The 53649-nt window shown below is 39.0% G+C and carries 45 protein-coding genes and 3 pseudogenes (1 of these 48 cut by a window edge); 20 read left to right on the plus strand and 28 right to left on the minus strand.

Features of this window, described 5'->3' with window-relative positions; genetic code table 11:
- From F4V44_RS02320 to F4V44_RS02335, 4 genes are all read right to left on the minus strand, one after another.
- Nucleotides 1-177, minus strand: the 5' end (the start) of a protein-coding gene (locus F4V44_RS02320) for an L-lactate dehydrogenase (protein ID WP_150438376.1). It extends 741 nt beyond the left edge of the window; only the first 177 of its 918 coding nucleotides appear in the window; its start codon is at nucleotides 175-177; its stop codon lies off the left edge, out of view.
- A 28-nt stretch (nucleotides 178-205) separates the two neighbouring features.
- Nucleotides 206-985, minus strand: coding sequence for a formate/nitrite transporter family protein (locus F4V44_RS02325; RefSeq protein WP_150438377.1), 780 nt, complete (start codon nucleotides 983-985; stop codon nucleotides 206-208).
- A gap of 309 nt (nucleotides 986-1294) precedes the next feature.
- A complete protein-coding gene (locus tag F4V44_RS02330; RefSeq protein ID WP_150438378.1) occupies nucleotides 1295-1684 on the minus strand; it encodes a VOC family protein in 390 nt (129 codons plus the stop codon).
- A gap of 132 nt (nucleotides 1685-1816) precedes the next feature.
- Entirely contained in the window at nucleotides 1817-3250 is a 1434-nt protein-coding gene (locus F4V44_RS02335; protein ID WP_150438379.1) for a DHA2 family efflux MFS transporter permease subunit, read from the minus strand.
- Nucleotides 3251-3915: 665 nt separating this feature from the next.
- Between F4V44_RS02335 and F4V44_RS02340 the strand changes: the two genes are divergently transcribed.
- From F4V44_RS02340 to F4V44_RS02365, 6 genes are all read left to right on the plus strand, one after another.
- Entirely contained in the window at nucleotides 3916-4638 is a 723-nt protein-coding gene (locus tag F4V44_RS02340) for a phosphatase PAP2 family protein (protein WP_150438380.1), read from the plus strand.
- Between the two features lie 181 nt (nucleotides 4639-4819).
- Nucleotides 4820-5500 carry a serine/threonine protein kinase gene (locus F4V44_RS02345; protein WP_150438381.1) on the plus strand — a complete coding sequence of 227 codons (681 nt, stop codon included), beginning with the start codon at nucleotides 4820-4822 and terminating at the stop codon, nucleotides 5498-5500.
- Nucleotides 5501-5842: 342 nt separating this feature from the next.
- Nucleotides 5843-6064, plus strand: coding sequence for a hypothetical protein (locus F4V44_RS02350; RefSeq protein WP_150438382.1), 222 nt, complete (start codon nucleotides 5843-5845; stop codon nucleotides 6062-6064).
- A 487-nt stretch (nucleotides 6065-6551) separates the two neighbouring features.
- Nucleotides 6552-6887, plus strand: a complete 336-nt coding sequence (locus F4V44_RS02355; protein ID WP_191090528.1) for a hypothetical protein — start codon at nucleotides 6552-6554, stop codon at nucleotides 6885-6887.
- A 12-nt stretch (nucleotides 6888-6899) separates the two neighbouring features.
- Entirely contained in the window at nucleotides 6900-7370 is a 471-nt protein-coding gene (locus F4V44_RS02360; RefSeq protein ID WP_150438383.1) for a tRNA (cytidine(34)-2'-O)-methyltransferase, read from the plus strand.
- A gap of 125 nt (nucleotides 7371-7495) precedes the next feature.
- Complete coding sequence (locus tag F4V44_RS02365; protein WP_150438384.1) at nucleotides 7496-7777, plus strand: hypothetical protein; 282 nt, start codon at nucleotides 7496-7498, stop codon at nucleotides 7775-7777.
- Nucleotides 7778-7885: 108 nt separating this feature from the next.
- Here F4V44_RS02365 and F4V44_RS02370 read toward each other — a convergent pair whose 3' ends face one another.
- Both F4V44_RS02370 and F4V44_RS02375 read right to left on the minus strand, forming a co-directional pair.
- Nucleotides 7886-8341: a KdsC family phosphatase gene (locus F4V44_RS02370; protein WP_150438385.1), complete on the minus strand. Its 456-nt coding sequence runs from the start codon at nucleotides 8339-8341 to the stop codon at nucleotides 7886-7888.
- A 221-nt stretch (nucleotides 8342-8562) separates the two neighbouring features.
- Nucleotides 8563-9252, minus strand: coding sequence for a DUF421 domain-containing protein (locus F4V44_RS02375; protein WP_150438420.1), 690 nt, complete (start codon nucleotides 9250-9252; stop codon nucleotides 8563-8565).
- A gap of 198 nt (nucleotides 9253-9450) precedes the next feature.
- Between F4V44_RS02375 and F4V44_RS02380 the strand changes: the two genes are divergently transcribed.
- The 3 genes from F4V44_RS02380 to F4V44_RS02390 all read left to right on the plus strand — a co-directional run bounded on the left by F4V44_RS02380 (nucleotide 9451) and on the right by F4V44_RS02390 (nucleotide 12105).
- The gene (locus F4V44_RS02380; RefSeq protein WP_150438386.1) at nucleotides 9451-9816 is read left to right on the plus strand and encodes a Na-translocating system protein MpsC family protein; all 366 of its coding nucleotides are present in this window, start codon (nucleotides 9451-9453) and stop codon (nucleotides 9814-9816) included.
- 135 nt (nucleotides 9817-9951) lie between these two features.
- Nucleotides 9952-10971 (plus strand): Nif3-like dinuclear metal center hexameric protein, encoded by a 1020-nt coding sequence (locus tag F4V44_RS02385; RefSeq protein WP_150438387.1) that lies wholly within the window; start codon nucleotides 9952-9954, stop codon nucleotides 10969-10971.
- A gap of 18 nt (nucleotides 10972-10989) precedes the next feature.
- Nucleotides 10990-12105 (plus strand): hypothetical protein, encoded by a 1116-nt coding sequence (locus F4V44_RS02390; protein WP_223881764.1) that lies wholly within the window; start codon nucleotides 10990-10992, stop codon nucleotides 12103-12105.
- Here F4V44_RS02390 and F4V44_RS02395 read toward each other — a convergent pair.
- The 6 genes from F4V44_RS02395 to F4V44_RS02420 form a co-directional block, all read right to left on the minus strand.
- Entirely contained in the window at nucleotides 12102-12575 is a 474-nt protein-coding gene (locus tag F4V44_RS02395) for a hypothetical protein (RefSeq protein ID WP_150438388.1), read from the minus strand. The genes F4V44_RS02390 and F4V44_RS02395 overlap by 4 nt on opposite strands.
- Nucleotides 12576-13037: 462 nt before the next feature.
- Nucleotides 13038-13853 (minus strand): PepSY domain-containing protein, encoded by an 816-nt coding sequence (locus F4V44_RS02400; protein WP_150438389.1) that lies wholly within the window; start codon nucleotides 13851-13853, stop codon nucleotides 13038-13040.
- A complete protein-coding gene (locus F4V44_RS02405; RefSeq protein ID WP_150438390.1) occupies nucleotides 13850-15205 on the minus strand; it encodes a HAMP domain-containing sensor histidine kinase in 1356 nt (451 codons plus the stop codon). Before F4V44_RS02405 ends, F4V44_RS02400 begins: the two co-directional genes overlap by 4 nt.
- The gene (locus tag F4V44_RS02410) at nucleotides 15205-15894 is read right to left on the minus strand and encodes a response regulator transcription factor (RefSeq protein ID WP_150438391.1); all 690 of its coding nucleotides are present in this window, start codon (nucleotides 15892-15894) and stop codon (nucleotides 15205-15207) included. Before F4V44_RS02410 ends, F4V44_RS02405 begins: the two co-directional genes overlap by 1 nt.
- Before the next feature lie 16 nt (nucleotides 15895-15910).
- Complete coding sequence (locus F4V44_RS02415) at nucleotides 15911-17362, minus strand: SLC13 family permease (RefSeq protein ID WP_150438392.1); 1452 nt, start codon at nucleotides 17360-17362, stop codon at nucleotides 15911-15913.
- Complete coding sequence (locus tag F4V44_RS02420; RefSeq protein WP_150438393.1) at nucleotides 17359-18546, minus strand: glycerate kinase family protein; 1188 nt, start codon at nucleotides 18544-18546, stop codon at nucleotides 17359-17361. The genes F4V44_RS02415 and F4V44_RS02420 overlap by 4 nt, the downstream gene beginning before the upstream one ends.
- Nucleotides 18547-18982: 436 nt before the next feature.
- Between F4V44_RS02420 and ilvA the strand changes: the two genes are divergently transcribed.
- Complete coding sequence (ilvA, locus tag F4V44_RS02425; protein WP_150438394.1) at nucleotides 18983-20206, plus strand: threonine ammonia-lyase; 1224 nt, start codon at nucleotides 18983-18985, stop codon at nucleotides 20204-20206.
- A 190-nt stretch (nucleotides 20207-20396) separates the two neighbouring features.
- On the opposite strand, the gene F4V44_RS02430 is transcribed toward ilvA, so the two are convergent.
- From F4V44_RS02430 to F4V44_RS02440, 3 genes are read right to left on the minus strand one after another with little or no spacing between them, the layout of a single operon-like run.
- Nucleotides 20397-21485 carry a GerAB/ArcD/ProY family transporter gene (locus F4V44_RS02430; protein WP_150438395.1) on the minus strand — a complete coding sequence of 363 codons (1089 nt, stop codon included), beginning with the start codon at nucleotides 21483-21485 and terminating at the stop codon, nucleotides 20397-20399.
- Nucleotides 21486-21503: 18 nt separating this feature from the next.
- Nucleotides 21504-21734: a hypothetical protein gene (locus F4V44_RS02435; protein WP_150438396.1), complete on the minus strand. Its 231-nt coding sequence runs from the start codon at nucleotides 21732-21734 to the stop codon at nucleotides 21504-21506.
- 60 nt (nucleotides 21735-21794) lie between these two features.
- On the minus strand, nucleotides 21795-23393 hold the full coding sequence (locus tag F4V44_RS02440; protein ID WP_150438397.1) for a spore germination protein: 1599 nt from the start codon (nucleotides 23391-23393) through the stop codon (nucleotides 21795-21797).
- 182 nt (nucleotides 23394-23575) lie between these two features.
- Here F4V44_RS02440 and F4V44_RS02445 point away from each other — a divergent pair, with 182 nt between their 5' ends.
- From F4V44_RS02445 to F4V44_RS02455, 3 genes are all read left to right on the plus strand, one after another.
- Nucleotides 23576-24781: a Ger(x)C family spore germination protein gene (locus F4V44_RS02445; RefSeq protein WP_150438398.1), complete on the plus strand. Its 1206-nt coding sequence runs from the start codon at nucleotides 23576-23578 to the stop codon at nucleotides 24779-24781.
- Nucleotides 24782-25104: 323 nt separating this feature from the next.
- Complete coding sequence (locus tag F4V44_RS27160; protein WP_191090529.1) at nucleotides 25105-26181, plus strand: YkvI family membrane protein; 1077 nt, start codon at nucleotides 25105-25107, stop codon at nucleotides 26179-26181.
- 667 nt (nucleotides 26182-26848) lie between these two features.
- Nucleotides 26849-30550 carry a glycosyltransferase gene (locus F4V44_RS02455; RefSeq protein WP_223881765.1) on the plus strand — a complete coding sequence of 1234 codons (3702 nt, stop codon included), beginning with the start codon at nucleotides 26849-26851 and terminating at the stop codon, nucleotides 30548-30550.
- Between the two features lie 100 nt (nucleotides 30551-30650).
- On the opposite strand, the gene F4V44_RS02460 is transcribed toward F4V44_RS02455, so the two are convergent.
- On the minus strand, nucleotides 30651-31361 hold the full coding sequence (locus F4V44_RS02460; RefSeq protein WP_150438399.1) for a hypothetical protein: 711 nt from the start codon (nucleotides 31359-31361) through the stop codon (nucleotides 30651-30653).
- 316 nt (nucleotides 31362-31677) lie between these two features.
- Here F4V44_RS02460 and F4V44_RS02465 point away from each other — a divergent pair, with 316 nt between their 5' ends.
- Nucleotides 31678-32577, plus strand: coding sequence for a VOC family protein (locus tag F4V44_RS02465; RefSeq protein ID WP_191090530.1), 900 nt, complete (start codon nucleotides 31678-31680; stop codon nucleotides 32575-32577).
- 190 nt (nucleotides 32578-32767) lie between these two features.
- Here the strand turns inward: F4V44_RS02465 and F4V44_RS02470 are convergent, their stop codons facing one another.
- Nucleotides 32768-34078, minus strand: coding sequence for an aromatic ring-hydroxylating oxygenase subunit alpha (locus F4V44_RS02470; RefSeq protein WP_150438401.1), 1311 nt, complete (start codon nucleotides 34076-34078; stop codon nucleotides 32768-32770).
- A gap of 497 nt (nucleotides 34079-34575) precedes the next feature.
- Between F4V44_RS02470 and fumC the strand changes: the two genes are divergently transcribed.
- Entirely contained in the window at nucleotides 34576-35955 is a 1380-nt protein-coding gene (fumC, locus tag F4V44_RS02475) for a class II fumarate hydratase (RefSeq protein WP_150438402.1), read from the plus strand.
- 243 nt (nucleotides 35956-36198) lie between these two features.
- On the opposite strand, the gene F4V44_RS02480 is transcribed toward fumC, so the two are convergent.
- From F4V44_RS02480 to F4V44_RS02510, 7 genes are read right to left on the minus strand one after another with little or no spacing between them, the layout of a single operon-like run.
- Entirely contained in the window at nucleotides 36199-38013 is a 1815-nt protein-coding gene (locus F4V44_RS02480) for an IucA/IucC family protein (protein WP_150438403.1), read from the minus strand.
- On the minus strand, nucleotides 38000-39214 hold the full coding sequence (locus tag F4V44_RS02485) for an MFS transporter (protein ID WP_150438404.1): 1215 nt from the start codon (nucleotides 39212-39214) through the stop codon (nucleotides 38000-38002). The genes F4V44_RS02480 and F4V44_RS02485 overlap by 14 nt, the downstream gene beginning before the upstream one ends.
- A gap of 9 nt (nucleotides 39215-39223) precedes the next feature.
- The gene (locus tag F4V44_RS02490; protein WP_396897470.1) at nucleotides 39224-40516 is read right to left on the minus strand and encodes a lysine N(6)-hydroxylase/L-ornithine N(5)-oxygenase family protein; all 1293 of its coding nucleotides are present in this window, start codon (nucleotides 40514-40516) and stop codon (nucleotides 39224-39226) included.
- The gene (locus tag F4V44_RS02495) at nucleotides 40495-41100 is read right to left on the minus strand and encodes a GNAT family N-acetyltransferase (protein ID WP_150438406.1); all 606 of its coding nucleotides are present in this window, start codon (nucleotides 41098-41100) and stop codon (nucleotides 40495-40497) included. The genes F4V44_RS02490 and F4V44_RS02495 overlap by 22 nt, the downstream gene beginning before the upstream one ends.
- Nucleotides 41090-42892 carry an IucA/IucC family protein gene (locus F4V44_RS02500; RefSeq protein WP_150438407.1) on the minus strand — a complete coding sequence of 601 codons (1803 nt, stop codon included), beginning with the start codon at nucleotides 42890-42892 and terminating at the stop codon, nucleotides 41090-41092. Before F4V44_RS02500 ends, F4V44_RS02495 begins: the two co-directional genes overlap by 11 nt.
- Complete coding sequence (locus F4V44_RS02505) at nucleotides 42870-44393, minus strand: pyridoxal phosphate-dependent decarboxylase family protein (protein WP_150438408.1); 1524 nt, start codon at nucleotides 44391-44393, stop codon at nucleotides 42870-42872. The genes F4V44_RS02500 and F4V44_RS02505 overlap by 23 nt, the downstream gene beginning before the upstream one ends.
- 11 nt (nucleotides 44394-44404) lie before the next feature.
- Nucleotides 44405-45763: an aspartate aminotransferase family protein gene (locus F4V44_RS02510; protein WP_396897471.1), complete on the minus strand. Its 1359-nt coding sequence runs from the start codon at nucleotides 45761-45763 to the stop codon at nucleotides 44405-44407.
- Nucleotides 45764-46088: 325 nt separating this feature from the next.
- On the opposite strand from F4V44_RS02510, the pseudogene F4V44_RS27740 reads away from it, so the two are divergent.
- The 4 genes and pseudogenes from F4V44_RS27740 to F4V44_RS02525 form a co-directional block, all read left to right on the plus strand.
- Nucleotides 46089-46312: pseudogene (locus F4V44_RS27740) on the plus strand (IS3 family transposase); the annotation flags it as partial.
- A gap of 156 nt (nucleotides 46313-46468) precedes the next feature.
- Nucleotides 46469-46867, plus strand: coding sequence for an IS200/IS605 family transposase (gene tnpA, locus F4V44_RS02515; RefSeq protein WP_150438410.1), 399 nt, complete (start codon nucleotides 46469-46471; stop codon nucleotides 46865-46867).
- An 11-nt stretch (nucleotides 46868-46878) separates the two neighbouring features.
- Nucleotides 46879-47991 carry an RNA-guided endonuclease TnpB family protein gene (locus tag F4V44_RS02520; protein WP_150438424.1) on the plus strand — a complete coding sequence of 371 codons (1113 nt, stop codon included), beginning with the start codon at nucleotides 46879-46881 and terminating at the stop codon, nucleotides 47989-47991.
- Nucleotides 47992-48118: 127 nt separating this feature from the next.
- A pseudogene (locus tag F4V44_RS02525) lies at nucleotides 48119-48217 on the plus strand (IS3 family transposase); the annotation flags it as partial.
- Nucleotides 48218-48540: 323 nt separating this feature from the next.
- Here the strand turns inward: F4V44_RS02525 and F4V44_RS02530 are convergent.
- Nucleotides 48541-50226 carry a M43 family zinc metalloprotease gene (locus F4V44_RS02530; protein ID WP_150438411.1) on the minus strand — a complete coding sequence of 562 codons (1686 nt, stop codon included), beginning with the start codon at nucleotides 50224-50226 and terminating at the stop codon, nucleotides 48541-48543.
- 246 nt (nucleotides 50227-50472) lie between these two features.
- On the opposite strand from F4V44_RS02530, the gene F4V44_RS02535 reads away from it, so the two are divergent.
- On the plus strand, nucleotides 50473-50880 hold the full coding sequence (locus F4V44_RS02535; RefSeq protein WP_150438412.1) for a hypothetical protein: 408 nt from the start codon (nucleotides 50473-50475) through the stop codon (nucleotides 50878-50880).
- 453 nt (nucleotides 50881-51333) lie between these two features.
- Here the strand turns inward: F4V44_RS02535 and F4V44_RS02540 are convergent, their stop codons facing one another.
- From F4V44_RS02540 to F4V44_RS02550, 3 genes and pseudogenes are all read right to left on the minus strand, one after another.
- Nucleotides 51334-52344: a DUF3231 family protein gene (locus F4V44_RS02540; protein ID WP_150438413.1), complete on the minus strand. Its 1011-nt coding sequence runs from the start codon at nucleotides 52342-52344 to the stop codon at nucleotides 51334-51336.
- Nucleotides 52345-52594: 250 nt separating this feature from the next.
- A pseudogene (locus tag F4V44_RS02545) lies at nucleotides 52595-53126 on the minus strand (potassium transporter TrkG); the annotation flags it as partial.
- A 155-nt stretch (nucleotides 53127-53281) separates the two neighbouring features.
- Nucleotides 53282-53649, minus strand: a 368-nt coding sequence (locus F4V44_RS02550) for an IS200/IS605 family accessory protein TnpB-related protein (protein WP_150438414.1), incomplete at its 5' end; no start/stop codon positions are given.

Here is a 53649-nt window from a genome sequence, read left to right on the forward strand (position 1 = left end):
CTTGGTCCGTCCAATAAATGGCATCCCATGATTCATATCCAATGCATCGCCAATCGCCTTATCCACATTAGCATCTATTAGAACCAGTTCATCCATACGTTGTCTGAGAAGCAATGTATAGGCTGTAGTAGAACCCACAGCTCCAACACCAATCACAACAATTTTTGTTTTTTTCATGATAAAAAACACTCCTTGCTAAAAATAGTTAATCTTCTAAGAATGGCTTATTAACGTAGTAATACATTACTGCCATCAAGAATCCTCCGCCAATTAAATTCCCAATGGTGACAGGGACTAAATTATGTATCACACCCTCCCATGATATGGTATGAGGATGATCGACAACGAGCGCAATCGCGAACGTACACATATTAGCAATGCTATGTTCATAACCAGAAATGAAAAAGCAGAAGACAAATAGCATCATCGCGAACATCTTCGCCCCATTCTCCTGAAAAAACATCGGAATGAAGAAAGCCAAACACACTAGCCAATTACATAAAATTCCCCGAAAAAACAGTTCCATTGTAGGAACATGCATTTTCTTTTCCACCACACTGAGAAGGAAACCATTTACGGAATGGTCGGCAAACAGCCCCGTCATAAAGATAAATCCTGCAAAGACAGCTGCCCCCAGTATATTCCCGAGATAACTGGACATCCAAAGGAGCACCACTTGAACCCATTTCATCTTTCTCCTTAGGGCCGCATAGGTATAGTAAAAGGTATTTCCCGTGAACAAATCACCGCCGCCGTACGCAATTAAGATGATTGCTGCCCCAAAAGTGATAGCGGCCATTGGATAGGTGAAAGGGGAATGCTCCACATAAAAGTAATTCCCTGTTTTAAAAGCAACAATCACCCCAAAGCCAATAAACATACTGGACAGAGCGGCTCTTGCAAGGTAACGAATAAAACTGTTACGGAAGATCATCAGCTTCTTAAGTGCCAACTCTTCCACTTTCGACAAACCACTCATTTCCATAGACCAACTCTCACCTCTCAAAACTGCTTGCTTTATACCGTTCCTACTTAACCTTTCCTATTATTCTTCCCCTTTTCCAATTTATTCATGAGAAACATAGCGTCGGTTGTCATGCTTCTTCCATAAAAAAGAGAAAATCCCCGAAAAGCTCCATTTTTAATAAAATAAAAAAGGAAGCAGATCCTCTACCTCTAGCAGCTGACCTACTTCCTTTCTTTTTTAAATGGACTTGTTGTAAAAGCTCTATTTGACTCTTGTAACCTTTTTTCTAAAAAAGGGTTGAAGCGCGGTCCCTTTGTCCCCGGTCATTTAAAGCTCTTTTTGATCGACGTTTAGTTCAATCAAATTACCATCTGGGTCGGCACAGAAAATTTGTGCGAACCCGCTTTTTCCGTATCGTTTTTCAAGGATTTCTACCTCATTCTGTTTTAACCAGGTAAGAGTGTCATAGTAGTTCTCGACTCTAAGGGCAAAATGACCTTCTCTGCTTGATAAGTGTTTATCCTGACGAATCGTCTGTGAAGAAGGATCCACAATCAAGTGGAGTTGCTGTCCCTCTATTTCATACCAGGCACCTGGAAAATCAAAGTCGGGACGCGGTATTTCTTTTAAACATAGCTTATTGCTATAGAAATCTTTAGCTTTTTCCAAATCCGTAACCGTAAGACTTACATGATGGAGGTATTTATATGTAATCAAAACCTTCACTTCTTTCCAGTTATTTATTATTTACTAATTTTTCCAGGTGTCAAATGACGCAGCAGCTGCAAATCAAGCCGCAACTTTTAGAAAGTGAAAAGAGAAGGGAGCCCGCAGACTCCCTTTTGAACATCAATGCGGCGAATTCATTGAACTATGATTGACAACCACACGACGGATGAAAAATGCGATAGCTAGACCTATTAGCGTCACAATCATGGCGAACAAGAACACGTTCTGTGAACCGAGTGTCATCGCGTTAGCCATCTCTGTCTGTTTACTCGGAGCAGGGGAGTTGTGCAAATAATTCTCCATACCGCTCGTAAGAATGATAATCGCAACGGCTGTGCCGATTGCGCCTGCGACCTGCTGCAGCGTGTTCATCACTGCCGTACCGTGTGGGTATAGCTCCGGCGGCAACTGGTTCAAGCCGTTTGTCTGCGCCGGCATCCAAACCATGGAGATACCAATCATTAGTCCGATATGCAATAGGACAATAAAAGCAACGGAAGACTCGATTGAGATGTGGGAGAAAAACCATAACATGACTGCTACCATGACCAGACCTGGAATCACAAGCCACTTTGGACCATACTTGTCGAACAAGCGTCCCATGCGCGGCGACAGCATACCGTTCAGCGCGCTGCCCGGCAACAGCATAAGTCCTGCGGCGAACGCAGACAGTCTCATACCATTCTGAAGAAACATGGGAAGAATAATCATGCTTGACAAGATAATCATCATACAAGAGAGTACCATTAATAGCCCCACATTATACATTGGATACTTAAGGACACGCAAATCCATCATCGGTTCGCGCATAAATATCTGCCGCAGAGCAAACAAAACGAGCGCAACCACTCCAACGACAATGGAAGTGACCACAACTGTGCTCGTTATACTTTCCACTCCTTCACCAGCCTTGCTGAAGCCAAAGACAACACCACCAAAGCCAATCGTTGATAATACGACAGACAATAGATCGATGCGGGGCTTTGTGATGTCGGTGACGTTCTCTAAATACTTAAGTCCCACTAACAGACCAAGGATTAAAAATGGAAGTGATATCCAGAAGATGTAGTGCCAGTTTAAATATTCGATTAGAATACCTGCGATAGTCGGACCTGTTGCGGGTGCAAACATAATAACGAGTCCGACAAAGCCCATGGCTGCCCCGCGCTTCTCCGGTGGATACACGACAAGGATTGTATTAAACATAAGCGGAAGCAGCAGCCCCATGCCGGCCGCCTGTAGAACGCGTGCGATCATAAGCATTTCGAAATTGAACGCAAGCGCAGCAATCAACGTACCGATGATTGAGCTTGTAAGCGAACCGATAAACAATTGCCTAGTGGTAAACCATTGTAGCAGCAACCCAGTCAACGGCATCAGAATACCAAGAGTAAGCAGGAACCCCGTAGTCAACCACTGAGCGGTTGCAGCTGAAATTTGGAACACGTCCATTAAATTACTGATTGCAATATTAAGAGCCGTCTCGCTGAACATACCAACGAAACCACAGATAAGTAACGACGCCATAATGGCGCGAGTATTGTATTGCTTCATTCTCCCTCTCATTCCCCTTTACTAATTAAATGGTCCACAGGGACAGACCCTCGGCCAACGATGAACCTGTTGAATCACCCTCTTGAATATATTCCCATTATCCCGAATAATTGTCTTCACGATAAAATGATTCAGCGCTTTAGGTTTTAATAATATTTCATCTCTATCTACTTTGTCTATTAATGGGTACTGTAATGAACATTTTCCCAATTTCATGATCAGAAATGAAGAAAAGCTCTATGCTAATATAGATTTTCTATAGAACTTTCCCTGTTTATTTTTATACATGCTGCACAAACCTCAAAGTCTCTTATTATTCTTTCTTTCACTCATTTTCTAACTGGGACGCGGGACTGACCTGTCCACATGAACCTCTTAGTCTTCATTTTACTAGTTTTTACCTACCTGCCCTCCTTTGACTTTCAACGTTTATAACGTTATAATAGTAATAACTAAATGAACGTGATCCTCTAAAGGGGAGTAGCTTTTATAACAAAGTCGTCATTCCGGGATGAGAGTCCCCGGCTTTGTTGGCAATATCCATTGCTAGCGAGACCTTTACCAGTATAGATGGTAAAGGTCTTTTTCTTTTACAGGCCTTTACTACTAGTAGTAAAGGCCTTTTCACTTTCAGGGAAGTAAGAAATAGATTGGAGTGATAAACATTGTTTCGAAAACGGATAGAGGCTGAGTTCCCGCCTCCTATAACAGTGTGGGGAATGACTGGTTTGCTTTTTTCTAGTATTGGTTTATACCTGTTTATTGTTTTATCAATAAATTTAATGGAAAAGAAGCCATTCTTATTTGACCAGAAGGTTATTGAGGCTGTCAGATCCTATTCTTCACCAGCCTTGGACAGTTTCATGTCGTTTATGACGGAATGGGGATCTACTTTTACCCTTGGCCTTCTTCTCATTATTAGTATGATTTGGTTATTTGTGAAACGTAATAATCTCTATGGAATGCTATTTTACTCCATTACTGTAGCTGGCGGAGGTCTGTTAAATCTTTTATTGAAGAACTTTTTTGAGAGAGAACGCCCCAACGTCAATCGAATCATTGAGGCGGATGGCTTCAGTTTTCCTAGCGGTCATTCCATGGGCAGCATAACCTACTACGGTTTTTTAGCCTATTTGATTTTACGAAGCAAACAAAAGTCTCTTTCAAAGGCAGGCTGGGGAATTTTATGTTGTCTAGTTATTTTATTAATAGGAATCAGTCGTATTTACCTGGGAGTACATTATCCATCAGATGTATTGGCAGGCTATATGGCTGGAGGTGTTTGGCTCATTCTATGTATTAGTTTACTAGAAATATTGTACTTATATAGAGAACACAAACATAAACTTACAAAAAGTATACAAAAGAAAACGAAGATATCTTCCTAACGGACGAACGAAATATTTTGCTAGGCATCTATCTTCACTTGCTGAACAAGCTGTAAGGAATAATCAAGCAGTAGAAACATTCAAACAGGAGATTGCGGCCTTTAATTATAATAGGAATCTAGCGTTGCACTCTTAGTCCATCAGCCTATAACAAAAAAACTTTTTAAAGGAGTGATTCATCATGAGAGAGGATTGGATGGTTGCTGATATTTTTCTATCAAACATTTCTATTTCATCAAACCCAAACAACGAACCCGTATCAATCCATGGGTCCTCCGATCATTTAAGGTGTATCGGTATCGGAACGGATGCAGCTGTATTTCAATCCATTGATGTTCCAGCCTATGCATTTAAAATGTATGCAAATGATAAAATGGAGAAAATCCAAATAGAAAAGAAAGTCTATGAATTATTAGGAGATTCACCCTATTTTTCCACATGTTTTGGTTTCAAAGATAATTACCTTGTTCTAAATTTTGAAGAAGGAATCAATTTATATGATTGCTTAGTTCAAGGTATTCCTATTCCCAAACAGGTTATTAAAGACATTGACGATGCAAGAGAGTATGCGCGCCAAAAAGGATTAAATCCTCGTGACATCCATTTGAAAAATGTTTTACTGCAAAACGGCAGAGCAAAGATCATTGATGTTTCCGAATATGTGCAACCAGGAAATGATTTCAGATGGGAGCATTTAAAAAAAGGATATGATCGTTATTACCATTTAATTGAAGGAAAACCGATTCCACTAAAGATTATAGAAACGATTCGAAAAAGATATAATCAGAGGAGTAATTATTCAGCAGCTTTTGAAGAGTTTATCGGTAATAACTACAAATTTCTTACAGCGTTAAGGAAATAAAGGGAAACTTCCATCAGTGACGGTTTTCTTCATCCTCCAATGGAGACGGATCCCTTGTCCCATCAGAACAAAATGAAAGGAACGCTCTGTGAGAATGTTCATTCTCCGCAGAACGTTCCTATTTATTATTAATTTTTTTTATTAAAATCACTAAAAATACAAAAAAACTTTTTGACTAATTCAGAAAATTGACTTATATTAAAAGTGCAAGCTTATAGAAGATAAAATGTCAATAATGAAAACGCTTTAAATTTTTAGTCATGATTCTTGAGAGAAGTAAAATATCCATCAATCCTAATCTAGAGAAAGATACTCATATTGTTTTATAGCGAGGGATACATAATGAACTTTTATAAAAAATTACCTACTGATTTATTACTATCATTTTATTCTGAAATAGCCATGAACATCAAAAAAGGAACATTAACGAAAAATATGTATTATGAATTAGGTCTCATCATTTCAGTTGCTAGTCAAAGGGGAATTACATTACAAAAACCACATGATTTTGAGCAAGTAGTCAATCAAAAGTCTTTGGAGAATTTCTGTCTGCTCTTTACCTAACCACTTGCTGTGAGTATGTTCACTCACACGAGATAACGAAATAGGATAAACTTATATTTCATTGTTAATCTGATGATAGGTCATAACAATGTTAATTAACTATGTCTCATTTGTTTCATTTCCTGATTCTATCATTCTCCTTCTCCAGGCATCACAATCGAAGGCATCACTCCTCCTTCGCTTAATTGATTACTTCCTCATACCACTTACCCGTATGCTCCCTCACCTTCAAACAAATGCACCAAACTCCCATAAACCACACCTAGCCCTTTCTCAGAAGATATCAAACAATTACTGCTCAAGAAATCGAATGACAAAAATCCGTCACACACTCCTCACCTTTTCCATATAAAACCACTATCTTTTCATCTTATAATGAAAAAAGCAACCTTATACAATACCGTGCAATGGTTGCTATTCAACAGCTCTTGAAAACTCTTATTCATAATCTTTGGGACACCCATTCACATAAGGCGGCGATGGAATTTTGGAAGAAGACTATCTTTCTAAGAACTATATTTCACGAGAAATTAAGCAAATTATTAACGAGGCCGGCGATGAACTCGAATTTGAAATTATTCGCTACAGTAACCGCTACTCTGTAGTCGTTACCGTTTGTCAGGATCATCCACCTTTCAAGGATTGCATCGGTTTTGGCGAACATCCTCGCAGAAAAAAAGCGGCGTTACGAATGGCGCTTAAAGAACTTTATGCCCAAGCGTACGGAGAAGAAGCACCTAAACAAGCAATAAAGGATCGTCTTTTCGAAAGTACATATCCTCATCATCTGTATGCTATAATTTGGAGGTTAAACGAAAGATAGAGGTGACCATCATTGCCAATTCATGTTGTACTATATCAACCAGAAATCCCAGCTAATACGATAAATATTGCATGTACCTGTGCCGCTACGGACACATCCCTGCACTTAATCCGGCCACTTGGCTTTTCAACAGATGAAGAAATGATCAAGAAAGCAGGTATTGATTACTGGGAACGTGTGAACATAACATACTATGACTCATTAGATGACTTTTTTGCAAAAAATCAAGGCGAGTTTTACTATATTGAGACGTTTGGCGAAAAAACACACTCATCCTTTGACTTCAGTGATGTGTCAAAGGAACATTATTTTATGTTTGGAAGAGAATCATCTGGGCTGCCAAAAGATTTACTAGAAGAAAATAGAAATCATTTTTTGAGAATCCCAATGGGCGAAAATGTTCGTTCACTGAACCTCTCAAGCACAGCCGCTATATTGGTATACGAAGCCTTGCGCCAACAGGGATATCCTCATTTACAATGAAATAGCGGTTCAGTTCAGAACCGTCCCGCTGTTTCACCCAAGTATTTAAAAAAGGTGTTTGTCCCTTTCAAATAAATGGACGTGCTCATATATTAGAGTATCTCAAAAGAAAGGGGTGACATCCTATGGCAACTAAGAAAAATGTAGTGGTAGAGCAGCAAATAGAGGAATGCCCTACATGTCCTGAAGGAACAGTTTGTGAAGATAGTGATTTACTCTGTATAAACATTCCTTGTACGACTACAGTAGTGTTGTTAGGTTTAATTCAGTTAAATATTGGTCCGTTATGTATTAGAGCTGGCTCTGTAGGCAATCTGTCCAATTTATCTGATCAAGAGAAACTTGAACAAGTGCAACAAGTATTTAGCGTACTAAGAAATACGCTTCCAAACTTTACTGCTGAATAGTTTTCAAAGAAATACGTTCAACAAAAGGCCGATTCCATCAGGTGGGGACGGCTTTTTGTTTTGAAACATAGGGTCCAGCCGAAACAGGGAGGCGACGGTTCTCGCGTTTCACAACAAATAATCAATGAATTCCCTGACTGCGCCTTCTCCGCCGTTTCTTTTACAAACATAATCGGCAATCGCTATAACAGAATCTGCTGCATCTGCAGGACATCCAACCCATCCACACAACTTCATGGCTTCTATATCATTCTCATCATCACCAATATAAGCAAGTTCTTTCAAATCATATTGATATCGATCAGCTATTTGTTTTAGTACCTTCACCTTATCTTTTATGCCTTGGTGGACCTCGGTTATCCCCAGCTCTTTTGCCCTTTGTTCTACTATTCCTGATACGCGACCCGTAATAATGACAGGTACAATCTCATGGGTTTGAAGCTTAACAATCCCTAACCCATCTTTCACATTGAAAGCTTTCATCAATTCCCCTTGTGAACCGATATATATTTTTCCGTCAGTCAATGTTCCATCGACATCTAAAACAAGCATTTTTATATTCATAGCACTGCCCCTACATATATATTTTCACGTAACCTCTATTTCTATTATAAGGACAGGATCTGTTTCTCGTCCATTAATCTCCCAACGAGATTGTGAAGCAGTCCATTCATCTTGCCGGGCCTGATTTGTGAAACGCCGGGACGGTTCTGCTGTTTCCATCGTAAAAAAAATAGAAACGCGAGAATGTCCCCACGTTTCAGTGACAGATTTTCTCAACGTTTCTAAGCTTTGTGTTCATATTTAAGAGCATAAACAGGTTGATTAGGCTGCCATTCAGCAAATAGAACAGATTTGTAATCGTTAATATTTTGTGCTGCTAATTGCTCTTTTAGCCATTGATCATTTAGGCCATATTCTTTTAAATTATTGTAAATAACCTCCCCTTCGAGTATTAACGTGATTGGCAAGTTGACAGGTTTTGAAGGCAAATTTAGATCACCCGCCTTTGGTGTGTCATATTTGAATTTTGGAAGGACACTAAGCATCCCATTTGTTTCTAAAATAACGTATTCTACTTCCTGAATGGAAAAGTAGCCTTGTTGTCTGATTAAGCTTTGCAGTTGATTCATATCCATATTATTTTTCTTTAATGAATTATAGTTTATCTTCCCCTTATTGATAACAATACTCGGCTCTCCTTCTAGAAATTTCCTTGTATTTTTAAACTTTTGAGTGACAACTTCAACTACATAAATAATTGCTCCCCAAACCGAAGCGGCAAATAGAACATCGCCCAGATGTGTCCCGTTGTCATATACCGCATTCCCTACCAATTCTCCTAAAATAAGTGCGGAAATAAAGTCAAAAGGAGTAATTTGGGAAAATTGAGTTTTACCTAATATTTTAAGGATAATAAATAAGATCACTAATCCTGCAATTAACTCGATAGCAATAGATAAATAATGATGCATTCTTATACCGCCTTCTTCCTCTTTGCTCCTCTCCATTATGGAATACTATCTCTCCATTTATACCCAGGAAACGCGAGAACCATCATAGCAATCTATCAAATCTTTAAAATGATTATTTACAAATAAATATTCTTGTGCTACTATAAAAATCATAATATTCTAAAAATTATAACTAACATAAAGTCAAGGTGATGTAAGATGATCTTGTCACCCGGTCAATTTAAACAAGAGTTAATTAAAGACTATAATACAGTTAACCTTCGGATGTTTGACATTGGTGTCAAAAGTCAAAAGGTTGATATATTAGGGGAAAAAGTGATTATTTTCGCCACTCATAAACGAATTTCGTCTCTGAAATATTTGGACGAAAGCAATCGCCTGATTACCCGTATAGTCGATGTCACTATCATTGATTCTTTCAAAATGGAATTAAAGAAAATCATGGAAGATAAATACGGAATGAAGGTCCTTTCGATTATGAAAGATTATGATCCAGAAATTGAATGTTCCGTTACGATTATTATCCTTGATCAAGATGCTAGAAACTATATATCCGGTTTATAACCTAATAGTGGACTGGTAGAATGAACTCTTACTAATAGAGCGCAGTACAACCGTCAATACTATCCAACAGATTAATTCTGTTTGATTTGTATTGGCGGTTTTTTATTTTTCCTATATAAAAAAGGAGGACAAGACATGCAAACAGTAAAGGATGTACTAGAGGCTTTAGACCAATTAACAGGCGGCAGGGTGGTTAAATCGCTGGCGGATATAACAAGTGGAGATCATCCATTTGTGATGATGAAATCCTCCAATCTTCCAGGAAAGGATATCATTGAAACACCTGGTCTTGTCTATGGCCATCTTGATCAAAAAGTGAGCAAAATAGCTGTAACGATGACCATGACAGAAGGCAGCATTGAATTAGCAGGTGCCACAGGAGTCGATGCCATTATCGCTCATCATCCTATTGCGGAGGCAGCCAATTCAGGGGGCGTCACGTTGAAAAATTATCTTGACCTATATCATGTGGCTGCTTTTGAACTTCATGAGGCCTTCCATGGATTACATCCAGGAATCTCGTATTTGCACGGCCATCAAGCATACCGCACAGAAATATCCTATGGCGGCAATCATGGCAATGTTCTATTTGTCGGAAAAACCCTTGAAAACGTGAATACATTAGGAGACATATTAAAGCGTCTTGATCAATACATGGGATTAGACCAAGAAGAAGCCTTATTATTTACGGAAAAAGAAATTCGCGGTGCCTCATCGATTACCGAAACAAGTCTGGTAACAAAGGGAAAAATTTGGTTAGGAGATGAAAATAGTCCTGTCCGACATATTTTACACATCTTTCCTCATACCGGTTTTTCACCAGAGAATTTAAGACAAGCCGTTCAAGAGCATCCAGAAGCTGACACGGTGCTCGCCTCCATTAGTCGTGTCTATGATGGACATCCATTAATTGAAACAGCTAAAGAACTGGGACTCAATTTTATCGTCGGCAACTGTCATGTGTTGGAAATTTTGGAAAATGGGCTGCCGCTTGCCTACGCCCTTCAGTCGCTATTACCTTCTGTCGAGGTCGTTATTTTTCGCGAAAGAATTACAAGTACCTCTTTGAATGCAGTGGGAACACCGGAAATGAAGCGTTATGCTCAAGAAATGGCTTCACAGCACTTATTAACGAAAGCAATCAGCAATCAATAATTGTGAGGAGCGATGTACATGAGTGAATTCAATGCTGAAACAGTAGAACAGGTCCAATCCGTCCCAGCCCATCAGCCGGAAAAACGAAAATGGACACGAATCGAGTTTGTTGGGGTAGCTTTGGTTATTTCTTCATTACTTGTTTTATTAATCTCTCCCGGTACTCTCGCCGGTCTCTTTAACTCCGTCGTTGATCGTGTGTTTCCGACGGTCGTTAATGTCTTTTTAACAGGTACTGTTGGGGTCGCCATTATCGTGAGCGTCATTATCGGACGCACGTTGGAACGATTAGGCTTTACAGATGCACTGATGAGACTATTTATTCCGATCACAAAGCTCATGAAAATCAATTCTTCCGTGGTGATCCCCAGTATTTATAATATCCTCGGTGATATTAATGCCGCTGGAAAAATTGCAGGCCCCATCTTAGTTCGCTCAGGAGCAACAAAGGATGAACAAAAAATTGCCGTTGCGACGATGGTTCAGTCTCAGCAATCCTTTTCCACCTTTATGTTAGGACTGGTGGCCTTAACCGCTGTTGGCGTCAATGCGTTCGTCATTGTCGTGTTAGCTGTATTTATTCCTGTTATCTTTGTCCCTTGGCTCCTTTCCAAAACGATTTACCGTAACACGAAAGCAGTGAAGTTGGAGGATTTACCAAGGTTCACTCCGGAGACAAGGTTTTTACCGACTTTGTTTAATGCGGCCAGAGAGGGTGCCGAGCTTTTATTCTTGCTTATTATTCCTGCTGTAGCAGTCGTTTTTGCTGTGATTGGGGTTTTAGACTATATCGGTATATGGTCATCTATTGAATCGGGTCTTTCCTCCGTTCTCTTAGCGTTAAATATTGATCCAGAGACTGGTATTCTATCCATTTTAGCAAGCCCGACCTTAGCTATGGGTACACTTGCTGAAACAGCTTCTTCATTGGACCCGCAATTAGTCATTGGTTCCTTTATTTTAGCTTCATCTGGGCTGCCGTTATCTACCGTATTTGGTCAAATTCCTGTCATCTGGGCGGCCAATTCAGATTTAACTGAAAAAGAAGCGATGGGAGCTGCCGCTTTAGGGATTGCCATGCGTCTAATTACAGCTTTTCTACTTGTCATGATTCTTTCACCGATTTTACTTTAAGAAAATGGAAGATGTTTTTCCAGTTGACGTGAAAGATCTAAATGGAATTCAGTAGACGAAATGGTTTTGAATGCATGCGGGTCTAGATAAAGAGGAACTCGAATGTCACCTTTTGAATGTTGCATGACGAAGGAAAGATAACTGATTTTTTTCATTTGGGCTGCCAGTTTTTCATTTGATACTGCTAACGCTACACCCATATTCGGCCTCTCCTTGTCAGACAAAGGAATCGGTATACAGGGAATCGTTTGCAGGGCTTCATACGAATTGGTCGTACTGGTCGATAAATAATGAATTCGGCCAGTAGCCGCTATTCTTTTATTGGGCAGTATCAAACGATCCACATGGTAAACATCCTTTCCAGCAGAAGAGGCCCACTTTTTTCCTTGTTGTATGATAACCATCGAAAAGCAATCGCCTGGCATAACAGAAAGCACTTGATTTGTAAACAACTCAAAACCAACCGACATCAACCCTATCTCCCCCACTCACACATCATGAATGTTTGTTGATATGTATGATGAAATTTTGCCGGTCATACCATGAAGTGAAACGGGGAACGGTTCTGCTGTTTCAATCATTCATTCTAGCAAGCTCTGTGGGGATTAAATCTCTACAGGGCTTTCTTTTTATTTATAATTACTCTGCTGCTCAATCTTTACAAAAGAAACGTGAGAACCGTATTAAAAGAAACCGAGGAGCTTCCCTCGGTTTCCTTAGATTGACTGACAGGTACCTGTTTTATAGTCAATGGTCTCTTCGTAGTCAAAGAATTCCTCAAAATCCTCCTTGCCAAAGTCGTTTTGTTTTAGCCCAATAAAATTACCTTGATTATGGCTATTCAATGTCTCTGAAACGCAAAGACGCTTCTAGCTTCCTACTTATTCAAAGTGCTGACTTTTTCGCTGTCCCGAACCGTCCCCTTGTTTCACCTAGTAAGAACTTTCAACTTCATCATCGTCATCATGATCATCAGCTTCATCCATGCTGTCATCATCATTTTCATCACGTTCATCATCAGCATCGTCATTTTTTATGTTACTTGGTTGTTGTTGAGTTTGCGGCTGTGGCTGTTCCGAATACCATGATATGGATGATACATTTCCTGTGTTTGCCTGAACATATACATGGGCACCCTCTGAATAATCGTCTACTGTCACTTTATAGTGCTTTCCATTTTGAGTATTTACGATGGATAAATCCGTGATTTCACCCTTAATTTGCTGTAACGCAATATCTTTTGCTTTCTGTTCTGAAATATTGGACGGGTTGCTTACACTACTCACCATTTCCTGATTAGATACAATGGTTTTCTCTTTCAAATCATATTCTATACGATAATGCTTGTTATCTTTCTCAATAGTCGCTTCTACGAAAGGTTGGCCTTCTTTCTTGATTTCTCTCATTTGACCAACCTGGCCGTTTAATTCTTTCTCTATATTTTTTTGGGCCTCTTCAATGGTTATCAAGGCTTCCTTTTTTTCAATCAGTCGTATATTACTAATTTTCTTCGTTTCGCTATCAACTGAAACCTTGTAAACTCCTTTTTTATTTTCAAACATAAGTTGATAGTCGCTATTCTCTTTTTCTAGCTTTGTATTTATGACTTTTCCTCCATAAAAATTAGTAACGATTGCTTCAGCTTCTTTTTGTGAAATCGTCTTAGGATTATCTTTTATAAAAATTAGAAACAATGAATAGGATAAGCCTAGAATGATAAACGCAATAAGACAAATTTTTAACTTCATCTTGTTACACCGCCATTTTTCGGCAATGTGACTGTAAAAGTCGCCCCATGTCCTTCAACACTTTCAAGGTTTATATAACCATCGTGTTGTTCAACGATTCGCTTTGCAATTGATAGCCCTAAACCTGATCCTCCTGTTTTTCGGCTCCTTGTTTTATCAACACGATATAATCGATCAAAAACATGTGCTTGGGCCTCAAATGGTATTCCTGCCCCTTTATCCATCACCATAATACTCACACTTTCTTCCCATTCTTTTATCTCTACCTTAATATCATCATCACTATATTTTTTTGCATTATCTAACAAAATAACAAGTACTTGAACAAAACTAGGTTCATGAATATACGTATGAATCTCTCGCTGCTCACTTTTTAAATAGATTTCATGCTTAAAAGCTTGCTGTAATCGATGAATGGTCTTCTCGACGATTGGTACAATGTTAACTTTGTATTTTTCATTTTCAATACATTCTTCAGCTTTTGCTAATAGCAGCAATTGCTCCGTTAAATATTTCATCCGGCTTGATTCAGCCCCAATGGAGTCAATGGCTTCTTCTAATATATCAGGACGCTCTTTCCCCCAGCGTTTTAATATTTTCACATAACTATCAATGACAGTTAAAGGTGTCTTCAGTTCGTGAGAAGCATCAGAGACAAACTGTTCCTGCTTTAAATAACTTTTTTCTAATCTTGTAATCATTCGATTAAATGTCATGGCCATTTCAGATAATTCGTCTTTCGTATGATGCGCAATTAATATTTTTTCAAATGATCCATCTTTTTCGATTACATTCATCGTTTGAGTCAGACGTTTAATGGGAAACGAAATCATACGCCCTAAAAACCTACTGGTTAAAGAAAAAATAATAATGACAATCATCGTTGTATATGTAAACACCCATTTTAATTCATTAATGTTACCAAATAGAGCATCGACATTCTCAACAACTTGTAAATTGACAATGGCCCCATTTTCATTAATTGTAGGGATGGAAACAACCACATACATGGAATCTTTATATTGAACTACTTCCTCAAATTGATCATCGTCATATTTACTAGGTATATTAAAATAGTCATTGTTTGTTGTCACTTGAATAATAGGTTTGTGGCTGCTATTCACCACACGAATCATACCATTACTAATTAAATAGGCCTGCAGCACTTGTTCCATCGCTAAATTTGAATGAGTATTGAGTTCTTTAAGGGTATTCACTGTTTTATTGGTTAATCGATTCATTTCAGAAGTAATGACGGAATTTTTGAAAATGAAATAAATCGATGTATTGGCCATAATGAGTACCATCAATACAACAGTCATCGATAGCTGAATCCTCGTTCGTAATCTCATTATTCATCCTTAATCATATAGCCGACACCGCGAACGGTTTGGATAAATAGATCGTCCTTCGTGTCAGTTAATTTTTTTCTCAAATATCGAATATACACATCTACAGCATGCGTATCACCATAATAATCCATTCCCCATACTTCATTTAAAATCTGTTCACGCTCAAGTGCACGATTTTTGTTCTTAACTAAATAAAGCAGGAGATCATACTCCCGCGGTGTCAAATCTACCATACAGTCATTTTTAAACACTTCTCTTGTATGTGTATGAATCGAAATGGAGTGAATACGATAAACACTAGAATCATCCTTTTTTACACTCTTAGGTTTAAACCGAAGATTAGAGCGGATTCGTGCAAGCAATTCTTCGATTTCAAATGGTTTTGTCATATAATCATTCGCACCTAAATCTAATCCGCTTACTTTATCGTAAACGGAATCACGTGCCGTCAGCATAATAATAACAATCTCGTTATTCTCACGACGAATTCGTCTTAGCACTTCCATTCCATTTAATTCAGGTATCATGACATCTAAAAGAACTAAATCAATTTCTTCCTGCTCTAAAATGGATAGCCCTTCTTTACCCGTATAGGCAATACTTACTTGATAACCTGCATGTTCTAATTCTAATTGAATCACTCGCGCAATTCCCTCATCATCTTCAATAATTAATATGTGACTATCCATTATTTCACCTCCTGATTTATAAATGTAACCCCACCCACTGCCAATAAGTAAAATAGAACAGCATCATGATTAGTATATAAAGAGGCATGAGTATGGCGCTTATTTTTAATAGATTACTGGCATCATAGGAGATTTCACCTTCCTCATAAAAGAGGAGTAATGCTTTTGAACTGACAGGAACAGTCACACAATAGTTCATACCTATTAAACTTAAAAAAACAACCGTCGAAGGGTTAACCCCTATCGTTTCACTAAATAATAATAAACTTGGAATAAAAACGATTGCGCGTGTTGTATGTGATGTAATATACAAATGACTGGATACGGTTAAAAGCAGGATGATCAATACAATAAGCCATTCCGGTGCACCTATAAACATATATAGAACATGAAGCATTTTCGTTTCGATCCATTTTACTGCACCTGTATCCACTAACACTTTTCCAAGTGCAGTTGCAGCAGCAACAAATAGAATTAAATTCCAAGATACTGACTTCATTCCTTGTTTCCAACTAATCATTCCATAATTCGGTGTCATGACTAGAAGCGCACCGATCATCGTAATAAATGCGATATCATAGCCATGTATCCTTTCAGTCATCCAACCTGCGATTAACACTGAGATTAAGATGATGATCTTCTTTTCTTTTCCATTCATTGGCCGTTTTACCATCACTTTTTCTACCGTTTGTACGTTTTCTGTTGTCCCCAATTCATCTTTCGGCCACAAGCTCCATTTTATTATAAACAATGAGACAAGTGAAATCACTATGGCAAATGGAACTCCCAAAATCAACCACCTGCTAAAGGAAATGGATTGATTGACCGTACTTTCAAGTAAGCCAATCCCTATTAAATGAGAACCCGCCCCTATTAATGTGGCTGATGTACTCATTAAGATAATCACAGGGGCTAAAATAGCCAGCACTTTTTGTTCCTTAGTAGAAAATTTTACACCCAGCTGTTGAATCATTGGCATGGATAATGCTGCTCGACCTGAGGTAGATGGAATAAAAAATACGGAGGCAAATAAAATTGAACTTACTCCAAGGAGCACATTGCTTTTTTTATGACACTTTCTCAATATAAATCCGGTTAATCGTTCTGCTAACTGGGACTGCTTAACGGCTTCACCGATAATAAAAGAGCCCACCATTAACCACACCACTTCTTCTGATAAAGATTCATATAACAAATCAGGGGTTTCTGCACCCATTATAACAATGAACATAATGAGTGAAATTGCTACAAATCCAGCAGGTATTTTAGTGGTAATCCATAACGTCATGGCTGATAAAAAAGCAAATAAGGATATCTTTGCCTCATAGTCCAAACCATCAATCCATACGATGACGACTAAGATTAGGACGTGTAAGCTGATAATCACTAATGACTTAGTCGATAATTGATTGATCCACTGTTTAATTCTGTTACTCTTTTCAGCCTGTTTCTCTATTCTTGTGATCATTTTTGATAAACGCCCTCTTTAAGAACTTTTCTTTTAGCCATTGCTAAGCCAATCGCAACCTGTCTTAACACGGACTCCGTACTCTCTTCAATCCATTTTGGTGCTTTTTTCATCGCCTTTTCCAAAGAAGTTGGTTTTGGAATAATACTGATATAGGCATCTATACCTGCCTGATAGTTTGCATCTGCCCCTTTACCAATTGTTCCGGCAATGGCAATCACTGGGATGTTATATTTTTTTGCAATTCGTGCAACTTCCGCTGGAATTTTTCCGTTTGGTGTTTGGAAATCTAAACTGCCTTCTGCAGTAAACACAATATCTGCTGTTAAAATTTTCTCTTCTATATGGATGTAATCCATAATGATATCGAATCGCGGATGTAATATAGCACCTGTAAAAGCAATTAGTCCTGCCCCTAACCCTCCTGATGCTCCACTGCCCGGTAATGAACGAACATCGATGTCTACCGCTTCTTGAATGAGCGTTGCATAATGTTCCAAGGATAATGATAATTTTTCAACCTGTTCTGGTGTCGCACCTTTTTGTGGCCCAAAGATTCGTGCAACTCCTTTTTCCCCACATAAAACGTTCTGCCAGTTACATGCCACATTAATGGATACATGCTGTAAACGCTTGTCTAAATTGGTTAGATCAAGAGAATCTACCTGCAATAAATCCTCTCCACCGTTGATATGAACAATTTGTTGTTTCTTATCTAAAAAACGAACCCCTAATGCTTGCGCCATTCCTGCACCACCATCAGATGTACCAGAGTCACCACAACCTATTAAAATATGATCAACCCCTAAATCAAGAGCAGATACAATTAATTCTCCTACACCATAGGTTGTTGTTATCAATGGGTTCCTTTGATCACGAGGGACTAGCTTCAACCCAGCTACAGCCGCCATTTCAATCACAGCCGTTCGTTTATTGTTCTCTACAAAAATCCCAAAATGACTCATCACTTTCTCGCCGACCGGCCCTGTCACTTCAGTCTCTATTAATTCTCCACCTTTTATGTGAGTGACTGCTTTCGCAAATCCTTCTCCGCCATCAATCATCGGAATCACTTCCAAATCAATAGACGGATCAAAATTCCTCACTCCTCGTGCCATTGCTAAAGCCACTTCCTCAGCATCTAAACATTCTTTAAACCCTGACGGTACAATTACAATTTTCATTAACTATTCCTCCAAATATACATTTACTACATGTAATGTACTATCAAAAAACTAATAGATACTTAGAGAATGATTAAAAAATGATTAGAAAATCATTTAAAGGTGAAACGCTGGGACGGTTCGAGACTGCTGAAAAAGTCGATTGAAGGAAAATAAGACATTGACCCCCTACTATATGTAGTTGGTCAATGTCTTTTGTTTACTGTATATTGATGGAGATTTTCATCCATTATTCAAAGTGAACACTTTTTCAGCGGTCTCGGACGGTTCTGCTGTTTGTAGTAAACACAGCTAGATCAATTCCCCTGTTTCATTGATGCCATGCCTCAAATTATAAATGAAACGTGAGAACCATCCTCACGTTTCACACATAGTTTACCTCTTCTCGTGCATCCTAAAAAGAAGAACTCTGGATGGACGAAAGGAAGAGTATAGGATGAACATCGATGATATAATCATTGCACGGGAGAAGATGAAGGGAATTGTCTACACCACTCCCCTTGATTATTCAAAAACATTTAGCCGGCTTTCACATAATGAGGTCTATTTAAAACTGGAAAATCTACAAAAGACAGGCTCGTTCAAAGTAAGGGGCTCCTATAATAAGCTAATCTCCCTATCAAAGGAAGAGTTAAAAAAGGGTGTAGTAGCAGCCTCAGCCGGGAACCATGCTCAAGGTGTTGCATATTCTAGTCAAATGCTTGGCGTTCCCTGCACCATTGTCATGCCTAAAGGCGCACCACTTAGTAAAGTAGAAGCTACTAAGCAATATGGCGCAGAAGTCGTATTAGAGGGTTCTGTATTTGATGATGCCCTCGCCTATGCCTTAGAACTGAAAGAGCAAATGGGCGCCACCTTTATTCATGCCTTTGATGATGAGGCTGTCATTACAGGACAAGGAACGGTCGGGTTAGAGATTCTTGATCAGCTTCCAGATGTTGAAGCGATTATTTGCCCTGTTGGCGGAGGCGGACTGATTGCTGGTGTCGCGATGGCAGTGAAGGAGAAAAACCCCCATATTTCTGTATATGGGGTTCAAACCTCTGCTTGTCCAAGCATGAAGCATTCATTAGCAGAAAATAAACCGGTTATGGTCAAATCACAGCCCACGATGGCTGACGGAATTGCCGTTAAAAAACCGGGGCTGAAAACTTTCGATATTGTTCAAAAATACGTGGATGATATTTATTGTGTAGATGAAATGGAAATTGCAAGAACCATGCTCATGATATTAGAGAGAAATAAACTGCTTGTAGAGGGTTCAGGCGCCTGTTCCCTTTCTGCACTGATTTATGAAAAACTGAAGCTGAAAGAGAAAAAAGTCGTTGCCGTATTAAGCGGCGGAAACGTCGATATGAACTTTATTTCTAGAATTATTGAACATGGCATGGTGGAGTCAGGAAGATATGTTACGTTTACCATTACCTTAAAAGATAAACCAGGTGAACTGGAAAGAGTATTAAGTACAATCACAGACCTTGATGCAAATATTCAATCGGTGAACCTCAACCGAATGGGTAAGAATATCTATCCTGGCTATGCCGAACTTGAGATTTCCGTTGAAACCAAAAATCACGATCATATTGGTCAGCTATATAAGATTTTAACAGAGAAGAATTACAACGTAGAAATGAGTGATTTCTACTCATCTGCGAACTAGAAGAAAAGGCAGAACGGTTCAGGGCTGCTGAAAAAGTCCATTGAAGGAAAATAAGGCATTGATTACCTACTATATGTAAGCAATCAATGCCTTTTATTTACTGTATATTGATAAGACTTCTCATCCATTGTTTAAAGTGAACACTTTTTCAGTGGTCTCGAACCCTCCCCATGTTTCACCAGTGACGGAACTAAGTTTTACTTCGGATATATCCAACAATTAATACAAGCAGTGGCAGAAATCCTCCTGCAATGTTACTAAGAATTAACGTCCCCCTCACATCCCATTGCTGCTGTTCAACTACATTCGGAAACATCATGGAAGCAAATGCAGTTAGAATCATCCCCATTGGTAAAACAATGGGACGATAACTTTTTAAGTTCAAAATTTGTCCAATCCCCAAACAACATGCATAAAAGTATAGAATCATCTTAAAATAGACGGCTATAAACCACATGGTCGCAACGATGACTTCTATTCGTTTCACAAATTCACCTACATTAATTTTTTGGGCTAATAAATAAACGGGGAAACGAAGTCTTGCCGTGAGTTCCGCTCCTAAAACTAAAATAGCTAATATGGTTGTAATAAAAGTGATTATTCCCCCTATGATTAGTCCTATATAAAAGGCTTTTTGTGCTTTCTGGGGATTGCTTACATGTGCTGGAAAGATCATTAACAAATAAATAGCATTAAATGTAGAAAAACTTAGTAATATTAGCGTAGGGTAAAGCAATGGCTTTAAGCCATTTTCTAAGACGGGTTGTATATGTTCAAACTTGATTTCAGGTATCACAAAAAACATCACTAAAAAAAGGAAGATAAAGAGCACCCAAAATATTTCGGCTGCACGTGAAAATGTTTCCAAACCGATGCGGACAGCCATGACCAACAGAAGGGCTGTCATGATATGAAGGACCTCTATTGGGATTTCTGGCATGAGATTGATCCGAAAGAAAACACCTGAATAGTGTAGAAGTTCTCCAGAAGCAAGAAATGCGTTCCAAACCATAAAAACGGTAAATAATTTCCCAAGCCACTTTCCAAATACTTTTTCATTCATTTGAGCAATATTCATATTCGGGAAAAGCTGAGCAATCCTGCTAAACATCCATAGAACGGCTAGCCCTAGGCTCATACTAATAATCACAACTAACCAAGCATCCTGTTTTGCGTATTTTGCTAAAATGGCTGGATACACAAGAATACTCGTTCCAATCGTAAAAAAGGTGACTAAAACCCTAAATTGGTGAACTGAAATTTTTTCATTTTCAAGCATCGGCTTTTCCCTCACTGATTATGTTAAAAGTTCATACAAATAGTTACTTAAAGGATGAAGGATCGTATTTATTCCTCTCATTGGGTTAGGAAGGGATATATGAAAACTATGTGCCATAGATAAACCAACGCCAATCAATAGAAGAATCGTAAATACCCATAGTTCTTTTTTTAACTTATTTCTTTTTAGATAGGGGACATCGATCGCAATAATAATCACAGCTGCTACTATTACAACTATTGATATCACATGAAAACTCCTCTCATACCATACCGACTTGAAATCCTAGTATTTTACAACACGTCCATTTTAATTATTTCCTTGGTCCGGTTTCGGAATATCTGAATCCTGTCTTTTTATATTCGTTGGACTAATTGAACGTTGACGTGTGGATTGTGCCCACCTTGGAAAAAGAAATAAGGCATCCTTTTGATCTTCTTTCATATAAGGAGCAAATGGTAACATATAAGGTACACCAAAGGATTTTAAACTGCATAAATGAAGAATGACTGCAGTAATCCCAAACGTTATTCCAAAAAAACCAAATGAAGCAGCTAATCCCATGAATGGAAAACGGAGCATTCGAATGGCAATGGATAAATTATAAGAACTAACAATAAAACTGGATATCGCAGTAATGGAAACAACAATAACCATCGCCGCTGAAACGATTCCTGCTTCTACTGCCGCGGTCCCTATGACTAGAGTTCCAACAATCGATACAGCCTGACCAATAGCCTTTGGCAATCTCAATCCTGATTCACGTAAGATTTCAAATGTAACCTCCATCATAAGAGCTTCTATAAATGCTGGAAACGGGACGCCTTCACGCTGCGCTGCCAGACTAATTAACAATGGGGTTGGCAGCATCTCTTGATGAAAGGTCGTAATCGCAATATAGACGGATGGTCCTAACAGTGCGATTAATATACCGATAAATCGTAAGATACGTAATAGTGTTGTAATATCGGCACGACTATAATAATCATCTGGAGCATGAAGAAATTGGACAAATATAGCTGGAACGATCAATACAAACGGGGTTCCATCAACAAGAATGGCGATCCTTCCTTCTAAAAGGTTTGCTGCGACAACATCTGGGCGTTCAGAATGATAGATGGTTGGAAAAGGGGTAAAAGTAGTATCTTGAATGAACTCCTCAATATATAAAGAATCCAGGATACTATCAATGTTAATCCTATCCAAACGGCTCCTTACTTCTTCTATTACTTCCTCATTGGCTATTCCTTTTATATACATTAAAGACACATTCGTCTTTGTTTGTTTTCCAATTTTTCTTGATTCTAACCAAAGATTAGGGTTATTGATTTTTCGGCGAATTAAGGCGGTATTGACACGAATATTTTCTGTTAAGGATTCCCTTGGCCCTCTTATCGAATTTTCGGTAGATGGTTCTGTTACACTTCGTTCCTTTCCTCCCTTCATGCTAATGGCCAATCCGACGGAATGGCCATTGATTAAGAGAATGACATGTCCTGAAAAAAGGGATTCATAAAGCAACTGGTAATCAGTAATATCTTTTACTTCTGCAACGGTCAGGGTTGTTTCTTTTATAGTTAGAATAAGATCTTCCATACTTATCTTGTTAACATCTGCTTGTGGAAAATCTCTCATTAATGATTCCAAGATGAATTCTTGGTTAGAAATCGTATCAACGAGCCCATCGGTAAAAATAATGCTAGCTTTTATTGATTTTTCCCTTCCGATACGAAACTCACGGATAATGATGTCTTCACTGAATCCAAGTGTTTCTTTTATTTCTTGAAGGTTTTCTTCTAATTGAATGCTTAATTTACTAGAGTGTTGTTGATTTTGTGAAGGATTTTTTGGTTTAGAATGTTTATTTTTTATACCCCTATTTCTTATTGATTTTTTTAAAAAAACCACAGATGATCCCCGCTTTTTTTATACCTATTTTTTGCAAACTTGCTTCTTAATATACTCGTAAAAAAGGTTACTCTTAAAATGAATTCAGCTTTGAACAACTCCTCTTATAGAGGAAGAATAGTTTGGCTTTTATTCGCTTAGGCTATCACTGTAAGCCCATTTTGAATAAGAGGAGTTCGCGAATGAAACGTAAAATCCTTATTTTTTGCATTTATCTTTCGATATTGACGATTACTACAGGATGTTGGGCTCGAAAAGAATTAAATGATCTAGCCATTGCGGTTGCAATGGGGATTGACAAAGTAGATGAGCAATATCTAATCACTGTACAAATTGTCAATCCAGCTGAGATTGCTTCTAATAAAGGAGCGGGGAGAAGTACCCCTGTCGTTGTTTTTCAAGAAAAGGGGGATACCCTATTTGAAACATTGAGGAAAATGACAACGAACGCTCCCAGAAAAATATACTTAGCTCATCTTAGAATAGTCATTTTCGGGGAAGAGTTAGCAAGAGAAGGGATTAGGAAAACACTAGATTTCTTTTCTAGAGATCATGAATTTAGACCGGACTTTAATATTGTGGTAGCAAAGGATTCAAGAGCAGAGGATGTTTTGAAAGTACTGACCTCTTTAGAGGCTATACCAGCTAACAAATTATATAATGCTCTTGAAACTTCAGAGAAAGTTTGGGCTCCATCCATGTCCGTTACATTTGATACACTTGATTCAAAGCTTTCAAGTGAAGGAGATAACCCGGTTTTAACTAGTGTTTATAAAACGAGTGATAAGCAGTCTGGCGGGTCCAAACAAAATATAGAGAATCTAGATCCTCCTGTTAGACTCAAATACAATGGATTGGCTGTTTTTAAGGATGACAAATTAATAGGATGGTTAAGCGAAGGGGAAGGCAAAGGGGTAAATTATGCACTTGGAGAAGTGAAAAATACAGTTATTACCTTTTCTTGTCCACAAGAGGGAAAAGTATCATTAGAGGTGTTAAACACAAAGACCGATTTAAAAACAAAGGGGATGAAAGGTGACCCGAAAGGATTGATAAAGCTAAATGTAGAGGCAAATGTAGCTGAGGTCGAATGCGCTAGTTTAGACTTAAATAAAATAAGCACGATTTATGATCTCGAAAAAAAAGCTGAAAAAGATATTAAAGATGTAATTATTGCGTCTATAGAAGCTGCCCAAAAAAAACATCAAACAGATATTTTTGGTTTTGGTGATGCTTTACACCGTTCTGCACCTGAGTCTTGGAAGGAATTAAAGACAGATTGGGATCAAAGGTTTGCAAATATGCCAATCACTGTAGATGTTAAAGTGAAAATTCCTCATACCGGTACAATTAGAAATTACAGCAATCAAGATGATACAGGAGAATAAGGGTTTAGAAACATAGGGACGATTCTGCTGTTTCAATCATGAAATCTATCAGGCTCTGTGGAGTTCAATCTCTGCAGGGCTATTTTTTATTTATAATCCATTCCCTGCCCAATTTTTACAGAAGAAACGCGAGAACCGTCCCGATGTCTCATTGACGTCCATGTATCTAGGCTTTACTATAATAATATAAGTTTAATAAAGAATTTTCACACTATTAATACTATTTCGTTATTCATAGCAGGCGTTGTTCTTTATTATGAAAGCATTATCATTTGCAAGTATCGTTTGATCATCGAAGACAAACTTGATTGGGGGAAAACTTTATGAAGAAAGTATTGCAAATAGCCAGTGCTTTCATTGGAATTATTATTGGAGCAGGATTTGCCTCAGGGCAAGAAATTCTACAATACTTTACTAGTTTTGGATTAGTGGGAACAATCGCCATTGTTATTGCTACTGCCTTATTTGCTTATGTGGGAATGATTCTAACACGATTAGGGAGCCGTATGAAGGCAAATAACCACAGTGATGTTATTTATCAAATTAGCGGAAGATTTATTGGCAGAATCATAGACTATATTCTTGTGGCCGTACTAATTGGCGTAGGCGTTGTTATGATAGCTGGCGGCGGTTCTACTCTTCAGCAGCAATTCGGCTTGCCATTTTGGGTAGGTGCCTTACTTATGGCTACTCTATTAAGCCTTGCTGCAGTGAATAATGTGAGTCGAGTGGTTAATATCATTGGAAGCATTACACCCTTTCTAATCATTTCTGTCATCCTTGTAGCGATTTATACCCTTTTTACAATGGATGGCTCACTTTCTCAGCTAGGTACGATTGCTGCCCAGCAGCCAAAGGCCTTACCGAACTGGGCCTTATCAGCGATTAATTATGTATCATTTAATATCGCTGTTGGCGCATCCATGTCCATCGTCATGGGCGGAGATGAATCGAACGAAAAGACGGCCGCATGGGGAGGGTTAGTTGGAGGATTAGGGATTGGCGTCCTCATTTTATTAAGTCATTATGCGATTCTAGCAAACATCGAATCCATTGCAGGTTATGATATGCCTATGTTAAAAATTGTAGATGATCTTTCACCCGTCTTAGGCTTCATTTATTCTTTAATCCTATATGGAATGGTTTTCAATACAGGCCTTAGTATGTTTTACTCATTTGGTGCCCGCTTTGCCCATACAGGAACCAAAAAGTTTAATATCATAACAGTCGGGTCCATCGCAGCTGGTTTTGGATTAAGCTTTGTTGGTTTCACAAGTCTTGTATCCATCTTCTACCCATTATTCGGTTACCTTGGTCTAGTTCTTAGCGCTGTACTTATCATCGCATCTTTCAGAATGAAAAAGTATCAAGCACTTTCATCTGAGAAAGAGATTGCTTGAAACACCGGGACGGTTCGCGTTTCAACAACTCCTTTATTAACCAATAGGGGACACAGCCGAACCATCCCTTTTATCAGAATGACGAAAAGGACATGAACGAAAGATTGTATCGTGAGAGGATAAGGAATAACCTTATCCTCTTATTCTATAAGATTAATACGAAAGCAAACTTTGTGAGCAACAGCTAATTAGTTTATGTGCTCTATCCCCTTATTTTTATTGCCCTCCTAGAAGACCAACTGCTGTACCTAAACGCATCCTTATCATAATTACCCAATCACACCTACCTTTGTACTATTCAACACAGCCTTTTCGTTTTAGAAAAAACAACTAAGAAACGTAGAGACGGTTCTTCTCGCGCTTCACGAAGGCCGAGGGTAACCACCGTGACAGGCTCCGATTTCGCTCAAAATGATTGGGACATGTTACCTATCCCCTTTCCCCTAAATAAAAAGAACTTTTCCTCCTACCCCCATAAACTTAAATGAAATTCCTAAGTTTTTAATATACAGTCATTTTTTGTCGAAAAATCTTCTGCTTAATGAGCAGCATTCAAATTCACTTCGGTTAACGTTCCAATCCATTGTTCAAAGCTATAACTAGTATAAACTCATCTATTAAACAGAATGATAGTTTTTTCGATATTACACCTATGAGGAGGAGTTTAATGAATAGATTTTTCAGGTGGGTGATCCGATCATTATTTGCACCCGTTACCGGACATGCAGGATCTATTGCGAGTACCATTGGTTTTTTTCTAGCCTTTTTGCCTTTAGATAGTTTACAAGTTCCATTAATAATTGCTTTTTCACTTTTGTTGCGGCTTAATATTATTGCCTTATTCCTTGGAACATTGATTACGACTTTTATTCCTACTATCCGTGATTTACCCGTTCTCGATTTACCTATTTCGAAAGATTTGGGGTTCATTTCTGACTTAATAACGAACGCACAAGTATCACAATCCGTTGCAGCAGGTGTCCTAGGAGGTTTCATCGGTCTTGTGTGCTATGTTTTCTTCCTCTGGTTTTACAATTTGGGGCTGAAAAAAAGGGAACAAAATCAAGAACATGTTTTTCTTGATCCTGGCAAAAGACGTTGGTCTATTATTACACGAATAACTGCAGGCTTTGCTGCTCTCATTATTTTAGTATCATCTTTTTTCATCGAAAGCCTTTATACTGACCCAGAATTTCCTGAGCTTCAATTGAAGAAGAGCACGGCAATCGAACCCATTCATACAAGCTTTAGTGAGGAAGAGCTTGCTTCTCAGATTCAAGAAACGGCCCCTTCCCCTCTTACTGAAGAAACGATGGAGCTATTAAACAAAACACAAATGACTACCAAACAAGAAGTGTATGGCTTTTATGTCAATTGGGACGAAAAAAGCAAAATTTCTTTTAAAGAGAATTTGGATTCTCTTACAGCGATTGTGCCGGAATGGGTGCAGCTTACTCCTAGCCTTACCTTTAAGACGAGTACGGACAAATCAATTGTTACAACGGCAAAGGCGAATAATGTGAAAATCCTTCCATTAGTTAGTAATTATACGAATAATAAATGGGATGGCGATCTCCTGCACCAGTTATTTACTACTCCTGGCGCCGAAGACCTTTTTATTAAAAATTTATTGGCTTATGTGAGAACCAATGATTTTGACGGGATTAATATAGACTTTGAAAATATAAATCAACAGGATAAAGATTATTTTACTCGTTTTATGAAGAAAGTATCTGAAGCCTTTCACCAGCATCATCTCATGGTGACAGTGGCTGTCCCGCCGCTGAATGATAGTATCGACTATGCTTCTGTAGCAGCTAGCGTTGATCGGATGTTCGTTATGCTATATGACCAGCACCACTCCATGAGTACACCTGGACCTATCGCTTCAACTGAATGGATTAAAGAGACCTTATACAAGCTCGATATTCCTTTCGAAAAATTGATTGTGAGCTTAGGAAACTACGGCTACGACTGGGAAGAAAACTCTCAACAGCCGGCAGAGGCGATGACGTTCGGGGATATCATGAATCTAGGAGTAGGTACGAACCTTCAAATCCATTGGAACAAACAAGCAGGAAACCCTTATGTACGTTATAAAAGGAATGGAAAAAACCATGTTGTTTGGTTTTTGGATGCTGCTACGTTTTATAATCAAATGAAATTATCGATAGCCAGCGGTTCGAAAGGAATAGCGATTTGGCGCCTCGGTTCTGAAGATCCTTCTATTTGGAATTACATGAATAAACCAAAGGAAATAGACAATCCCTCCAATGCCCTTAAAACCTTGGTCAGTTCTGATCCTGTTCACCATACAGGGGCTGGAGAGGTCATAAAAATCATTTCTGAATTAGAAAAGGGGAAAAGAACGATTCAATTGGATTCAAATGGATTGATTCAGGATGAAGTCTATAATAAATTACCAAAGCCTATTCATGTGGCTAGGTATGGTCAATCGAAAAAAAAGGACATTGTCCTTACCTTTGATGACGGCCCGGACCCAACTTATACAACACAAATATTGGACATTTTGGACAAAAATGATATAAAAGGGACCTTCTTTATCCTTGGTAAGAATGCGATGATGCATCCCGAACTGGTGGAAAGAATGTATAAGGAAGGCCATGAAATTGGCAGCCATACCTTTTCCCATTCAAATGTGGCATCCCTCACATCTTTTCAAACGAAGATAGAGCTTAATGTAAATCAACGGTTATTTCAAGCTATTACAGGTCATTCCATGAGCCTATTCCGCCCGCCGTTTGAGGCCGGTGCAGAGCCGAGTACAAAGAATCAGCTGCTGCCTATCATACGGGCACAGGATATGGGTTATACCATGGTTGGTCAATTTATTGACTCTGACGATTGGAAGGGAATTTCCAGTACTGAAATTGTCAAACGGGTATTAGATCAACTGCCAGAAGGAAATGTTATTTTGCTGCACGATGCTGGCGGTGACCGCACTAACACGGTAGAGGCCTTGCCACTAATTATTAAAGAGCTGAAAAATCGCGGATACACTTTTACCACCACCGGTGAACTAATCGGAAAAAGTGAAAGTCAAATGATGCCCCCGGTTACGAAGCAGGACAGCCCTTATCTCATCTATGACAAGGCCGTATTTAAGATCATACAAGGCTGGAGTTCAGGCATAAGTCTCTTGTTCTACTCTGCTATCCTTTTAGGAATCTTACGCCTGGCTATCTTCGTTTTTCTTTCTAGAAAACAGATAAAAAGGCATAAAGAGACTGAGATTGACCCGTCCTTTACACCTTTTGTCAGTGTCGTGATCGCTGCCTATAACGAGGAGAAAGTTATTTGTAAAACGGTTGATTCGATTTTATCTAGTGATTACGCAAGCTTCGAGATACTGATTATCGACGATGGATCAAAGGATGATACGGCTGCTGTTGTTCAAAAAGCTTATGCCCGTCATCCTCAAGTGAGATTAATCAAAAAACCGAATGGGGGAAAATCATCGGCTGTTAACCTTGGTTTTAAAAAAGCAAAAGGAGAAATCGTAGTAGCTCTTGATGCGGACACACTCATTGCTGAAGATGCCATCTCACTGCTTGTCAACCATTTTAAAGATGAACATGTTGCCGCTGTTTCAGGGAATGTAAAGGTAGGCAATAAGGGGAATCTCCTTACAAAATGGCAGCATATTGAATATGTGACAGGCTTTAATTTAGAGAGAAGGGCCTTTGCCGTCCTGAATTGCATTACGGTTGTTCCAGGAGCAATCGGTGCATGGAGAAAATCAGAGGTAGAAAAAGCCGGGTTCTATCAAGAAGATACATTGGCAGAGGATACAGATATCACGCTGACTCTCTTACGTCTTGGGAAAAAAATTGAATTTGAAGAAAGAGCGTATGCCTATACAGAAGTACCAGAAGATATAAAAAGCCTTGTAAAGCAGCGTTACCGTTGGGTATATGGTACGTTACAATGCTTATGGAAACATCGCGGGGCATTATTTAATAAAAAACATCGCTCATTAGGATATATCGGTCTTCCTAACATGTGGCTGTTCCAATATATTTATCAAACCATCTCGCCGATTGCAGATGTATTGTTTATTATGGCTCTTTTTGGTAAGCACCCTGGTAAAGCAGTTATTGGATTTGTCTTGTTTTACTTGTTGGATTTCTTTACTTCTCTATATGCCTTTCGATTGGAGAAAGAAAGCCCCAAACCGCTAGCCTCCTTGTTTCTACAACGAATTATATACAAGCAGCTTATGGCCTATGTCGTCATAAAATCAATCTTTTCGGCGCTAAAGGGAGTAACGGTTGGTTGGAATAAGCTAAAAAGAAAAGGGAATGTCACCCAGGAAACACCTCTTGTGGAGGTGAAAGAAAAAATATAATAGCATTTCTGCTAAAGGCCTTTCCATATGGAAAGGTCTTTTTATCATGATGTATAACAAAAAAAGGACCACCGTCTAATGGTGATCCTGATTGAAAGAACTACATATCCTTTCCTTTATTTGCTTTTTTAACTTGATTTTCTTCTTTTACAGCTTGAGAAACTTGTTGTCCATAATTACCTGCAGCTGCTGGATTAGCTTCCGGCGCATTAGGTTTAGTTGCTGCCACTGGCACTGGTTCACTTGGTGCAGTCGTTTCTGGCGCCGCAGGTGTAGTCGTTGGCGCTGGTTCATTTGACGCAGGTGTAGTCGTTGGCATTGGTGCTTGTTCTTCTGATGTAGGCGTTGACGTTGGTGCTGGTTCACTTGGACTATTCGTTCTTGGAGTCGTGGATGTACTCGTTGGCGTTGATCCTTTTGAGCTAGTTCCAGAAGGAGGTGCGGCCGTTGCCACAGTCGAATGTTCAGAAGTCGTTGCAGTGGTCTTGATTACGCCTTCAGTATTCTGGTTATTGGCGGCTATCGTCTTCGTCTCACTCATGTTTCTATTATTTTCAGCTACCTGGACAGCAGCAGGATGAAGTGAAGGCTTGGTTTCCACGTCTTTCACAATCGATATTGATAGTTGATCTTTCGATGGTTTTTCGTCTTGGTTGGTTACATCCGATTGTTTTGGTACTTCAGATATCGCGATATCCTTTTCTTTTAGTCCCCGTTTAGGAGATTCCTGGACTAACAGGGCGTTCGTAATAGAAAACGTAACAGCTCCCGCTAAAACCATGGCAAAAGCTCCCTTAGTCAATTTTTTCATCTTATTCCCCTCATGTCTAATCTATTGTCATCTTAATAGAATACGAACGAACTAAATAGATTATGGGGGTACTGCGAAAACAAAATCGTGAATCTCATCACTCGCTTTCAATTTCAATACTGTATTTAGAAATGATACGCACGGAGAAGAACTGTATCACAGAAAAGCGATGGGTCATTCTAGCGTTTTCATATGAAGCGTCCCCATGTTTCCATTCGAGGTGTCACAGTTACACACACTAATGTTTTTTCTGAATGAAAATCCTCCAAATTCGGAAGACTAGAAGAGGATGTTTTTTCTAGAGGAGGAAAGAATAATGATTCGTCATAAAAAATTAGGTTACGTTGTATTAAATGTAACAAATCTTGATAACTCCGTTGATTTTTATGAGAATATTGTTGGACTGCAGGTAGTTGAACTGAAAAATACGATTGCCTTCTTAAGATGCAGCAGTGACCATCACAATTTGATTCTTGAACAAGCAGGAGAAGCAGGTTTGAAAAGGGTGGCCTATGAACTGGAAAAAGAGGATCAATTTCAAGGGGTCTTCGACTATTTAACAGAAAAGGGCTTAAATCCGATAGAATTGAGTGCAGAAGAAACACAAAGCTTGGCTCAAGGCAGAACATTGCGATTTAAAGATCCACATATGGGAGTAACCTATGAATACTATGTGGATATGAAGCAAATGGATTCCCCATTTGTTCCTAAGAAAGCGAAAATTACAAGGTTTTTACATGTTGTATATGAAACAAATAAATATGAAGAGATGTTAGATTTCTTTACGAATACATTAAACTTCAGAGTATCTGATACCTCGTCAGATAATAAAGAAAGTTCCTGGGCATGGTTAAGAGCGTTCCCTTCACCCTATCATCATGACATGGCCATTACTAAGGGTGCAGAAAATAAATTAAATCATCTTGCTTACCAAGCTGAAAGAGTGGATGATATTGGGATTCAAGTCAACAAATTAAAAAATGCAAATGTTCCAATCCTTTTCGGGCCGGGAAGACATCGTCCATCCAGCAGTGTTTTCCTTTACTTTGCTGACCCTGATCGCATAACGCTTGAATATAGCCAAGGAATGGAAGAATTCCCTGAAGAAGGAGCAAGGCAACCACGTGAATTGGAACCAACTCCAGAAACCATCGACGAATGGGGAGGAACCCCTGAGCCTGATTTTGGGAAGTTTGGTAAGTTAATTACTGACTGAGGATTCTTGAAACAATCATCAACCAATACAAAAAAAGAAAAAATCACTTCCATTCAATTTTTGAACAGGAAGTGATTTCTTTTTGTTAAAAAAGGTTGCTAATATGAATATTCAACGTACGCTTCTTTTTTTAACAATCGTCATCCAGTCTCATGATAAAATCATTCTACAATTTAATGACGTATTTTATTTATGCGTTAGCCTTTCCAGCCACTTCTTTACCTTCTTGTCTTGCTTCTTCAGCCAATATTAATTCATTCCATCTGCGCCAGAATGCACGCATTTGTGCTTCGTCTGTTGCTTGAGGTACTTCTCTGTTCATCCCTTTAGAGATATCGTTCCAGCCCGCTTCTTTCGCATTTGAGAAACCTTCTTGACAAAGTTCAAGTGCTTCGTTGTCATCTGGAGTGGCGAAACCTGATGGCCCTAAGAACTCTAGGAAGCTGTCGTTACGAACTTGTCTAAAGTTTTCATTTTCAGCTTTTGGAGCTAATGCATAACCGGTTACCTCAATGTATCCAGGTTCGATTGGATAGAACGTTCTGATGGTAATCGCCATGATATCGTTAATGATTAAGTTAGGGAAAATCCAGATATTACGGTTTTTCTTAGCGATTCGATGAGCTCTTTCTTTACCAAATTGTGCTTCTAATCTTTCAATGTTCTTATCAATAATTCCTTTCGCTTCTTCTCCGTACCCTTCAATCCATTTACCTACTGGTCTTGGCCATGCAGAGTAGTATTCCATAACCGCATGACCGCCGCCTAAATCCTTCCCTTCACCAACAAGACTGTCTTTTTCCATCGTACCACCACGTGTAGCCACAATATCAAAATACGTTTTGTGTGTAGGAACACCATGGTATAAGTCAACACTGTTTTCGCCTAGAAGCTTCCAATTCGCACGTACACTGTATTGTTGCGGATCGGTTAGAACCTCCATTCCAAGTGTTGGATCTTCAGCAGCATATGCTTGGTCAGCAACTAAATCAAGATATTCTCTTGCGTTTCCTAAGTATTCTTCTAAAGATACAGCGTTATCGTCGAAGTTAACGAACATAAATCCACGATAGTTTTCCAAACGCTTGACCGTAGCAAGGTTTTTACCGCCATCACAGTTATGGTCATTTGGGAAACCTGCTTTGTCAGGCATACCCACTAACTCACCTTGGTTATTAAAGCTCCATGCATGGTAGAAGCAACGAAATACTTTAGAGTTCCCACTTGCTTCACGCGTAACTAATGCCCCGCGGTGTGGACAGCTGTTATAGAAAGCGCGGATGACACCATCTTGGCTGCGAGTGAAAATTAAGTTGCGCCCTCCCACTTTTCTTCTATGGAAGTCACCTTTGTTTGCTAGTTCAGACTCATGTCCAATATAAAGCCAGCACTTACTGAAAATAGCTTCTCTTTCTGTTTCTAAAATTTCTGGATTAATGAAAGCTTGACGATTCACTTTAAATGATAATTTTTCTTGATTTTCGCGAACATATTTACTCATTCATTTTTCCCTCCTAGAACTCTTGAAGCAATAGATTACATACCTTGAAAAAGTTCAACGTTTTTTGGTTGTCTTGTCCCCTGCCATGAATATCAATCATTTATCTACTAATCACAGCTGCTCTTTCAAAGCTAAGAATAGTATCTATCTGCAACTTCTTCTGAATAGACTTCCCTCCCCATAGGGATAATATGGATAAAAGAGTGACTCATTTTACGTCTATTCTCTAATTCCTCAACTAGCAGCTCATCTTCAACCTTTTAGGCCCAATCGTTCTTCACATGTCCAGGATGTTTTACGACAACACACATGAAGTGACGGGATAATCATAAAATAGTATTTACTTTCCTGAAAACCATATTCTATTTATAGAAGTAAATATCATCATTAGCCAAGCTTTCTGAGGTGGTGGATTCTTGCCATTTCTCATTTTTCCTTGACTCATATGATTTATTAACAAAATTTGGGTGATTATAATGACGGGAGTGCGATAAAGTATGAACCATTTTCGAATAGAGAAGGATACGCTCGGTGAAGTTCGTGTACCGAAGGAGAAACTTTGGGGTGCGCAGACACAGCGGAGCTTGGAAAATTTTAAAATAGGTAACGAAAAAATGCCTTTGGACGTTATTTATGGCCTGGCTTTTATCAAAAAGGCGGCAGCCATCGTCAATTTCCAATTAGGAAAATTAAGTGAGGTCAAAATGGATGCCATCACAAAAGTTTGTGATGAAATCTTAAAGGGAGATTATGATGAACATTTCCCATTAGCTGTCTGGCAAACGGGCAGTGGCACCCAATCGAATATGAACGTGAATGAAGTCATTGCCCATGTGGCCAATGGATGGCTGGAGTCTCAAGGAGAAGCAGAGAGGATTCACCCAAATGACGATGTCAATATGTCGCAAAGTTCCAATGATACGTTTCCAACGGCCATGCACATTGCGGCCTATATGAAAATAACGAAGCACCTCCTTCCCGCTATTCAAGAATTAAAAAACACCTTTCTTGAAAAAGAAAAGGCTTTTTCAAACATAATCAAAATCGGCAGAACCCATCTGCAGGATGCGACACCACTGACACTTGGGCAGGAAATCAGCGGCTGGAGGTTTATGCTTGAAAAGAATGAAAGAATGATCACAGAGTCGGCTAAGTATTTACTTGATTTGGCTATTGGCGGGACAGCTGTAGGTACAGGAATTAACGCTGATCCTCAATTTGGAGCTAATGTAGCGAAGCAATTAACCCTATTAACTGGATACCCTTTTCGCTCTTCTGAAAATAAGTTTCATGCCTTAACGAGCCATGATGAAATCGTGTATGTACATGGAGGACTAAAAGCTTTAGCAGCGGATTTACTAAAGATTGCAAATGATGTTCGCTGGCTTGCAAGCGGACCAAGAAGTGGAATTGGTGAGATCCGTATCCCTGCCAACGAACCAGGCAGCTCCATCATGCCTGGAAAAGTCAATCCAACACAAAGTGAAGCATTGACAATGGTCTCAAGCCAAGTGTTTGGAAATGATGCCACCGTCGGTTTTGCCGCAAGCCAAGGAAATTTTGAATTAAATGTGTTTAAACCCGTGATTATTTATAACGTACTCCAATCCATCACCTTACTATCAGACGGGATCATTTCCTTTAATGAGCACTGCGCCATAGGAATAGAAGCAAACAAAGACAGTATTAAAGAACACGTGGAACGATCACTTATGCTTGTAACCGCATTAAACCCTCATATTGGCTATGAAAAGGCGGCAGCCATCGCCAAACTTGCATTCAAAGAAAACAGCAGTTTAAAGGAAGCCGCGATGAAAACAGGATATCTGTCAGCCGAACAATTCGACCAATGGGTTAAACCAGAGAACATGGTGTGACTGCTCATGCAGTTAAAGCAGCAGGTATCTCCTGTCAAGAACAATTCTTCAAGCGGAATTTAGACTGAAGGATTCCGACAAGAAAAAATGAAGGAAAGCTCTGTGAGGATATTGAATCTCTGCAGAACTTTCCTTTTTGACTTTTATGATTTTACCTTGTCACTTTTTATTCGCCATTTATCTCATTTATAATTGGGTCGTGGGACTGAACTGAACCCATGCCTCAATGATGGTGACTTTCTTCTATTTCTCTGAGATGGTCGTATGAGCAGCTATACTGTGAAGGGCGTTCCTAACTGTTCCATACTCGCTCGCATGCGGGCGGTCATCTCCATCTTCATAGCCATAATCAAACATGCGATTCCGATTAAGGGTCAACTTCGTGAAGGTTGGACGCAATAAATCAAATAGCTTAAATCGATCTTCTAAATGTAAAAATCTTTGTTGGTAAGAAAGGATTTCTTCCCGTACAATACTCCAGAAACGATGTTCAGAAAATTGTTCGTTATCCTGTAGAATGCTGCTTAAATAACGGAAATGACAAATAAATAACCCAGTTAAAATAAATTGTGTCAACCCTTCAGGGCGTTCACTGCGCAATACGTTTTTCAACTCCGGAGACAACACCGCCAATTCCGGAAATGGCTGATCACTAATATTTACATCATCCACGAAATCCTTCATAATGATTCGTTCAGGCTTATAGTCTCTCAGCACGAGCACAGTGTTTTGGCCGTGCGGTGAAAACACCGTACCGTATTGATAGAGGTAATGAAGCAATGGCGGTAAAATGGCTTTTGTCAGTTTCTTCACCCAGTCCTCGACTGTGAGACCTGACTTTTCAATTAACTTTGATGCGAACGGTGTTCCTTCATGATCGACATGCAATAGTGCCGCAAGTGTTATGGCGTGTTCATTCTCTTTGAGCTCCTTATAAATGCTCTCTCTCCAAACCACACCGAGCATTTCAAGATATTGATAGGGAGCCCCTTTAAGTTTCGTAAACGTGCGATGGTCCACATTCATGGTCGCCACCTCTCCCAACAGGCCAAGACGGCACTCTTCTTTTAAAAACACATCGTTTTCCAATATGTTTTTCATAAATGTCGTGACTTCAGGAGCAATCACCGTTCTTTCACTAGGCAATCCCCGATAGACAAGTGTATTTAAAATGCTCATCGGCAGCTTGACATGATACTTTTCCTTATTCGCTACATTCACAAATGTGCGAATGGATTGTTGAGGAAGATATAGGTCTTCTCCTTCCCCTAATGGAATGAGTTCTTTACTGGCAATTTCAAGAGAGAACATAGGCACAATAACATGTTCCCATTGCCATGCGTGAATCGGCATGAAATAATAATCCTTTTCCTGTACTCCTTCGGTCTGCAATTTCCTTGCAAAATGTTGGCGTATCTCTTCTTCAAGCTCCTGCTCCAGCACATCCTCATAAGCTAAACTTTCTACTGAATGAAAGGTTCCGATGTTTTTATGAACGGCAATCCATGATAGCTGTACTTTTTTCTTTTGTTCGGGCGCGTAATTTACATAATCATCATACCCAAAACCAATCCGGCCTTTATTATAGGTAATCCACGGATGTCCCTTCATTTCCCCTTCAAGCTCAGCATAATCTAATTCAGTCAGTTCATCCGATGATTTCGATCTTTCTTTTAAATGAGTGTCCGCCACAAGTGTATGCAAATACTCTTTTATTAAATGTCCTGCTGTAGATCCCGTCATCCTTCCTTCTTGTTGAATACTTAGCAAGAGAGAAAGAGACAGGGGAATATCTATCGTTTCAGTCGTTAGGACTTCAGTGCTCCCAGGTAAAACACGGAAGCTGTCAAACAACCGCGGCTCTGCTTCAAAACGATAAACGGTTCCTTTTTTATCCTTCCATTCGTAACATTGAACTCCCTCTGTTTCACTAAGGAGCGTTGGGGTAATAATTTCTTCATACATGAACTCTTGAAGCATTTTAGTTAAAAGCTGTTGGTCCACGTCTTTCCATGCTTCCCCTGTTAACATATGTATTGGTGTTTCACAAATTTTCACTATGTTCAACTCCCCTTTTTATTTGATTTAATGATGCCTTATAAAGGCTGATTGAAAGCAAGGCCGTACATAATGCGGCCCCGATTAATAGGAAACCACTTAGAAGGAAAGGGCCTTCTCCCCCATTTTGTTGAAACATCGTCAAAGCAGCGATTGGTGAGAAAAGCAAGGCTGTGTTCTGTACCGATGTTACGAGACTATATGAGAGCGGCGATTTTTTTCCGATTCCCATTTGAAAGAAAAAAATATCAATCGCGGCCAAACTAACAAAAAAGCACAACCCATAAATGATTCGAACAAAAATAAATAACCATACAGGCTCAACAAATACCTGGACAAAGAGCAATCCTCCTGTTATACCTGTTACGCTAATTAAAAGAACTTTCACACGTGATTGAAGATACCGTTTTGGCAATAAAAACTGCAGCACAATTGCCACAAGGCTTGGCATAACATACAGTAAGCTTAATCCTTGTTGTGAGATGGTATAGATACTGTCAAGATAGACCGTAAAATAAGGACGAATCGTATGATGCCCGGTATAAAAGAGAAACACAATAAGTAAATAAGCAATAAAAGCCCATTGCCATTTCACTCCTTTTGATACGCTCTCTTTTTTCTGAAATTCCTCTTTTTTGGTGAAAACATTACTAGTTGATAAAACGAAGTAACTAACGATTGCCAGGATCAAATCAATCAAGGCAAAGATATAATAGCTATCTAAAGGAAACAACTGGTTAATGACGAAACTTCCTGCAATTCCTGATAGAATTACACTTCCATGAAATACGAATAAATAAGTGGTGGTTGTTTTTACTTTGTCACCATCACTCTGACTCGAAGCTACCATCGCTGGGTACAGCAAATACATACTGCTTTGAAAAAAGAGCAAAACAAGCGAAATGACCAGAAACTGAAGGAAAGTCTCTGCCATGGGAATAAATAATTTGCATCCTGCCATTACGATCAGCGCACTTGTAATCATCTTTTGGAAATTCCATCTCTTTGCAGCTTCGGCCCATATTGGGGTCATGACAATGACGATAAGACGGCAGCAAATAATGAACAAACTGGTTGCTTGCACCCCGTTCACTTGAAAATAATCAGAAAATAGCTGTGGGTAAAAGGGCGATAACAACATTTCCGAAATGAACGTAAACAGTAAACAACTGTAGATAAATCCTTTTTCAACCTTCGTCATACTCTTTTACTACATTCCAAACTGCTGAAAGACGTTACGTTCATATATTTGATATACTTCCTTTCCGACTAGCTGATTCACAATGGCCGCGTTTCTAAACGCTCCAAGCCCTAGATCAGGTGCACCGACACCATGTGTATGAAGCTCACCATTCTGGACAAACAAATGATTTTGACCATCCGTATTCAACTTCACTTTATAATCTTCTTGAATGACAAACTGCCCGTCCTCATCCCATTGAATCCTATGCTTCATTCCTTTTACACAATCCGGAATAAAAGGTTGATAGCCGGTAGCAAGAATAATGACGTCGCTTTCCAATTGCTTATTCTGTTCTTGTTCATGCTGGTACAGAGATAAATGATAGGTATTGTTCCAATCTTCTATCGATACTAGCTCGGTGAGTGCCTGTAAATGAATGTTTGACACTTGGTTTCCAACGGTTCGTTCATACAATAAGTCATAAATATCTGCAATCGTACTAGCGCTAATCCCTTTGTACAACAGCGCCTGATTATTTAGGACCTTCTTTTTCCTTTCTTTCGGAAGGTGATAAAAGTAACGAGTATAATCAGGTGAAAAATGCTCCAAACCAAGTTTGGAATATTCCATCGGATAAAACCCTTTAGACCTTGTAAACCAGCGTAACTTGTAATCATGATCAGGCTGCTTCGATAGAAGGTCATAAAAAATTTCACCTGCACTCTGCCCGGAGCCAATAACCGTAATAGAGTTTGCTTTCAAGGCATCTTCCCGCTTGTTTTTATACTGAGAAGAATGAAATACCCGGTCACCAAGAGCTGAATGAAACTTCTCAGGAACGTACGGCTTCGTTCCCACTCCTACAACTACATGTTTCGCGTCATACGTTTTTCGTTCTTCTTCTTTATAATCGAAAACGGTCACACGATAATGCCCCGCCTCTGTTTGCTCAATATTCTCCACTTTGCATCCAAACTGCAGCTGCGGGAGCTGCTCCGCTACCCATTGACAATAGTGATTGTATTCTGTCCGCGGAATTTGAAACTTTTCAAAAAAGTAAAAATGGTATAACCGCCCTTGCTCATGTAAATAATTCAAAAAGCTAAGAGGACTGGTCGGATCCACCATTGTGACAACATCTGCCATGAAGGGTACTTGTAGTGTCGTTCCCTCTAACAGCATCCCTGGATGCCAATCAAAGCGGATGTTCTTATCGAAAAACAACGAGCGGCATTCTGTTTTATGAAGCAATGCTGCTAGTCCTAAATTAAAAGGACCAATTCCCACTCCAATCACATCTAAAATTTGTTCGTTTGCCAATCCTTCCACCTGCTTTCAAATATGTTCCGTTTACATTCCATCAATAAACCTGTTTTATCAGGCAGTTCAACCTCCTTAACAGGTTGAAACCCGCATTTTTTGAATACATGAATCATTTTTTCATTTCGTACATCTGGTTCTGCAATGATTGTTTGTGTTTCAGATACTTGAAACTTTTTATTTAGAATAGTCATTAGTAATGGATAGATGAAACCTTTTCCTAGAAACTCACTCGGTCCAATCAGCAAATGAATGCCTTGATCATATTCATCACACGCATAATAGTTTCCAATGATATCATCCTTCACCCAGTATGACTCCCAATAACTCATAGGGACCCCATCCAGTTCACCCACTAGAAGTGTTTGATGATCATCTTGAAGAAAATTTTGCAAATGGATCCTATAGTCTGCCAATGAAATATTTAGTTTCCAAAATGGAATTACATGCTCTCTATGCATCCATGAGTGAAGCATTTCTACATCCTCTTTCAAACTCACACGGCGAAAGGATATAACCTTTTTGATTATCGAATCATACTGATCAAACGGATAACCCTGCCTAGTAACCACTTTAGACTTCATTCAGCTCACCTGCATTCACAGTTAATGGATTCGTGACATGGACGTACACAGATTGTGTCGCAAGGGATCCGACCAGCTCATCCATATCATGCACTCTTGTCAATAAATTGGCTTTGCATGGTAGCTTTTCCTCATATAACAAGGAATCTAATAAGTTTGTATGATCACCTGCATGTTTTTTTAGGTCTTTTAATTCTTCTTTCAACATGAACAGCAAATGCTGCTCACCGATCAGACGGTTCGCCCCAAATGCATTGATTAGTCCGAACAAGTGATTGAAGAAGAAATAATAACGGAATCGCTCCTCTGCAACAGAGTCGGCACATATCGTGTCACTCTTTTCATTTAAGGTTGGAACGAGCTGTTTGAGATCGCTAGCCTTTGATTCCATAAAATAATAGCCTTGGTTATCGCGATAATAAAAGATATCAGGATACCCTTTTTCATCTAATCTAATAATGGAATTTTGCTGATGGGCTTCCAGTGCAATTCCATAGGATGAATACAGCCAGTACAATGGCTGCAAGCTTATTTTTAAATAGCGGGCAAACCAACGCTCACTTGCTTTTTCAAGAGAAATTCCTTCTTGGCTTGCAATAGCTGAAATAATGTTGGTTAAATGAGAACCTTCTCCTGTAATATGATCCTGGCAAAGAGCCGCGAGCAATGTCGTCTGCGAATCATTCCCCTCTTGAAACGGGTTCTCCCGAATCACTGTTTCAAATCCGGTTTCTTCCACTCCAAGATTCAACGTCATATAAGCAGGGTCTTGAATAATTCGAAATCCCGGGTGAAGCACCGACAACCGGTCGTGAAGCTCGCTTTGAAGCAGACGACTCACTTCCACACCGCGTTCGAGTTCCTTTCGCTTATTAACACGAAGCGAGTTTGTAATTTTCACCGGAATGGAGAATTTGTACATAAAGTTTGCTTCTGGATGGTACACGGTTCGAACGGAAGAAGTCGGGTAAAAACGGCGTCCTTGTGGTCCAAGATAAGAAAGTTTCTCTGATTGTATCTGATGACACACCTCTTCTTTTCCTAGCAGTTTTCTTGCCTGTAATGGATGAACAGGGATGAGTGAAAAACCATCCTCCTGACAATAGTTTTCTTTAAAAGATTGTGAAACAAATGGATCTTTCTTCAATTCCTCTTTTATCAGCATCGTAGCATTCTGGGGCAAAACGGATCCTTCCTCCACGATGGTCTTAGCTGCCCGGAAGTAATGAAGCTGGAACGCTCCTTTGCGCTCAGGTGCAAAGATAGCCTCCTCATCCTCGTCAATCCCTTGGCGACTTTTCGGTGTTGGATGTACTTGATGACCAATTAACAGGGATTGTTCAGATTGAAGAAATGTTTTTTCTTTTTGATAGCATTCTTGCAGACTATTACTTCTATCTGAAATAATTCTTTTCATATTTTGATAGCTTAAGATGGTCCTGAGCATAAGCTCATCAGCTTGTACAGGATCACCCGATTGAAGTGAAAATTCCTTTTGCATGAAAGCTATTAATGTGATGTAGTCAAGCTGTTTCACTTCATCATTTTTGACTTGATAATACATAATCGGTGAAAACAAATGACGTTCTGTTATCGATTGATACCGAACGGGAATATACAAAGTAATCGACTGCCGTTCAAATGGAAGGACTAACATTTGTTTAATCCTTTTGTCCTCTAATCGAATAGGGACTTCATTGATATCCTTCCACTCACCTTCCCCCGTTTCCTTAACATAGCAATTGATTAGATTTTGTATTGTAAGATGATTAGCAATAAACGGAATATTCACGCCGGTTCTCTCCTTGCTCTTTCTCTATTTTTTCTCCTGCTTGCTTTATTTTCTCTATTTGTACTTTCATATTGTCAATCGTATTGAGAGGATTGAGCATCGTAAATTTCAAATACACTTTTCCGCCCTGCTTCGTTTTAGCCATGATCAGTTCACCGCTTTGATAAAAGGTACGTTGAATAGCCAAGTTAATTTCATCCACATATTCCTGATTCTCACGATGATGTGACGGGAGAAAACGAAATACTACGGCATTCAGTTCCGGCTCGTTTAGTACTTCAAAACAAGATTCCTTCTTCAGCAGTCTTGCTGTTTCTTTCGCTAGATGAATGGTGTAATCCACCATTTTCCCAAACAAATCCGTTCCTATCAGCTTCCATGTCATCAATAGTTTCAAAGCATCAAACCTTTTCGTCGTCTGAACACTTTTTTCTACGAGATTGATTATGCCTTCTTCCAGATCCTCTTCAGGATTCAAGTATTCTGCATGGTAAGCGATTTGCTGAAAATCTTGCTGGTGTTTCACAAAAAAAGCACCGCAGCTAATAGACTGATAGTAAAGTTTGTGAAAATCAATGGTTATAGAATCTGCTAAACATAAGTCCCTCACCAAATGACCGTGTTGATGGGAAAAGAGCAAAGCCCCTCCGTATGCTGCATCGACGTGCAGCCATAATTGTTCTTTGTTTGCCAATTCAGCGATATCTCCTAAACAATCAATACTTCCAAAATCAGTTGTTCCGGCTGTTGCCACAACCATAAAGGGGAGAAGTCCCTGTTTTCTAAGTTGTCTGATTTTCCTCTTCGCATCTTCCACACAAAATTGATGCCTATCATTTGCCGCTACTTTTACTACGGCATCCATTCCCAATCCAAGCTGAGCTGCCGATTTTTGAACGGTAAAATGGGCGTGTTCAGAGCAAAGGATTCGCAGTTTCCTTGCTTCTCCCGGTAATCCTTCCTTCTGAACATGAGCTGAAAAGTGCATTTGGCATGCCTTGTTTCGAGCGAGCAGTACTCCCATATAATTCGATTGTGTCCCACCAGTTGTAAACGTACCGTCCGCATCATGTGAATACCCTATTTGTTTTGTTAAGAACTTGATCAATTCTGTTTCAACATAAGTAGCCGCAGGACTCTGATCCCACGAATCCATTGATTGATTCAGTGCATTAATGATCACTTCAGCTGCAAGGGACGGCAGTAACGGCGGACAATGGAGATGGGCCATAGCAGAAGGGTGAGAGATCCATAAGGAATTTCTCACGATGCTGTTTTCAATCTCATTCATCACCTGATCCATTTCCTGCGCTGCAACCGGTATGGAGAGGATTTCTCTCACCTTTGATTCAATCTCTTCACGCGTTTTCCCGGAAAAAGGCTGAGTCATTTCCTTTGTTTGGTTAGCAATTAGCGTAATGACATTATCCATAAGAGCGTGGTACATTTTCTTGCTTTCATCGCTAGGATGAAGAAACCATTGTGTAAATTCTTTTCCCATTTTATCTCCTTCTAGCGTAATCCAAACTGGATTTCAGCATTTGTAATAGCCTCATAGAAACGGTCGAGCACTTCATCGATTTGCGCTTTTGTAATAATTAATGGGGGCAGCAGACGAATAACCGTGCCAAAACGGCCTCCAACTTCTAAAATTAATCCCCTCTTAAAGCATTCTTGTTGAATTTTCTTCGCCAGTTCAGAATATGCCGGATAACTCCCATGTTGGTTTGGCTGTTTTGCTGGATTGATAATTTCAATACCTATCATCAGCCCTCTTCCTCTGACATCCCCTATTGACAAAACTTGTTTTTGGATGGATTTTAACTGCTCAGTTACATAGGCACCCATCTCATGTACATGTTGCGGCAATTGATTTTCCTTTACATATCGCAAAGTTGCTTGACCTGCTGCCATCGCCATTTGATTTCCTCTGAACGTCCCGATGTGGGCTCCTGGTTCCCATTTATCAAGTTGACGGTCGTATAGAACAACCGAAAGCGGAAGACTTCCGCCTACTGCTTTTGATAACACGAGAACATCCGGCTCAATACCGGCATGCTCAAATGCAAACATTTTTCCTGTTCGGCCAATACCTGTCTGAACTTCATCAATAATCAACGGTATATTTCGTTCTTTCGTGATCCGGCGCAGTTCTTTTAACCACTCAATCGGAGCTGGTACAGATCCCCCTTCCCCCTGCACAACTTCTACAATGACACCGGCCGGGGTAACAATGCCGCTTTCCGGATCATCTAGAAGGTTTTCAATATACGTGCTGCTGATACGGTGCCCTTCTTTGCCGACCCCAAATGGACAACGATATTCATATGGATACGGAAGAAAATGTGCATCAGGAACAAGTGCATGAATATTCTTTTTTGGGCCTAGCGTACCGCTGATGCTTAATGTTCCATGTGTAGAGCCATGATATCCTCCTTGGAATGATAGAATGGATCTATTTCCCGTTGCTGTTTTTACCAACTTTAAGGCCGCCTCTATCGCGTCACCCCCTGTAGGTCCACAAAATTGGATTTTTGCTTTTTCCGAAAAGGATTGTGGCAAGGAAGTAAATAATTCATCGATGAATGCCTCTTTTACCGGAGTTGTCAAATCTAGTGTGTGTAAAGGTAAATACGACTGGAGAACATTCTCAATCGCTTCACGAACGACATCGTGATTATGGCCTAATGCCAATGTACCTGCCCCCGCTAAACAATCGATATATTGCTTTCCATCCATATCTGTTATGTAAATGCCTTCTGCTCTTTTAATCGCCAGAGGCAGCCTTCTTGGATAGGATCTTGCATTGGATTCTCTTTGTTCTTGCATTTGTAGCAATGCTTCATTTCTTGAATAAGTACGGGCAGCCAATTCCATCACTTACCACTCCTTAATTATCATGGGATTTATAAATATAATTAATAATGAGAATCATTATCATTAGTAACTTGCCTTTTAAGATTAACTGATAATGATTTTCAATGTCAATAAGGTATCAAAAAATTGAGAAAATTATCCTAAAGAAATAAAACTAAAATGCCAAAGTTCTCAATTATCTTTTTTTTGCACAAAACCCCATCCGTTCATATCCTGAAATATACCCAAGATACTTTTCAAGATTCATATACAAAATACTTATTAGAGTTTAAAGTGGACGTACTAAAACTATATGAATGATACGGGAGCGTCCGCGGAAGAAGCTTTACAAGCTGAAATCGGACAGCTACGTATGAAGAATGCCTATTTAAAAAAGTTACAGGCCTTGATCCAGAAAAAGAAAAAATAACAGAACAGGAAAAGTCGCTGGCAATCTATGAATGAAGACAGGAATATAAGATAACAGACCTAGTAAAAATGGCTGATAGCCCACGGAGCACGTACTATCACCGAGTTAAACAAATGAATCGGCCAGATAAGTATGGACCATTTTAACGGATTTCCGAAAGAAGTCTCCCATCCTCAAGGAGTGTGAAGGTGCGAATAGCACCAATGAGTAGGTGGGAGATGAATGTCGGTTGGCTTTAGCCAAAAGTTTTAGTATAATCAGTCTTAGATAGATAAAGGACTGATATAACAATGAAGTTGGATAGCAATAACCATTCAGTGTTCTTAATGTACTATCATCTTGTACTGGCTGTAAAATATCGCAGACAAGTGTTTGATAATGAAATATCTGAATTCGCAAAAGATATGTTCGCTGAGATTGGAAGTAAATACAATATTTCTTTAGTGGAATGGAATCACGATAAAGACCATATCCACATCTTGTTCAAAGCACATCCTAACTCTGAATTATCCAAATTCATCAATGCTTATAAGAGTGCTAGTTCACGACTGATAAAAAGGGACTTCCCACACATCAGAAAAAAACTATGGAAAGAAATGTTTTGGTCAAGGAGTTTCTGCCTACTTACAACAGGTGGTGCTCCAATAGATACCATCAAAAAATATATCGAAAATCAAGGTCAGAAGTGAGGTGAATGGATATGACCAAGCAAAATAAAGCTTTCAAATTTCGCTTATTACCTAACAAAAAACAAGAAGTATTGTTAGCCAAAACATTTGGCTGTGTTCGTTTTGTCTATAACAAAATGTTAGCAGAACGCAAGGAAACCTATGAAAAGTTCAAGGATGATAAAGAAACGCTTAAAAAGCAAAAATTCCCGACACCAGCTAAATATAAAGATGAATTTCCATTCCTAAAAGAAGTGGATTCTTTAGCTTTGGCAAATGCACAAATGAACCTACAAAAAGCTTATAAGAACTTTTTTGAAGGCAATACGGAATTTCCAAAGTTCAAAAACCGTAAAGCAAAACAATCCTACACGACTAACTTAGTCAATGAAAACATCGAACTGAAAGACGGTCATATCAAGCTCCCTAAACTGAAATTGGTTAAAATCAAACAGCACAGGGAAATTCCTGCTGATTATAAATTGAAATCCTGTACCATTTCCAGAACAAAGTCAGGAAAATACTATGTTTCCGTACTAACAGAATACGAAAAGGAAATACAGTCTAAAAAAATAGAAAATGTCGTTGGGCTAGATTTTGCTATGGCTGAATTATACGTGAGTAGTGAGAATGAGAAAGCCAATTATCCTCGTTACTATCGTGTGATGTCAGAAAAGTTAGCAGAAGCACAACGCATTCTGTCCAAGCGTAGGAAAGGTTCTGCACGTTGGAACAAGCAACGACTAGTAGTGGCTAAGTTACATGAAAAAGTAGCTAACCAACGCATGAATTTTCTTCACCATAAATCAAAAGAATTAGCTTCTAATTTTGATGCTGTTGTGATCGAGGACTTAAACATGAAAGGAATGTCTCAAGCACTTCACTTTGGAAAAAGTGTTCATGATAACGGTTGGGGTATGTTCACTACCTTCTTAGCGTACAAGCTAAAAGAACAAGGGAAACAACTTGTGAAAATTGATAGGTGGTTTCCTTCTACTAAAAAATGTTCATGCTGTGATGCTGAAAAGAAAATGTTCATATCTGAACGTGCATACCAGTGTTCTTGTGGCTTTGTGGCAGATCGTGACTACAATTCGGCAATCAATATCAAAAATGAAGGCATTCGCCTATTGGCATTAGTATAGAAACAAAAACTCTTGGAACAAGAGGGTTAGCTCGGTCAATTTTCGTTGGCTAGTAAAAGCAACGATAAGTCGAGAAGCCCCCACTTCAATTAGACCGTAAGGTCAATAAGTGGAGGGTAGTTCACGAGAGAACTATATTTACTATGACAATCACAAACGTATTAAGGCAAAACGAAAAGGATTGACCCCCGTACAATACAAAGAACAATCCGCTTTAGCTGCCTAAAAATAATTGTCTAACTTTTTGGGTTCAGTACAGGACCGTCCCTCGTTCCTCAGAACAAAAAAGGAAAGCTCCGTAAGATGATAACATCTTTACAGAACTTTCCTTTTTGACTTTTATGGAAGAACGGTTTCCGTATCTCTATTTTACTATCTAATTAGTTTATTACCGGATCATCAGGTCTTTATCCCCATGTCGATATCCCACTAACAAAATACCTAAGTGCAGCCAGTATACATTCCCAGGATACTTTCACCTGCTTTTTCAACGGCCGAATACTTACTAATGAAACACGAAAACCATCCCCATCTTTCAACCCCCACGTTTTAACCGATTACAGGTATATCCAAAATAGTATTTTGTGTAGATTGGACAGATTGTTGGAATATGACAGTAATCTTGTATTTATCTTCCTCTAATTGTTCAAAGCTGCAGCTATAACTTAGAATATCGCTAGAAATTCTAGTTCCTGGAGGTGCCATTAATTGAACGTGATGAGTTGATTCCATTTTACATTTGATACGCTGTCCGTTTGATAGGGGGAGACCTACAACGATTTCCGTTTCGACCTTAGCTCTTACATTTCCCGCAGCATCCGGCAGGCTCACATGATCGGTTTCGCTTTTTATCTCAAGTATTTGACAGCTAGTAATGGTTTTATCTGTTTTAATGATCCCTCGTAGCTGTTTGCTGTACGTAGTAGAATCTATCACTCTTGCGGCTCTTATTCTTTCAGTTTGAAAAGCCATTAAACACTGCTCAATGGAATTATTTCCTGTGTCGGGGTCTGCTTCAATAGATGATACAGAAGCTTGCAGACATGTCAGTTGATTATTTGTAGGAAGAAGAGTAATAGATACATCCAGCATGGCTCCGTTGGCTAAATCTCCAAGAGTCCAAGTAACCAGGTTACCATTCATAGTACCTTCAGGTGTCGAACTAACATATTGCGTATTCTCAGGTAAAACAAAACTTAGAGTTACCTCTCTTGCCTTATCCGGCCCAAGATTTCTTACTCTCTGAACAACGGTAAAGTTTTTGCCAGCTTCAATAAAAGCAGGGGTTCCTGTAAATTCTATAGAGAGATCTGCATTTCTCACCTCATAAATTAAGAACGATGATCTTGGTCCTTGTAAACAAGCATCCATACGGTCAGCTTGTCCCTTCGAAAACATGATGATGCAATGATCGTCACCATAATCCATATAATTCATAAACATATCGCCGTTTGGTCCATTGCTGCACGTAATATGCGGAAAGGTCGGACAACCAAAATTAGGTCCCGCTTGATTAGGTGTATCATCTACTAGGTCTGACCCAGTACATGCCTCACCATCATCCCCCCAGATATGAAAAAGGTTGAGCCAGTGCCCTACTTCATGTGTGGCGGTTCTGCCTAAATGAAAGGGAGGAGCAGCTGTCCCAGTGGTCCCAAATGCTTGGAAATCAATAACCACACCATCGGTATTTGCAGGTCCTCCTGGAAATTGAGCATAGCCTAAAAGGCCTCCTTCAAGATTGCATACCCACATATTCAAATATTTATCTGACGGCCAAGCATCAGACCCGCCTGCAACAGTAAATTTTACATTATCAGCCTCTATAGTAAATTCAGTCACATTTGTGGGTACTCTTACAATTCCATTTGTCGGGTTACCTTGAGGGTCTACAGTAGCAAGTGTAAATTCAACTCTTGCATCTGCGATTCGGTCTTGAAAGACGCCAGGTACATTCACAATATCAGCGTTCAAACTGCGAAAGTCTTGATTCAAGACGACCATTTGACTATTGATTTGCTCGTCAGGAACATTCTGTACCGGTGTATTGTAGACCACGTGAACAACTACCGGAATACGGATAATCCCTCTATCAGCAGCTAATAGTAGTTTACTTTTCTTAAAATCGGCAGTGAATTTTTCAATCTCCGCTCGATTTTTAGCATATTCCGCTGATTCCCTCAATAACTTTTCGTGTAAATCCATTGTTCCGCAACGACGTTGCAGTTGTGACAATTCTAACCATCTCCTATTTAATATTTTTCAAAGGAATTCCTTTGATATGGCAATGTATGATTGTGTCGAAAGGATGCTTGCACGCTTGTCCACTTTTAATAAGTAGGAATAAAAATTGGCTAATGTGCTAGGGTGAAACGCCGGGACGTTTCTTGTGCCGCCGTTTTCTAAAATAATTAATATAACGCCTTTCGTTTCATCAGTGTATTTTATATTAATAGATTAGAGTTCAGGAGGTGAAAAAAAGTGAGCCATAATAACGAAAGCGCAGAAGAGCTTCAGGATAAACTCGACAACCTTAAAGGCGACTTTGTCGCTCTTCAAACTGAGGGCGGTCAAATATGGTATGGCTATGTTGGCGACGTTGAAGATGGTTTGGTAAAACTGAAGTATGTAGAAGCTTATACTCCAGCTTGTCCATGTGAAACTATATGGTGGTTTGACAGAGCATGGGTTGTAATCAATCAAATTACAGGCATATTGTACGATTTTGCCTTCGCAGTTGGGGCTGCTTCCACTCCATTTATGGAAACAGTAGAACGAATACAGCAAAGAGCTGCAGACGCTGCCGCTGCCGAAGCATCAGCTGAAGCTGAAGTTGCTTCAACACAACAAGTGATTGATAAATTAGAGAATTCAAAAGTAATAGCCTAATAAATCTTTATATAGTTTATAAATATTATTTTTGGACTAACTTTGATAAGTAAGTTCTTATTCTAATAACAAGTTCTTTAATTAAAGAACAGGACTGTCGTATAGACAGTCTTTTTTTATTTCCTTTGGTGTCAAAACTTAGTATTAGAAATCGGGCTATTTTGTTGGATACCCCACAGAAAAAAGGCAAACACAATCGGTTCGCCTTTTTTAATCATTGTGGAAAATCGATAATACATGGAAAATACTTTTGCTTATGTTAAAGTTGGCATACTTAATGATGACTTTAATTTTAATCCCATCTTTTCAATAAAGAAGGAAGCTTTAATAACCAATGTAATGAACATTGACAATAAGCTAAGCAAAGTATTCAAAATAATTATCCCTCCACATTGAATTTTAATGTTAAATAAATTTAACACTAGAGGATTATTTTTTACTAGAAATCCCGTTTTATTCATTGCGGTTTATTAAGCGATTACGATCCTCTGTCTGTGGAGGTTCTTCATACCATCCGTGTTTAAACATAATTTCTAATCCTTCTTGACCGTAAAAATAGACATCTTTGGTTAATAAGGCTGTTTTTAAAGCTATATCATTTCTTAATGTGAAAAATGCTCCAAAACTCTCCCCAACAATGCTAAATCCATTGAGAAAGTCGATGCAAAACATCATAAGTTTGTCTGAAAATGGTGCAATCGTTGAAGTGGTTACCGTACTTCCAGAGGTTGAAGAAAACTGAATATCATTTTCTAAAAGTAAATCCCGGAATGTTTTTATATGCTTTTTAGCAAGTTCCTTTCCTTTTTCAAAATATTGTCTAACTTCTTTGTTCTTTGCAGACTGGGCAAATCCAGTAATAAGTTGCATTCCAATATTATTCACTTCAATTCCATGATGAAGGAAACCTACCTCAATAGAGTTTAATGCCCTTTTTTCACTAAAAAGTTTATAACCTCTCATATATTTTTTGCTTTCTATAAATTCTGTTTTTTTAGGTATTGTGACATTCGGAGGAAGAGTAAGAATCCCTTTTTTTAATAAGTAAAGGGTAGCCAATTTATAACACTTATGAGTAATGGTGGTCAAACCCTCATAAAGCGTCATCACATCTACTCGGTACGCCATATTCATATTAATTGTGTACATTCCCATACTCACTTCTTTTAAAATACGAAGAAACATAATGTCAAATCCATTGTCAAATAAGTTGGGTGCATCTAAATTAACATCTTCTTTTGTAAATCCTTTAGGAATGACTGCTCCTTCACTCTTGAAAATCTTTTTCATTATTTCCACATAATAATCAAGTTCTTGCCACATCATGCCCATAATATTTTTCGCTTCTTGGTCATCAGACTTTTCAATGAAATATTCAAGAATTCTTAAAATCATTGTTTTTTCTTGATATGTAATCCAAAGCGTTCCGAGTTCTGATACACTAATTGGATTTTCATAATCCATTATTCGTTCCCCCTTTTTATATGTAATGTTTACTAAAAAAGGGTAACTATGCGTTTAATTGAGATTTACAACGTACTAAAAAGGAAACGTAAGTAAACTTATACAATCGGGTGTTATAACTGATGAAATATTTAGAGTCGATTCTCAATTTGAGAATCGACTCTAAACATCTCATTCTGTTATAGCGCCCGGTTACGGAATAGTTCCCATACCACAACTCAAAGGTTTTGGAATAGGTTAGCGATCTATCTTATCCAATAATGACTCTTTCTTTAGGATAATGGTAGAGATCTTCTTTTGTTTCGCCCCTTAATAGGAATAGGAAGGAAAAGATACCGATACGTCCGATGAACATTAGCAGAATAATTACAATTTTCCCGCCGGTACTTAAACTTGCCGTGATTCCCATAGAAAGCCCTGTCGTACCAAACGCTGAACACACTTCAAAGAAAAGTTGAAGCAAACTCATTTTCGGTTCTAGAAAGGTCAATAGGGCAACTGCAATTCCACAGATCATTGCAGCAGTTGTAATGACAACAAATGCTTTAGTCACATCTTCAGGATCAATCTCTCTTAAAAACTTTAATACTGTTTTTTCCTCTTGCGTAGTTATAGATAGCTAATAACATGATAGCAAACGTCGTTGTTCGAATCCCTCCACCAACACTGTTGGGAGATGCACCAATAAACATTAGCGATGAAAGAACCAAAAGCGTTGGCGTAGAAAATTCATTCATATCCATTGTTGCTAAACCACCGTTGCGTGTTGTAACTGATTGAAATCAATTTCCCCCACCTACTCACTTCGTTCCTTGAGGAGGGGGTTTGTAACGTATCGAACCTACAGGCTGAACGCTTAACGTTACGGGACCTGCGACATTGTGGCTCTAGTGACCACCAGGCCCTCTATTCCGTTGCTCTTGCTTCGGAACTGCTTTTAAACCATTTGATAGGTTAAAGGGTGATGAACGGCCACATCTTCTATCTGGAAAGAGATGGCCTCTTTATTCGCATATTTTCGCATGATATTCGCAGAACCGTTGACATCTGCATGGAGGATGGTGCTGTTTTTTGTGCGATATAAGCTTCTGGAAATTCTACGGCCTGAAAAGATTGTCTCTCTTTTTTCACCATATTTAGGAAAATCATCTCCATCTAGAAAACTAGCCTTAGAAGTATAAGATTCTTCTGTTACAATCACCTTTATGCCTATTTCTTCTGCTTTATACTGAATCATCGAAATCAAAAGATGGTATGGGATTTGAACAAATTTTTGATTGTTCTCTTTCCTCATAGTTGGGTGTT

Origin of the sequence: Niallia endozanthoxylica, assembly GCF_008710145.1 — a bacterium.
In the GTDB taxonomy this organism is placed as follows: domain Bacteria; phylum Bacillota; class Bacilli; order Bacillales; family Cytobacillaceae; genus Bacillus_BD; species Bacillus_BD endozanthoxylica.

Excerpts from the sequence above, each read along its gene's own strand:
- F4V44_RS02540 (WP_150438413.1), bottom strand. The coding sequence starts at position 52,344 with ATGGATTATGAAAATCCAATTAGTGTATCAGAACTCGGAACGCTTTGG.
- F4V44_RS02325 (WP_150438377.1), bottom strand. The coding sequence starts at position 985 with ATGGAAATGAGTGGTTTGTCGAAAGTGGAAGAGTTGGCACTTAAGAAG.
- F4V44_RS02385 (WP_150438387.1), top strand. The coding sequence starts at position 9,952 with ATGCAAACAGTAAAGGATGTACTAGAGGCTTTAGACCAATTAACAGGC.
- F4V44_RS02455 (WP_223881765.1), top strand. The coding sequence starts at position 26,849 with ATGAATAGATTTTTCAGGTGGGTGATCCGATCATTATTTGCACCCGTT.
- F4V44_RS02460 (WP_150438399.1), bottom strand. The coding sequence starts at position 31,361 with ATGAAAAAATTGACTAAGGGAGCTTTTGCCATGGTTTTAGCGGGAGCT.
- F4V44_RS02415 (WP_150438392.1), bottom strand. The coding sequence starts at position 17,362 with ATGATCACAAGAATAGAGAAACAGGCTGAAAAGAGTAACAGAATTAAA.
- F4V44_RS02335 (WP_150438379.1), bottom strand. The coding sequence starts at position 3,250 with ATGAAGCAATACAATACTCGCGCCATTATGGCGTCGTTACTTATCTGT.
- F4V44_RS02495 (WP_150438406.1), bottom strand. The coding sequence starts at position 41,100 with ATGAAGTCTAAAGTGGTTACTAGGCAGGGTTATCCGTTTGATCAGTAT.
- F4V44_RS02345 (WP_150438381.1), top strand. The coding sequence starts at position 4,820 with ATGAGAGAGGATTGGATGGTTGCTGATATTTTTCTATCAAACATTTCT.
- F4V44_RS02410 (WP_150438391.1), bottom strand. The coding sequence starts at position 15,894 with ATGGATAGTCACATATTAATTATTGAAGATGATGAGGGAATTGCGCGA.
- F4V44_RS02485 (WP_150438404.1), bottom strand. The coding sequence starts at position 39,214 with ATGACGAAGGTTGAAAAAGGATTTATCTACAGTTGTTTACTGTTTACG.
- F4V44_RS02465 (WP_191090530.1), top strand. The coding sequence starts at position 31,678 with ATGATTCGTCATAAAAAATTAGGTTACGTTGTATTAAATGTAACAAAT.
- F4V44_RS02370 (WP_150438385.1), bottom strand. The coding sequence starts at position 8,341 with ATGAATATAAAAATGCTTGTTTTAGATGTCGATGGAACATTGACTGAC.
- F4V44_RS02520 (WP_150438424.1), top strand. The coding sequence starts at position 46,879 with ATGACCAAGCAAAATAAAGCTTTCAAATTTCGCTTATTACCTAACAAA.
- F4V44_RS02380 (WP_150438386.1), top strand. The coding sequence starts at position 9,451 with ATGATCTTGTCACCCGGTCAATTTAAACAAGAGTTAATTAAAGACTAT.
- F4V44_RS02390 (WP_223881764.1), top strand. The coding sequence starts at position 10,990 with ATGAGTGAATTCAATGCTGAAACAGTAGAACAGGTCCAATCCGTCCCA.
- F4V44_RS02505 (WP_150438408.1), bottom strand. The coding sequence starts at position 44,393 with ATGGGAAAAGAATTTACACAATGGTTTCTTCATCCTAGCGATGAAAGC.
- F4V44_RS02470 (WP_150438401.1), bottom strand. The coding sequence starts at position 34,078 with ATGAGTAAATATGTTCGCGAAAATCAAGAAAAATTATCATTTAAAGTG.
- F4V44_RS02430 (WP_150438395.1), bottom strand. The coding sequence starts at position 21,485 with ATGCTTGAAAATGAAAAAATTTCAGTTCACCAATTTAGGGTTTTAGTC.
- F4V44_RS02405 (WP_150438390.1), bottom strand. The coding sequence starts at position 15,205 with ATGAGATTACGAACGAGGATTCAGCTATCGATGACTGTTGTATTGATG.
- F4V44_RS02445 (WP_150438398.1), top strand. The coding sequence starts at position 23,576 with ATGAAACGTAAAATCCTTATTTTTTGCATTTATCTTTCGATATTGACG.
- F4V44_RS02375 (WP_150438420.1), bottom strand. The coding sequence starts at position 9,252 with ATGCATCATTATTTATCTATTGCTATCGAGTTAATTGCAGGATTAGTG.
- F4V44_RS02395 (WP_150438388.1), bottom strand. The coding sequence starts at position 12,575 with ATGTCGGTTGGTTTTGAGTTGTTTACAAATCAAGTGCTTTCTGTTATG.
- F4V44_RS02420 (WP_150438393.1), bottom strand. The coding sequence starts at position 18,546 with ATGAAAATTGTAATTGTACCGTCAGGGTTTAAAGAATGTTTAGATGCT.
- fumC (WP_150438402.1), top strand. The coding sequence starts at position 34,576 with ATGAACCATTTTCGAATAGAGAAGGATACGCTCGGTGAAGTTCGTGTA.
- F4V44_RS02350 (WP_150438382.1), top strand. The coding sequence starts at position 5,843 with ATGAACTTTTATAAAAAATTACCTACTGATTTATTACTATCATTTTAT.
- F4V44_RS27160 (WP_191090529.1), top strand. The coding sequence starts at position 25,105 with ATGAAGAAAGTATTGCAAATAGCCAGTGCTTTCATTGGAATTATTATT.
- tnpA (WP_150438410.1), top strand. The coding sequence starts at position 46,469 with ATGAAGTTGGATAGCAATAACCATTCAGTGTTCTTAATGTACTATCAT.
- F4V44_RS02400 (WP_150438389.1), bottom strand. The coding sequence starts at position 13,853 with ATGAAGTTAAAAATTTGTCTTATTGCGTTTATCATTCTAGGCTTATCC.
- F4V44_RS02365 (WP_150438384.1), top strand. The coding sequence starts at position 7,496 with ATGGCAACTAAGAAAAATGTAGTGGTAGAGCAGCAAATAGAGGAATGC.
- ilvA (WP_150438394.1), top strand. The coding sequence starts at position 18,983 with ATGAACATCGATGATATAATCATTGCACGGGAGAAGATGAAGGGAATT.